This window comes from Leptospira sarikeiensis, from assembly GCF_004769615.1.
GTDB lineage: Bacteria > Spirochaetota > Leptospiria > Leptospirales > Leptospiraceae > Leptospira_B > Leptospira_B sarikeiensis.
The window spans coordinates 576,259-633,929 of record NZ_RQGF01000028.1 but is presented as its reverse complement, the minus strand read 5'-3'; the positions used below and the strand labels follow the sequence as shown (position 1 = coordinate 633,929).

The window sequence follows — 57,671 nt, the reverse complement described above, 5'->3', positions numbered from 1 at the left end:
AATCCCTTTGGTAGAATGAACTAACATCACATCTCCGATCTGAGTTACCACTGCTCCATTTAAAACTGTGCTATCGATTTTATGGACGGATTCTAAAACGCTGTAGTATTTTTTGATCTCTTCTTCCGATTCTAATTTTTTAGACCCTGCAATCGATTCTACCTTATCCAAAGCGATACTCAATTTTCCGGTATGATCTTTTTCGATCTCTTTACCGACCAATTTACGATCCAATGCAGCATCAATCATACCTTCATCCACTTTGACCAAAGTTTCGAAATCGGCGGATTCGCGAGGGTCCTCTTCGAATTTTTCTTTTTGAACAGTCTTCAAAAGATCGATCCTAAAGTTTTGAACACTATTCTCGATATTAGCATCATCCAATCTGTTCAGGATCGTTTGGGCCAATTCGTCGAATTGAGGTTTTACCTCCGCCTCTTCTTCTTCCGAGATGATAATCTCGTTCTCTTCTAATAGTTTTTGAAGTTTTTGGAAATTCGGATTTTCTGCGATTTTATCGGAAGGGATCTCCATACTAACAGGAGTTTTCAATGTCATCGCGACCATTCCCTCGTAGACTTTAATTTTAGGGAGTGTGCCTTGTACTACTTCGAAAGAGAAAGCAGTTCCTCGAACTGCCGCAATTGCGGTAGGAGTAGATACCTTGAATTGTTCCCTTTGAGAGAGCTTATTGGTTTTGATCAGAAGTAAACCTGTCTTGATCGCAAGAGAAGTTTCTTCACCTAGTTCTCCATGAAGAGCATCGATGCTCAGGTTGGTATACGATTTTAAACGGATCAGATGCCCTAAGCTTGTTTGCAAATCCAGGGATCCGTTATTTGTTTTGATACTGTCGTTCTTTTGTAGGATCATCCCGGAAGCTGCGGGAATATCTTTGCCGTCTCTTTGGATTTCGACCTTTCCGGAAACGAAAATGACTACCAGGCCTGGTTTCGATTTCGAACCGGTGAGAAAAGAGTTTTTGGAACAGGATCCTGCAAATCCGGCAAGTAATAGAATGTGAAAGAGTAGAAGTAATTTTCGAATCATGTTGGAATTCCGCCTGGAAATAAAAAATAAACAATCCGTTAAGTATTTTGAACGGACGAAATATATTTCCAGTCTTAATAACAATTTGAATCTTTGCTTTTTGCAAAATTATTAGAATTTCGGTTTTAGATTTTTGCACGATCGTTTGGTATTACAAATCGGGTACATATCCCATTTCGAATAACGATCACTACATAATCGAGGGAGATCCTTTCATATGATACAGCGTATTCCAATGCTTCTCATTTTACTTCTGGCATTTCGTCTGGACTCGGCAGATACGGGAAAAGTTAAATTCAACGGGACCGCTTATGATCTAGAAACGGGCAATTTATTGTACAAGGATTTTCATGAAGAAATTTGGGAGAATGGTAAGCATGCCCGTTCTATCATTACTTACAAGGATCCGGAGGGAAAAATTTTCGCAAAGAAGAGGATAGATTTTTCCAAAAACAGGACTCTCCCCGATTTTCAGTTAGAAGATAGTAGGGACGGATATTTGGAAGGTGGAACTCTGCAAAACGGCAACTCAGTGAAATTATTTGTACGTAAAAGATCTGAAGACTCGATCCAAGAAAAGATCATAGATGGGGGAGTTTTATCTTCCCTGGATGGAGGTTTCGATTATTTCGTGATCGATCATTGGGAAGAACTTATCTCAGGTAAAAAAATAAAACTCAACTTTTTAGTTCCTTCGGAAAGGGATAAATTTCAATTCTCTTTAGAAAAAATAAAAGAAGGAGAATATAGCGGCAAACCTGCTTTATTTCTTAAGTTAAAGATCGACAGTGCAATCCTTTCCGTGTTCGTAAAGCCGATCGACCTAGTGTATGATATTCAATCCAAAAGAATTATGGAATTTAAAGGGACGAGTAACATAAACGATGAGAATGGAAAAAGCCATAAAGTAAAGATCGTTTACGGTTTTAGATAGGATTAGAAACCTAATCTCCAAAAAGCGAGCCCTGCTAATTTTAAATTTTTTGCATATTCTATCCAAGGATCAAATTTTAGAATTAAGCTACCTTCTCCTTTTTCCGTACGCAATATATGGATCCCGTTTGTTTCTTTTCCGAATTCGGAGACTAATTTTTTATCCGAACTCAGGGTCAGGAGCTTCGGCTTCTTCTTCCCATTCTCCCAATAATAACCGTACAAAGGAAGTCCGAGCCAGATCTGCTCCGGATTATATATTTTGAGAAGGAGTTCCGTGTTTACCTTTGCCCAAGAAAAGTTTGTAACTGGGCCAGGTGTCGTTTTATGAGAATGAAGATCGTAAGCCATTAATACGATCTCATCCGCTACATTTTCCTTATAGATTGCTGAATGAAATCCTGCAAGTTTCGGATCAAACTCCAAGGCTGGAAAAACGGCTAAGGTGAGAAGTTTTCCTTTTACTTTTAGCGAAGGCTTTAGTTCGAATAAAAAGGATCTATACGCTTCCGAATATTCAGGGCTCAGACCCTCGAAGTCTAAATGGATCCCCGAAAAAGAAGGATGTTTCTCTAAATAATGTTCTAGATTCAGGATGAGCTTTTTTCTTAGCTCGGGAGAAGATAAGATCTTCTCTCCGCTAGAGGCTGAATTGAATGTAAGTAAAGGAAACCATCTTACACTATTCTTATTGCCCAACATTAGAACTGGATCAGGTAAGTTTGCTCCAGAAAGTTGAGCTTCCTTACCAATATACGTCCCTGTAAAGCAGAGGGTTGTTCCCGGCTTTAATTCCTTTTCCCAATAATCCAAGGATTTGGACCTTAAATCTTGGATTATAGTATACTTCCATACCCTTTCTTCTACGGATAAGGGACATAGAGAAAGGAATATGACGCAGGCAAAGGTGAACTTAATCTTAGAAAAGGAATTCATTTATTCGTCCTGTAATAATAAGGAAACGATCCTTTATTTTTCTTCAATCCTGAACATCTGTACTCCGATTTTAAATACAGCCAGGGTCGAAGAATTAGGTAGGATGCGAATGATGGCAATCACGAATACAGGAATGGGCGAATTGATCCGGGACGGATTGGATCGTCTTGGTATTTTATCCTCCTCCAAAAAGGCGGAGATAAGCTATCATTCTTCTAGCCTATTCGAACTTTATCAGGCAAAACTTCCGGACGGCTCTCAGTTAGCCGTGAAGATCATTCCGAAAAAGGAAATGGCAGACGCCGAAGCCGAAGGTTTAGAACAATTATGTAGACTAGGCGTTCGTGTTCCGGAATGTTTAGGGACAGTCCAAATCGGAAAAGTTTCCCTACTCGCAATGGAATTCATACAAACAGGTTCTTCTGCAGGATTTAGAGAAGATCTGATCGCGAGCTTAAAGAATTTATATAAAAACGAATTCGGTTCCTGGGGTTGGAAGAGGGATAACTTTATCGGATCATTATCTCAATCCAACGGTTGGTATTCCAACTTCAGAGAATTTTATTGGGAGAAACGTTTAAAACCTCAGATTGAACTTGCCCAGACAAGAAAACTTCTGTCAGACAAAGATCTTACTTCTATCCGGGGAATATTCGATAAATTTTCAGAAGACTGGGGACTCGACCACACAAAACCTAGAATGGTTCACGGAGATCTTTGGTCCGGAAACGTTTTGCAGGGGAAGAACGGATTTGCCTATTTGATCGATCCATCCGTAGCTTATTCTCATCCTGAACAAGACCTTGCAATGCTTCAATTATTCGGAAGTCCTTTAAACCTGGAAGAGATGCAAGACATCCTTGCCACATCCGGGTTGGAAGATCCAGGCAATCTAAAGGATAGGATCCAATTCTGGCAGCTTTATCCTGTGCTTGTTCATATAAATTTATTCGGTGCTTCTTACCTGACTAGCTTACGTCATATACTTCGCTATTATGGTGTGAAATAGTTTTCTTGATAGAATCTTAGTTTTCTGTTCTTTAGTAAGAATCGAACTAAGATGGGGAACCTTCCTTGCCCAAAATTGTAAAAAAGAAAGTTCCATCCTCTTCTAAACAAAAAGACAAAGCTTCCAAGTTAAGTCTGAGAAAATCGCCTTCTCAAAAAAGAGCGATCGAGAGGGTGCAATATATTCTGGATATAGTCGCTGATCTTTTGGATGAGGTCGGAGCGGAAGCGATCAATACGAATTTGATCGCTCAAAGGGCCGGCATCCCGATCGGATCCTTATATCAATATTTTCCGAATAAACATGCAATATTAAAAGCTGTCGGTCAAAGACATCTAGAAAGAGTGAATTTGATGATCTTAAACTTCCTAAAGGAAGAACCGGATAAATCGGATTGGGAGAATCTAATCGATACTATTATAGATGCTTTTGCTCAGTTGTATCAGTCCGAGCCTGGATTTATCCCTCTTTGGTCCAATAAGAATCTGGATCCTGAACTTGTGAGTATTGATAGAGAGAACAATAGGGCCATTGCCGATTTTTTAACTGATTTATTTTTCGGGATCATTCCTTGGATGAAGAAAAAAGAGGAAATGAATGTAATGACTCGGATCATGGTCGAAGTATCCGATTCAGTTTTGAGTCGTTGGCTAAGGGAAAGCCAGGACAAAGAACTTGCCGATGGTATTTTGCAGGAACTAAAGACAATGTTAAAGTCTTACTTGAATTATTATATCCAAAGAGGTCCTAAGTGAAGGGCTTTATATTCGAGTTTCCTCTTACTACATTTTTTGTAGGATTGATCTCTATCGCTCAGATAGTTTTGACCTTTTTCGTTCCGAATGAAGTTTTAGACGCGTTCTTCATTAGTCGTCCCGGAGAATTTTATCCATGGAAATGGATCGGCATGGCATTCCTTCATGCTGATTTTACTCATCTATTTTGGAATATGATCTTCTTATTTTTTTTAGGAAGGATTGTAGAATATAAAGTCGGACAAGCGAAATGGCTTCTGTTCTTTTTCATGGGAGCACTCGTTTCCGGAGGATTGGATTCCTTTGTTCGAGGAATGATCTTGGGAGAGCATCAGCCTGCGATCGGAGCTTCAGGAGCAGTGTCAGGACTTGCTGCAGTGGCCGCATTACTTTCTCCTTTTTCTATTCGGGTTAAAAAGAAGAATTATCCATTTCCGGTCTTCGTAGTTGCTTGGCTCATGGTTTATTCCGATATCACGAATTTATTCTCTAGAGATCAGGTCGCACATTGGGCTCACTTAGGTGGCTTTATTTCCGTGGTGTTTACTGCTTATTTCCTGAATAATAAGATCAAACGTGAATTGCATACCGGGTTTGCATTAAATTTGGTTTTCGTAGTTTTACTTTTGATCCTAGGATTTTTTGTCGGGGCAAGATAATTGTTAGAGGTCCGTTTTAACGCCTACGAATACAATTCGGACGATACTTTTACGAACACTCTCTATGAGATGAAGGGCTCAGAAGAGTCCGGTTGGAAAATTTTCCGTAACACGGATCTCTATTTAGAATTAGGCAAAGGATATCGTTTATTAAAAACGGAACTTTGCGGGATCTGTTCCACCGACCTGGACAGAAGATTTTTACCCTTTGCACTACCTCAGATCATAGGACATGAAGTAGTTGCTTCCGATTTTATTACCGGAAAAAAATACGTATTAGAAATTAATGATACAGTAGTTTCCAGAGGAGAAGAAGGGGACAATTTCTGCAATGTAGGAATTCCTACTCATAGTCCGACTCGTATGGTCTTAGGGATCGATCGTTTGCCCGGAGGGTTCGGTCCTTATATTTTAGCACCTAAGGGAACTTTAATAGATGTCCATCAATTGGAAGATCTCGAAGCGGTGTTATTGGAACCCTTTGCTGCTTCTTTACATGGTGTAGAAGTTTCCCTGTCTGGAAAGGCCGAGAATATCCAAAGGGTCGCGGTGCTCGGCCCGAGACGTTTGGGTTCTTTAGTCATCGCAGCTTTGGACTTATATAGAAAGAAAAACCAACTAGAATATGAGATAGTTTCCGTTCTGAAGCATAAGGGTCTAGTGGAGCTTTCATTTCAGATGGGAGCGGATTCCGCTCTTTACTTTTCAGATCTAGGAAAAGAAAAAATAGATTCCGGATTGGCATATCAAAAACAATCCAACAAAGCCGTTCCGATCCAATGGTCCGAATATAAAGATTATTTTGATTTGGTTTTCGATACGAGCGGTTCGATTTCCGGATTAGAAACTTCTCTCCATTTAACTAACAAAGAAATCCATAGAAAGACAACCAACGGCCAAGCCTCGTTAGATATCAAACATCTGACCGAATTAGTTGTGGATGAGATATCTATTACAAATCTAAGAAAAGACTTTTTGGATTTAATTTGGGGGATCCAGACATCTGGAACTTCTTCCATTTTTGTCTCTTCTCTTATAAATCTAGATCCAGCCCAAAAAGAAATATTAGAAACTCTGGAAAAAGAGAATCGAATTAGAATATTTACAGGCTCTATCCAAGAGGCGAGTCAGTTTTTAAATTCAGAGCAGTTCGAAGGCGCTCTCCCACGCTTTGATTTTGCGATCATAGATTCTGTATCCGAATTGGATTCTGTCATTCGTCCGGATCCAAGGGAAGAAAGATCTTTAGTACGCCCTAGAGGTTTTATTCTTATCACAGCCCCAACTGAATCGAATTCTTTTTTAGAATGGATCGTTCGAGGTGGAATCTTAAGTGCAAGTAGATGCGGAGACTTCATACGAACAAGGGAACTTTTAGCATCCCAGCCAGGTTTTTTAAAATCGGTATCTAATCATCTAATCCAAAAAGAATTCGATTCCAAAGAAATTCCGGAAGCCTATTTAAACGCTAGAAAACCGGAGAATATAAAAGTGGTTGTCAGGCATAAAGCTTCCTGAGCGAGTATCTAGTGATTGTAGAAAGAACGTTTTGATCTTATACAAACGTTCCTTCGGGAAGAGAAAATTTTGAGCAAGCACGGCTTTTTCCAAATTACACAAAAGGTTTTTTTAAGAAGGGGCAAGGACCTTTTGATCCTTAGGGACAGAAAATCCGGATTTGGAGATCTTCCCGGGGGAAGAATGAATGAGGACGAGTTTTATGGAGATTGGCTCGAAAGTCTTTCCAGAGAATTAAAGGAAGAAATGGGAGATGCTTGCGAGATCAAGATCCATCCTAGGCCAATCCTGATCCATAAACATAGAGTGAGCGATGGAAATCATCCTTGTGTGATCGTTGCGTATCATGGTGAATTTTTGTCCGGAGATATAGTAATCTCGGACGAGCATGATTATATTGAATGGGTGGATGCAGCGACTTACGATCCTAAACCTTTATTTTTCGAATACATGTTGGATGCTCTTCAACTTTATCAAAAAGAATATGTTCCTCTGATCCCTGAAGGCAAATTAGATTCAAAGGTCCGGTTTGTATGAGTCCTTTCGTTCGAAATGTCATCGCGTCTTTATTTTTAGTTCCGATTTTCGTATTTTTAGGATGGTTACTCTCAGGTGTTTCTTTAAGCGAAGAAGAGTTTCAAAAGAGGATCACTAAAAAAGAAACCAAATTGGTATCTTTAGGTTGGGATAGAAGATCGGGAAACTTACTGATCGTTCAGTTGGAATTCAAACCTGAATATTTTACAAAAGAAGATAGATTTCGCGCCTGGTTGGAAGAACCACTTTTGGTCGCAAAAGAAAAAGGTTGGCTCCAAAACAGTACGATCGTTGCATTTCCTCCCGAAATAGGGAATTATCTTTTTCTAATGGATTCAAGAAAAGAACTTTTGGATCTGGAAACTGAAGATTCTGCATGGGATTGGGCAATTTTCTTTAAACGGATCCTTCCCAAAAATTTATTCCAACATTTGTTTAATGGAGAAGCGGTTTCCTTACAAATTGCGGAAGATTCGAAAGAACGTTACGAAAGAATTTTCGGAAACCTTGCGAGAATGTACGGAGTTCAAATATTAGCCGGATCCATCTGTTTACCTTCTCCGGAGATTAAGGAAGGAAAACTTTCTATCAAAGAAGGCGAATGGCAGGAGAGAGCTTATATTTTTGATTCTTCCGGAAAATTTTTAGAAGGTTCTTTGCTTCGAACAAATTCGCATAAGAGTCTACCGGAAAAAGAAATCCTTCCTGAAGTATGGGTAGCAAATCTATCTTCAGGTAGATTGGGTGTCGTATTTACGGAAGATCTAAAATCTCCTCAACTAGAAGAGTTGGTTAAAAAAACTTACGTAAGCAAATGGATCGGTTTAGGTTCTGAAGAAGACGAAGGTAAATTCAGAGAATGGATCAAAAACTCTTCCTTCGAATCCAGTGGACAGATACAATTTTCCGGTAAGGGTTGGAACAGAGAATTTCCTGCAAAAAGTTTTGCCAAAACTCGCTACGGTTCCCCGGAACCGATCGAGGGCCAGAAAGGAAATCTAATCATCAATATCTTTTTCTAAAAGATATCTACTTATCTCTGGCTTCTTCGAATAGTTTTAAAATTCTCCAATCTTCTTCCGGAAAATCAAGACTTGTAAGATACAATTCCCCTTTTTCGTTTTCGCAAAGAAGTTTGTTCTGATCTACCATCCAGATCCTTTCACAAAGAATAGGTAATACCTGACTTTTGCGGGAAGGTCCCCAAAGATGCACTTTTCCTGAATAATTGGAAACGAATTCGTTCTTACCTGGGATTTTCCAAGGATTGATTTCTTTTCTACTGATCGTGAATAGTTTGCTAGTGCTTGGTTTGCCTTTTCCGAATTGAAGTCTTCTTAAATGAAGTCTTCCGATAGACCCGCCTAAATAATAAGCGGAATCTCCTGTGCCGTAATAGATCAAAGGACTGATGACTTCTTGATCTATTTTCTCCACGGATTTTTTTTCAGGTTGGAAATAATACAGAACGTAAGAGCCTGCGTTGCCTGAAAAAAGTAAAAAGTCCTTACCTACAGGATATAAAAAGAATCTAGCTTTCAAACCTGTAAATGGAGGAGCGATTTTTTCTTTAGAAACAACCAGTTTAGGAGTCCTTGGCTCTACTGTTTTTTCTTCATAGAGTTGGTTATCTACGAAGTAATAAATTTTAGAACCATCGTCAGAGATCCCTCCTCGATTACGACAAGAGATCTGCGCTCCTGATTCATAGAGTAGATCATTATTTTTCAAAGAGATCGCAAAGAGCCTACATCCGTTCGTCATCGGATATTCTGCTAAAGCAAAGTTTGCATTTAAGGAAACCGCAAGAGATGCAGGAACTTCGTCCAAACTTTTGGAACCGTTACTTCCATCTACTGCGTCTTTCCAAAGTAGTTTACTATCTTCTAAGTAAACCAATCTTTTGCGATCGAAGGAAAGTTCGACGATCCTAGGCGTTTCCGGTTTTTCTTTGGAAAGAATATCTGAGTCCGATTTGGGTTTTATCAGATATTCTTTTAATATGCCGGAAGCTTTTTCATAATTTTGTTCTTCCAGCAATTCTTGGATCTCTTCGATCAAACTTTCCTGCTTACTTTTACAGTTCCAGGAGAGGGATAAAAAAGATAAAACGATTAGGACTAGGACCTTACGATCCAATTGATTTTTTAGATTCAGGCAGTTTCCTCCGCCCACGGCTCGTCCGATTGTACGTTGATGATGTCTTTAGAAAATAATTTTTGAGCTCTTGCTGCGATATTTCTGGTCTCAAAAAGTGAATAACCGCCTGAAAGTAAAGAGCCTAAAATTGGAAGCCAGAACCTACGTTTTGGTTTCGGAAGATTTCTTCCTTTTAATAAACTTTTTGCGATCTGAAAAGTGGCTTCTTGCAAAAGATTCCAAGCAATAGGTCGGATCAAAACTCTCGCTCCCATATCTTTTAGAACATTCCGGAAAAAGGAAGTTTTATCTTTGAAAAGACAATAAGCCATAAGTTCGGAAGTTACCTGGTGTTCCTTTCCGTAAAGTGCCGCAATGTCTTTTACCAATTTTCCCTGGATCCTTAAAACTAGGATGATTTCGGGTGCTAGGGTTACGACTCCTAAACGCCCTTGCGGGAAAGAAAGAACCGCACTTGCCGCTCCGGTTTGTAAAGAGGCCTTTTGAGTGAGTTCTTGAATGAAGTAATCGGGGGATCCTATGGTCTTTGCATAAGGGCTCCGATAGGAATGCAGACCGGATAAAAGATTTAATATCTGATCGGAAACTGCTGAAAGAATCGAATTGTAGTTTTCCATGTAGAGGAGTAAGGTACCAAGGCAATGGGATACAGTTTCTATGTTAGACAGACTAGAAAAAATACAACAAAAATACCTCAAAATATCGGATGAACTTACCACCGCGTCCAGTCCGGACGATTTAAAACGACTTTATAAGGAACGTTCCCGACTCACTCCATTATTCGATAAAATCACCGAATACCAAAAGTTCCTACAAAACAAAAGGGACGCAGAGGAACTTTTAAAAACCGAAAAAGACGGTGATATGCGCTCAATGTACGAAGAAGAGCGTAAAGTTGCGGAAGAGAAGATCGAAACTCTGGAAAAAGAGTTGGAGATCCTACTTCTTCCTCCCGATCCGAATTCCGGAAAAAATATCCTGCTCGAGATAAGAGCCGGGACAGGCGGAGAAGAGGCTGGCCTATTCGTTTCTGATCTTTTTAGAATGTATACAAGGTATGCTGACAAACAAGGAATCCGTCACGAGATCATAGAATCTTCTCCTACCGGGATCGGCGGGTTAAAAGAGATCATTTTCGCAATGGAAAATGATAAAGCATACGATCTTTTTAAATTCGAAGCAGGAACTCATAGAGTACAAAGAATTCCTGCGACTGAATCTGGCGGAAGAATTCACACGAGTGCAGTGACAGTTGCAGTTTTACCTGAAGCAGAAGAGTCAGAGATCAATATCAATGAGAACGATCTGAGGGTCGATGTGTATCGTTCTTCCGGTTCCGGTGGTCAGCACGTAAACACTACAGACTCTGCAGTTCGTATCACACATATTCCAACAGGGATCGCAGTAGCATGTCAGGACGAAAAATCCCAACATAAAAACAAAGCCAAAGCGATGAGGATCCTTAGCGCCAGGATATTGGAAAAACAAGCCGAAGAAAAGAAAGCAGCGGCAGATGCTCTAAAAAAACAGATGGTTGGCTCCGGAGATAGATCGGAGAGAATTCGTACTTATAATTTTCCTCAGGGAAGATGTACAGACCATCGTATCGGATTCACTAGTCATAACCTTTCTGCTATAATGGAAGGTGATCTGGACGATCTAATCAACGCATTGACGGAAGAAGATCGGGTCAAGCGTCTCGCAAATTCTCAAAGCAATTAGAACCGTTTTAGACTTCGTCGAGTCCAATCGATTAAAGTTGATGTTTCCGCAATAAATTTTGCGATGGTAATCAGAGTATGATACTAGAGATAGAAGAGCCGCATCGTAGAGTTTGCGGAGAAAGAATACCATTCGAAAATATACATGCAGTTTCCATGAGTCTTCCCGAAGTCTCAGATGTGATCGGTTACGAAGAAAAAAGAACGGAAACACTTTCTAGACTGAAAGCAGGCTATCCTCGTTTTGTCGCTCATGCATATATAGAAAAAATCCTAGATTATAATCGAGAAACTAAGGGAGTTACCGGGCCTCAATTCATCGTTAATTCCAAAAAAGCCGCAGAACATATCATTTCATTCTTTCAAATAAAAGATGCGATCATTCTAGAAGATGAAGGGATTATCACTTTAACGATCTCTGCCTCCGATAAGGAAAACGAATCCAAGGTATTATCTTTTATCCAACATACAGGTTGTTTATTATCCTCCAGAAAAGCGGAAGATTATTTATTCAAAAAAGGGCTCATCGATTCGATCTATTTTGAAGAAACTCGAAAAGAAAAACCGTACGAAAAAGTAGAGGCATCTTTATCCGCTTTGTATCCTGGAAAAGATCTGCCAGTATATCTGGCGACTTCCGGGATGAATGCAGTTTACGCTTCCTTTAGAGCGTTGGACAAGATCAGGGCAGAAGAAGGAAAAGATATCTGGCTAAGACTTGGCTGGTTGTATGTGGATAATATCAGAATATTAGAAAAATATTCTAGAGGTTCGCATATATTCCATGACGTAGTCGATCTTAAAGAACTTGAGGAATTCCTAGCAAAAGATGGTAACCGTGTGGCTGCGATCCTAACGGAATCCCCTACAAATCCTTTGATACAGGTACCGGATTATCCGGAGCTTAAAAAACTTTTGGATAAATATGGAATTCCTTTAGTAGCGGATATCTCGGTCGCAGGTTCTGCAGTCGTGGATCTTTCTTCTTATGCGGATGTAATTGTAGAAAGCCTTACCAAATTCGCTTCCGGACATGCGGACGTGATGATGGGAGCTTTATTTTTAAATCCTTCTTCCACCTATTTCGAAAGATTAAAAAAAGATACTCCTGAATTTTTAGAAACTCCTTATCTACGAGATTGCGAACGTATGTCTTTCGAATTAGAAGGGTATACTCAAAGAGTAAAAGAGATCGGAAAGAATGCGGAAATACTCGCCAACTTCTTCTCGAGCCATCCAAAAATCAAAGCGGTTCATTGGAGTGGTTCCGAAGAAAATCACGGAAACTTTTCCAAAATCGCCAGAGATAAAAATTTACATTGTGGGGTGATCACGATCGAACCGGCAGGTTCTCTCGAATCATTTTATAATTCTTTAAGATTATTAAAAGGTCCTAGCTTTGGGACAGAGTTTACTCTGAACATGTTGTATATGTATCTCGCTCATTATGAGCTGGTCTCTACAGAAGCTGGTAGAGGATTTTTGAAAGAAGTCGGATTGGATCCAAGTCTGATCCGAATTTCGATTGGAAGAGAAAATCCGGATCTATTGATACAAGAATACAAAAAAGCTCTGGGGGATTGATCCCAGAGCCAAAATTGAACGGTTTTTAAAGAAGGCAAAAGTAGTTTAAAAGTATAGAATATTTTTGAAACTTATTAAGCTGCAGATCTTATGCTTTGTAATTTTCCTGTATGATCCGTTTCGGTTTGTAAAACATTTCTGTATAAGATCGGAAAAAGTCCGAACTTAGAAATTCCGAATACATAAATTACAACTCCGGATAAGATCGTTCCTAAGATCCATCCAAACTGATGTAAGATCAAACTGGAAATGATCGCGAAACCTAATGCTCCTACAAAGACTGTCGCTAAGAACGCGATTGTTGAAACAATGGAAGAAGGAGATTTTTTGACCGAAAATTCTCCGGAGCCTCCCAGTTCCCAACCTTCTTTCTCTATCTTTAAAAGAGAAACAATCAGAACCGGAACTAAGATCACACCCATTACATAGAGTGTGATGGCGACATCGGAAAGAAGCCAATTCGCGGCGGTACCCCAACTCCAGGAATGAAATTGTTCTACAGACTCTGAAAAAAATCTTTTATATCCTGTTCCATCCCAGCCATGAACTAGGATGAAAAACATTCCGAAATATCCTACCGGAACTTGTAGATACGCTAAGAAATTTCTGCCTGCCTTGATCAAAGACCATACGACCCAATATCCCAAGATACCCTGAGAAATATTGGTTAAGCCGAATAATGCAACTAACCATCCCGGCATTGTCTTATCTCCAGCATGCATCGTTTCCCAACTCGTAAATTGCCAGACTAGATATAAACCGGAAGGCGCAAATAATAAGCCTAAATAAAGAAGATTCGTAATGAAGTAAGTGTTCTTCCAAAAAGAAACTTTCTCTTCTTTTTTAACGGAAGGCAAGGACCCTGGAGTACTCTCACCTGCTTGCAATTTCTTGATTTGGCGAGCTGCGGCCATTGCATAACCGGCTCCCAGGCCGTAGGCCCAAAAAACATCCACTTGAACCATTGGATTTCTATTCTCCTCACCTTGATTGATATAAGAATGACATGTCATTCAGTTTTTGTCAATAGGGGAAATCCAAAATTTAGCCTAAAATCTTAAGAAAATAAGAACCGGGCCGGTAATTAATAAAATTCCTAAATTAGATTTACTTTCCGGCAAAAATGATGAATTTGTCATTCTGATTGGGTGGGAATTCATTAAACGGGAAATATATGAAAAGAATATCAGTAACTTTAATGTTACTTCTCATCACTCTACTAGATTGTAGATTTTTAGGGATCGGCTCCGATTCTTTGGAAGAATTAAAGTCGAAGTATGCAAACTCGGAGTCCAAATTCGCTCCGATCGGAGATTTAAATATTCATTATCGGGATGAAGGCAAAGGTCCGGTGATCGTTTTATTGCATGGGGTTTGTTCTTCTTTGCATACATGGGATGCTTGGGCGGATCTATTAAAATCTCGTTATAGAGTTATCCGAATAGATCTACCAGGTCATGGATTGACCGGTCCTCCCGAAGATATAGAAAAATTGGATCTCGCGGAAGGAGTAGAAGTCCTAAATCGTTTTCTGGAATACCTTAAGATAGATTCTTTCTACCTAGTAGGAAATTCTATGGGTGGTTATATCTCTTGGAACTACGTTTTAAAATATCCGAATAAAGTCCAAAAGATGGTTTTAATAGATGCAGCAGGTTATGTACAACCTATGCCTCCTATGATCGCTCTCGGAAGCAATCCGATTGTTAGTCCGTTTGCAAGACATATGCTGCCTAGCTTTATGGTAGAAAAGAGTGTAGATGAAGTTTATGGAGACTCTTCTAAAATTACTCCTGAGATAAAAGAAAGATACGTGGATCTTTCTAGAAGAGAAGGAAACAGAAAAGCGTATAACTATTTTTTCAGGACTGCTCGTGAGAAGTTCTCTGATCCTAAAGTTTCAGAAGGAATAAAATCTGTAAGAACTCCTACATTAGTGATGTGGGGAAAAGAGGATCATTGGTTGAAGTTGGAATATGCACAAAATTGGACGAAGGACCTTCAAAACTCAAAGTTCATCGCGTATGAAGGAGCAGGGCATATCCCGATGGAAGAAATTCCTGAAGTTACCGCAAAGGATCTGGTACAGTTCTTAAGTTTATAAATTAGTGCCTTAACGTTTGCCCATTCCTTCTAACATAAGGGTGGGCATTTCTTCCAACCAACGTTTTGCAAATTTGGAATCTACTTTGGAGGAAAGGTTGATCCGAATTCCTTCGAACATCATCGCGTTCACTGCTTGAGAAGCGATCCTAGTGTCCAATTCCTTTCTTAAAAATCCTTTTTGAACTCCGTTCTTCAGATATAACTCAGTTAGTCTTGCGCTTTTATCGATCCCTAACTGCACTTTTCTTTTTACAGTTTCATCTAGGGCCATTGCTTCAAAAAAAACGATTTTAGCCTGTCTAGGATCTTTACTAAAAAGTTGGAATAACTCCAAACCGATATTCTTGATCTGGTTCCTATATTCTTCGATACTATTGGATTTTTCAGGGCTTTCTTTGCGCACAACTTCCAGAAGTCCCAAGAGGATCCGATCTACTAATGCGTGAAGAATATCTAATTTATTTTTAAAATAACGATAACAGGTCCCATGTCCGATATTGAGTTTTCCTGCGATGTCCGCGATCCCTGCCTCGTGATATCCTTTTTCGGAAAATACATCCAACGCAGCTTCCAAGATCTGTTCTCTTCTTGCTTCTGCTCGGTTTGCGATCGGACTAGGAGGCTTTGTTCTCATAGTTTTCCTTCCTCCGATTTGGAGAAGGATACGCAAGAAATTTTCCTAATCCGGAATTTCAAAACGGATCTGGAAACTCGCTCCGTCGTCTTTGGAACTAGAGAAATCCAATTTTCCTTTTAATTGTTTGGTAAGGACTTGTACAAGAGTTAATCCGAACGAAGGAGTTTCTATCGGATTTAATTCGCTAGGTAATCCGATCCCGTTATCACAAACTTCTAGAGAGACTTGGTTTCCTGCTTTTTTAAGTTTCACTTGGATTTGAGGCCGCTTTCCTTCCACCGGAATGAAATCGTTTGGGAAAGCGTATTTGAAGGAATTTGTTAATAATTCATTGAGTGCAAGTCCAAGGGGAATTGCGATACTGATCTCTAAATGGATCGGTCCTGAAACAACATCAACACGTACTTCGGAGCCGATTTTATATGCTGTCCTGATCTTATCCACAAGCCTTCTGGAATATCCCGAAAATTCTACATTTCCTAGATCATTGGATTGATAGAGTTCATCATGGATCAGAGCCATTGTTTGGATCCTGTTTTGACTTTCTCGAAACGCCTCGTGGATTTTAGGATCGTTCTCATATTCGGATTGAAGGCTGAATAGGCTGGAGATGACCTGCAGATTGTTCTTCACCCTATGGTGGATCTCTTTTAGCATGACCTCCTTTTCTTTTAAGGAAGATTTTAACTGTCTCTCCGCCTGCTTTTTATCCGTGATCTCTGAAACTGTAATAATTACTGAGGAAAATGATTCTTCGAATTCAGGAGCAAGGGACCAACGAAGTGATGCCTCGAAAGGAGTTCCATTACAAGTATATAATGTAATCTCGGTATATAGCACTCTTGCGCCTAAACGGATTCTGGACAACATTTGGCGAAAAGATCTATCATTTCCTTTTCTGAAGAAGTTTCTTGCGAGGAAGAGGACTTCTTCTTTGGATTTTGCTTTAAATAAGCGTACTGATTCTTTATTTGCATCTACGACCCTTACGGATTCGTAACATTCGGAAATAAAATTGCGGTCTTTTTTGAGGAATTTGGCGAATTCCTTTTTGGACATATTGGGCAATTCTCCCAATTTCTTTCTTACGAAACTGTAGTCGCATTCTAAGATCGCGATCGGAACATTTTCAAAAAGTCCTTTATAGATTGCTTCCGTAGTTCCTAAATAATGATAAGATCTGTCCAATTCCTGGGTTCTTTCCGCAACCAATTGTTCTAATTTTTTATGCGATTCTAAAAGTTCGTTTTGTGCCTCTGTTCTTTCTTTCACAACGGATAATGCAAACAGAGATGCAATGGATATCGCGGATAAAAAACTTTGAGTAAGTAATAAGGAAACTTCACCGGAAGCGGAATAATGTGCGTAGCCTTGTGCAGTACCGAATATTGCAAGTATGGAAACTATGATCAATATTAGGGAAGATTCTCTTCCTCCGAACCTGAGGGAAACGAGTGCGATCACTGCGATTAGTAAATAAGAAACCGGAAAATATGCGGGCAGTTGATTGATCGTGAAAAAATAAAAAATCCCTCCTCCAAGAAGGACCAGAAATGAAACTAAGCCTACACTTTCTTTCCAAGAATGGATTTGTGATCTAGCGATCCCTGGCCCTAACCATGTTAGAAAGAAAGGAAAATATACAAATACTCCTAAAGAATCTCCCATCCACCATATGATCCATGTAGGAAGAAGTATTTTTAGATCCAGGACTCCTAATAAAAAGAGTCCAGTGCACGCGATACTTCCGGAAATGATACATGTTAAGGTTTCTATCCAAAGAAATCTAAGTACGTAGGAAGGAGTTTTTGTTAGATCCAGTTGTGGGATAAATTTTTTATAAAGGTAAGCTCCTATAATCGATTGAACTGTGCTACCGAATGCGATTAAGGTCGCGGCAAGTAAATATATGAATTCTCCTTGTTCTGGAAGATCCTCATGATGGATCTGCAAGTTATATATAAAAGATCCTGTAAATATCCCGAAAAAAGAAACCTTTCCGAATAATAACGGTGTGACTAAACTCCAACCGGAAGCAGGCCAGATAGGAGAAGCATAATCCGAAAATGTACCGAATATTTCTCCGAACTTTCCCAATAAGAAATAAACTAAAGTGATGAGAGAAAACTTAGCTGCGATTTTTAGAAATTTTTTGGATTGAGACAACATTAATCTTCGAATCTTCTTCATTTCGCTTTTAGGATTCGGAAGCAGCTGAGAATAAGGTTTTAAGCCCTTTTTCGATGATTTCCGATCTTTTTCAAAACAGCGAGAAACCTTTTATATATTTAGGTAAAGGTTTCACTTCCGAGGGACTTCCTCTTTTCGCGGAGCCGAATGAGATTCTTACTACTAATCGACGAAGCGAAGTAAGAAAAATACTAGAGGAAATTCAAAACAGGGTTTCTAAAGGGGAACGTGCCGCCGGTTGGATCTCCTACGAAGCTGGCGATTTGTTCCTAAATCCGAAAACGGAAGAAGTTCACTGCCAGGATCCTTTGCTTTGGTTTGGGATCTTTCCGAAATATAAAATTTTATCCGAGAAAGAGATATTAGAATTGGAGTCTGCATATACGGACTTGGGATATTCTTCTAAAATTCATGCTGAAATAGATCCCGAAAAGTATAAGGAAACAATTCTAAAGATCCAAAATTTTCTGTATCAAGGAGATGTTTACCAAGTCAACTTCACCTTTCCCTTGGAGATCGATTTTAATGGTTCATTGGGAAAATTGTTTTTTGAACTTAGAAAAAAACAACCGGTCCCTTATGAAGCCTGGATACATACAGGAAAACAATCAGATATAATAGAAAAGGATGTTCTGTCTTTTTCTCCTGAATTGTTTTGGGAAAGAATTTCCAACGAGATACGGACAGTTCCGATGAAAGGGACTAGACCAAGAGGAAAGAACCCAGAAGAAGATCGAAAATTCAAAGTAGAACTTTCTGGGTCGGAAAAGGATCGAGCTGAAAATTTAATGATCACCGATCTTTTGCGAAACGATTTGGGAATGATCTCAGTTCCAGGTTCCGTTCATGTTTCCAAATTATTTTCCGTAGAAGAATATCCTACTCTGTTTCAAATGACTAGCGAGATCCGCTCAAAGTTAAATTCGAATATTCAATGGATGGATACACTCAGCGCCCTTTTTCCCGGAGGATCTATCACAGGTGCTCCTAAAAAAAGATCCGTTGAGATCATCAAAAGTTTAGAAAGTCCAAGAGGAATATATACAGGCGGTATTTTTTATTTAGAGCCAAACAGAGAGATTTCTTCCATCGCAATCCGTACCTTGGAATTTTCGGGATCTTCTTTTGGAAATAAAAAAGGAAGAATGGGATTAGGTTCCGGAATAACCATAGGCTCGGTTCCGGAATTAGAATGGGAAGAATGTTGGTCCAAGGCAAAATTTTTAAATGATAGTCAAAATAGTTTTTATCTTTTTACAACCATGCTTTGCAGAAGAGGAAGAGTTTACTTTCTAGAAGATCATAAGGATCGACTCAAAACTTCTGCAATCGAATTAGGGTTTGTTTGGAATAATAAAAGTTGGGAAATTTATATCCAAGAGATTATCGACAAGGTTGATGCAAAAAGTTCTTATAGAGTAAAAATTATATTATCTCAAAACGGAGAGTTTCGGGCTGAAGTTTCGGAACTTCAACTAGGTCCCAAAACTGGAAAAATACTTCTATCTAAAACAAAAATGGATCAGGATTTTTCTCTATTATATCATAAGACAAGCGTTCGAGAAGTTTATTCGGAAGGTTATAAGCAAGCTATATCCAATGGGTATTTAGACATGATCTATACGAATGGCGAATGTTATGTTACGGAAGGATCTATTCATTCTATCTTTATATTTTTAAAAGGAGAATGGATTACTCCTTCGATCGATCAGGGATTATTACCCGGAATAGCCAGAAAATATTGGATCCGAAAATTAAAGGCGAAGGAAGCTAAGATCAGTTTAGAAAATCTAAGCCAAGCTTCTAAAATAATTTTAGTGAATTCTTTGCGTGGTATCAGAAGAATAGACGGGATCAATTTCGAATGAGAAACTTTTTGGGACTTGCGCTTCCAGATTCCACAAAAACGGATCTAGAAAGGATCTGTTTTGGACTAGAAGAAATACGTTGGGTGTCTCCTGAAAATTTTCATACTACTCTTGTATTTCTCGGAGAGCTAAAGCAGGAAGAGATTGAAAGGGTTTCAGAGATCTGCTCCGAAGTTTCCGAAAAAAGTTTTTCTCTTGAGATCAATGGAGTGGGGGTATTCGGGAATAAGGCGCCGGAGATCCTATATGTCGGGGTTGCCCTTTCTGAAGGATTAAAAAAGCTCCAAAAGGTTTTGGAATCTACGCTTAGAAGGCAAGGTTTTCAGATAGATAAACGCGATTATAGACCTCATATTACGATCGGAAGATTTAAGAGAGCTCCGGAAAAGAGATTAGATCTATACTTAAAGGAATTCGAAGGCTTTAAAACCGACATAGTTCCTGTGTCGGAATTCCAACTTTTTTCTAGTCGCAGTGGAGCGAACGGCCAGATATACTCGGTCGAAGAATCATATCCTTTGCTCTCGGAATAGGGAATGGAAAACCCAAAACAAAATCCGTATTCTTCACCAACCAGGGACTTCTCTAGTTTTTTTGCAAATCCTAGGACTACGAAGGAAGAGGTTGTGGGCATAGGAGGCGACTTAAAATCGGATCGTCTGCTCTATGCATACACGAGGGGAATTTTTCCTTGGGCGGATAAACCCTTACTTTGGTTCTCATTGGACCCAAGAGCGATCTTTGATCTAAACGTTCTTCATATAAGTTCAAGAGTCCATAGAAGGATCCGGCAAAAAAAATTCACAGTTACCTTTAATAGAGCATTTGAACAAGTAATGCGATGCTGTGCGTTTAGGACAGAAGAACAAACTTGGATCACAGAGACGTTCTTGGAAGGTTTCACTAATTTCCATAAAGAGGGATATGCGCATAGTATAGAGGTCTGGGACGAAGAAGGTAGGTTAGGTGGAGGAGTATATGGAGTGGCGATCGGGAAATTTTTTGCCGGTGAGTCGATGTTCTCCTTTCTTCCAGACTTCGGTAAGATAGGACTCTATTATTTGTTTGAAGCTTTGAAGAAGGATGGGTTCCTTTTGTTCGACACTCAGCAAATGAATCCGGTGACTTTAAACCTTGGGGCCTATGAGATCCCCAAAAATAAATTTCTAGACCGTTTAGCCTTGGCTGTTTCGGTTCCGAGCAAATGGGTCCCGCCTGTGGATGAAATCTGATTTTTATGTAAAATGGATTTGATTTGCCTCGCATAATAATAAAATTACGACACAAACCAAAGTTCCTAAGGAAGATCATAATGAACCTATTCAAAAAAATTCTTGTTACCCTTCTTGTTGCTGCGATTGCAGTTTTCGGTTTTACCGGAGTAAGCGCACAAGAGGCTTCAGGAGATGCTCCTGCTAAAACTGAAGATGCAGGTGCTTCTAAGTCTGAAAAGAAAGAGAAAAAAGCTAAGAAGAAGAAAGGTAAGAAAAAACACCATAAGAAGCATAAGAAAGATTCCAAAAAAGGAAAAGAAGAAGGAACTAAATCAGATTCTACTCCTGCACCTGCTGAAGAAGGCGCTGGCGAAGAACAACAGTAATATTTTTCTACTTTCTTACTCCGTTCAAGGTATTCTTGAACGGAGTTTTCTCTCCTCACATATCTTCATTTTAATTTTGCACTGCACCTACGCTTTGAACTCTTCTAAAATTTAGTTGACGGGTGGTCTTCTTACATTAACGTAAACGCGCTTTATGCCATAAGCGTAATATATCCCTTCTTCAAAAGGAATAACTCCAATGTACAAGAATTTAGCAGACATGTACCTCAAGGCCGCAGAGTCTTTTGGGGACAGACCGGCGTTTTGGTCCAAGGATGAAAGTAAAGAATACCGAGCGACCAGCTTTAAACAATTAGTGGATCTAGGCTTAGCCTTATCCGAAGCTTTGATCGATCTCGGTGTAAAAGCTCGCGAACATATCGCGGTGTTAGCGGATAACCGCTTGGAATGGATCATCGTTGATGCGGGAGTTTTACTTTCGGGATGTGCAAACGTTCCTCGTGGAACTGACGTAACCGATTCCGAGATGGATTATATCTTAAATCACTCGGAAGCTTCTATCGTATTCTTAGAAAACGATAAGATGTATGAGAAGTTTACTAAGAACAAAGCAAAGATCAAGGGTGTTGAAACCATCATCATCATGGACAAAGATAGTAAGATCAAAACCAAAGGAGTTTTGCATCTTTACGATCTGATTGAAACTGGAAAAGAGTTAAGATCCAAAGGTGGACATAAGACTGAAAAGAGAGTCGAGGCAATTAAACCTGATGATCTATTCACATTGATCTATACTTCCGGAACGACTGGAATGCCAAAAGGTGTAATGCTAATGCATTCTAACATGGTCCATCAGATGGAACATGTGGTTCCTTTAATCCTAAAAAAATCTTTATTAAAAGACGACGATAGTATGTTGTCCATCCTTCCTGTATGGCATATTTTCGAAAGAGTTGTGGAATACTCTGCGATCTCTTTGGGAATTTCCACTTTCTATACCAAGGTTGCTGACCTCAGGAATGACTTAGCAAAAGCGAGACCTTCCTTCATGGCTTCTGCTCCAAGGGTATGGGAGAGTATCTATACCGGGATTTACAATAGGATCAATGATCCGAAACAAACTCCTGCAGTTAGAAAGTTCCTTTTCAATACTGCGTATCTATTCTCCAAAAACTTCAATGCGGGTGTTCGCGTTTTAACCGGAAAAGAAGTGGATTACGAAAATCGCAACATTTTCAAATCCCTCGGATTAGCTCTAAAAGCGATCGGCCAGATCTTACTTTTCGGACCTTTCACTGTGTCCTTGATCAGTGCTGTAGGATATTCCTATATCAAAATGTATAAGCCTGAGTTGGCGTTCTTGTCACCGGCTTTACTTACAGTTGCGATCCTTGGACTTATCTTTAACTTTAAGACCTTGGATACGATCGTTCTTTCTAAGATCCGCCAAGCAACCGGTGGTCGTTTGAGAGGAACTCTTTCCGGTGGTGGTGCGTTACAACGCCATGTGGATAATTTCTTCAACGATATCGGGCTTCTCGTATTGGAAGGTTATGGTATGACTGAAACAGGACCTGTGATCTCTGTTCGTCATTATGATCACCCGATCATTGGTTCCGTAGGTTATATCGTGCCAAAAACAGAAGTTCAGTTGAGAGACGAGCACGGAAATGTTTTGGCTCATATCATCAATGAAAAACAACTCGTTGCCGGTAAATTAGGTGTGAAAGGGATCGTTCATATCAAAGGACCTCAAGTGATGAAAGGATATTATAAGAATCCGGAAGTTACTAAGAAGACACTTGTGGACGGATGGATGAATACCGGAGATATCGGGTTCTTCAACTTTAAACACACTCTTACTTTAACAGGAAGAGCGAAAGAAACTGTGGTTCTATTAGGTGGAGAAAACGTAGAGCCGGTCCCAATAGAAAACCGCATGGACGAATCTCCTTATATCAAACAATCAATGGTGTTTGGTCAGGATCAAAAAGTTCTAGGTGCGATTATTGTTCCGGATATCGAAGTTCTCAAACCTTGGTTAGATCAAAACGGTATCGCTGCTGCGGATATCAAAGAGTTGATCGATAATCAAAAAGTAATCGATTTCTATAAGAAAGAGATCAGAGAATACAATAGTACTAAACACGGATTCAAATCTTTCGAGTTGGTTCAGCATGTTGTATTGGCTCAAAAACCATTCGAAGTGGGTGACGAGTTAACAAACCTACTGAAAATGAAAAGACACGTGATTACTGAAAAATACCAAAAGAAGATCGATAAGGTTTATAAATAAAAACTTAGATCTCAAACGGTGCTATAGAAAATCCCTCGGTGAATACCGGGGGATTTTTTTAGTCCAGCTTATAAATCCTAGGAAAGACTTCTTCTTTGGATGAGAATATCGATGGATCGTGCATTGTGAACACTTTCGTTCCAGAACTAGATACGATTGATACATAATCTAGAAACTGCTGATTATTCAAAATGGAATAGGCGACTTCACTCGGAAGTCCAATTCCATTCTTACAAAATTCTATCCAATAACATTCGTCCCCGGTAATCAAAAATTTTTGATTGGAGTTCTTCAACCATTCAATTGCGATAGAACCTTTCGTATTTCCTCCAGTAATTAAAATCCTGAAATTCGGAAATACTTCCAGGCTGGATTGAATAAATTGTATTCTTTTAGATCTTTCTATAGATAAAAGTTTTGAGAGAAACGGTTTAGAACGATTTATTTCTTTCAAAGTAGCCCAATCATTAGGTGTTATATAAATTTTTGCATTCGGGAATAGACCGATCCCGTTCGAATGATCCGGGTGAAAATTTGTAAGAATGATCTCCTGGATCATAGAAGGTTTTATTCCTGCGGTCCCTAGGATTTTATCAGGAGAGATCCAATTATGAATGACGCGGTCTGCGGAGACCACATTGGAAGAAGTTCCAGAATCGATCAAAATATAATGTTTTTCTAATTTTATCAGAAAGGATATATGGGCGATCTCAGAATCGCCTTCCCGGGTTTCGGAATTCGTAAGACGATTTGGGTAAAAGGATTTTCCGACTAAGATCGCATAAAATCCGTTCTCTAAACTTGTTCGAGGAAGATTAGAACCGGGGATTGGCGGATTTTCTTTTTGGGACTTGGAAGAAGAAGTTCCGCATTTTAAAACGGAAATGCAAATGAGGAGCGAGAAAATTTTTGCAAAGGTTCTCAATGAAAAAATCGAATCTTTCATTTTGTTGCTCAGGCCCATCTTGCATAGGATTGGAAATTCCAAAAGAGAGTAAATCCAATTCGTAATTCTAAATTTCCTGACCTTTCCTTTCTATTTTTCCTTGATTTAGAAACCGCAAATACCGATTTTTAGTCTAATCATCAAATTAACGGGGACGAATTAGGTTTCGACTGTTGTAGTTAAGATGTGGTGGCATGTAGGGGTGAGGGACCTCTTAAAAACCTTCAAAACAACAAACGCTAACAACGAATTAGCACTAGCAGCTTAATAGCTACTACGGAAGAAAGGCTTACTCTCCCGGTGGTTTTTCTTCTGCCTTAAGCGGGAGACTTTTTAGATCGGTTGTCGGTTCACGATTTAGAGAGTATTTGGACTGAATAGGAAGGACACGCCTGCTTGTGGGCTAAGGCCTTTCGAGATTTAAAACATAAGACAAACATGTAGAGGCTCCATTAAGGCGCAATAGGACCCGGGTTCGAACCCCGGCGTCTCCAATGCAATTTTTCTAATACTAAAAAATCTGAGGGGTTCGAAGCGAGATCGTGAAAGCGGTAGCAGCGACCCTTAGGGAGCGTCGCGGACGCGCCCGAGCCACAGGAAGTGGCGAGGCACGATCGAGACGGCGTGGAGCCAAGTCGAACAGGAAGTGAGACTGCGTAACGCCGAACCACTTTGCTTCGATTATAGTCTTATGGCATCGCCGCTTCGCTTTGATGTCACCCTTCGATTGCGTCGCGGCGAACCCCGGTCCTCTGCGTAACGCCGAACGCTTTCCTATTCTACTTCACAGAATTCAAGAAGCTCGTAAGCCTTCGTTCATATTCCGCCGGATCAATATCTCTCGCAGAACCATGTTCTCCTTTTTCTAAAAACCAAATTGTCTTAGGCCCTTGATACAGATCCGCTAAATCTTTTGTTTGAGTATACGAAACAACTTGATCTTCTTTGCTATGAATGAAGAAGATCGGGATCGAGTTTATAAGCGGTAAAGAAGAAGCAGGACTGAGAGAACCATCAAATTTGCCTCTATAGTAAGCGATATGGATCATTAGATGAGAAAGCCAAGCGGGAACCTTATCCGCAGTTCCCGGAAATTCCAAGATCAATCTCTCGAAATTATACATAGGATTTTCGGCGATCACCGCGGAGAGTTTTTGCATTTGAGGAAGAGAGATTATAATAGAAGAAGCTCCTACAGAACTTCCTAACGCGAAAACTTTGTCATAGCGTTCAGAAAGATATTTATAAACGGAAAGTACATCTTTAGATTCTCGATAACCATAAGTCAAACCTGGTATAGAACATGCCGATTCTCCATGGCATCCGTAATCAAAACTAAACACGTCGATTTTTCTTTTCAGAAAAAACCGAATATGTTTAGTCATTTCTCTTCGGTCGCTTCCTCCTCCATGCACAAGAAAGATTGCAGACTTTGTTGGACCATATCCGTTTTCAGTAGAGCTGATTTTCCAAGTGGGCAGTTCGAAGCCGTTGGAAGAAGAAATTTTTATCTCTTCGAATTTGAATTCTTTAGAGAGTCTTAAGTTGCCACATCCATTTCCCCAATGTTTACTTGTTTCAGGGCTGCATGCGGAGAAATCTTCATTATCTCTCCAAACAGGAAAGAGTAGCTGGTCTGTAGAAGACCAGATCATAAAGGAAAAAGATCCAAGTATAATTAATAGAATTCCAGTCAAAGACCAGAGTAAAATACGTTTCATAAAACCTCTCTTAATATACTTTTATCAATCGAGGTTTTAGAAATTGGACAGGCTTTCGGTAAAAATAGGAGGTTTTTACTTCTTAGACAATGGGCGATAGTTCAGCCAAATTACTACGACTAAACTGATTAGAGCGCCGATACATTCTCTTCCTAATTCTATATATGGCTTTTCCTCGGTCATTTTAGCCGTAATTAAATTTTCATTTCCGAATCTGAACCAATTGATGAATCCGTCTCCGGTAATTGCGATCTCTATAATCGCCATCCCCATGATAATGTAGAGTAAGGGAGTGTTCTTTTTTCCCATAGCGGAGAATGCACAGGCTACGGCGGAACTTAAATATAATAAGGACCAGTGGATCGGGTCCGGATCATTGTATTGTACTGCCGCAGCAAAAATAAAATAAGCTGCAAGAAGAACGGATATAACAAGATTCATATTCTCTCTCGTTTGTATGATTTCGGAATATCCTGATCGAAAGATACTTCTTGGAAAGTCGTTTTTATAAGAAATAAAACAAAATACATTACATTCTTATAATTCAGAAGAATGCTTTTCCGATATCGGACTTTGTTCCTTCTCTAGACCTTTAAAAGCAAGTTTATAAGCGACGGTCTCTTCGTTGATCCAACTCTGTAGGAACTTCACACGTTTCACTTTCCAACCTTTTTCGGTCATAAGTTGGCGGATCTGTTTATCTCTAAAGGTTGTTTCGGAGAATACGATCTCTCCTCCGTCTGCGATCGCCTGCAGTTTTGCCGCAAAATTTACGGTGTTTCCAAAGTAGTCGATATTGCTGTTTAGATTCACTGCCAAACAAGGTCCGGAGTGGAGACTGATCCTAATTCGGATCGGCGTCTCAGTATTTTCATCTGAAAAAAATTCCTGCAGTTTTACGGAAGCTTCTACAGCGGCAGTGGGGGAAGGAAATGCAGCCATCACTGCGTCACCGATTGTTTTTACAACTGCACCTTGGAATTCCCGAACTACTTTATATACTTCTACGAAATGATATCGTACTTCGGAGAAAGCACCGGAGTCCCCCTTATTATAATAAAATTTTGTAGAACCTACAATATCCGTGAACAGGATCGTTTGGATCCCAATATCCAATTGTAAGTCCGTAGACAAAGCTTCTTCGGAAAATAGATCTCTAAAGTCCTGGAAATTGAATAGGTCGGAAGGTCTGAGACTGTCTTGATCTTCTCTTCTTTCCTCGATCACAAAACCTTTTGGAGAAGTGGAATCGTTTTCTAAAACGACTTTTGGTTTTGCCGAAGTTTCGATTTGTTCTGGGATTTCATTCGTGTTCCATACGAGAGTTTCTGTAGGAACATCATCTTTGATCTCTAAAAGAGAGTAGTTCTTCTCTCCGTTTACCCTTAGGCGATACACACCCGGAGATAATAATAATTTGGAACTGTAAGTTTCTCCCGGGGCCAAATACTTTTGGAATCGTATATGACTTTTAGTAGCGGGTTCCGCAGCACAAAACATTCTTTTTTGCACTTCTCTAATAGAAGGATGCACATGGAATGTGATCTCGATTGAGTTTAATTGGTTCGCTTCGAATTGGATCTCGCAAACTTCACAATTATCTCTTGTAGGAAGATCTCCTAAATGTTGCGCTTCCGTTCTGACTCCTCTACAATGAGGGCATACTACGTCCCAACTGATCGTAAATAATCCGAGTCTGCATCCGTGTAAAAAGATAAGTAACAGATCTTTTTCGGGAATTTTCCAGGCCCTAGACAATGACTTGATTCGGATCCTATATAGATCCGATTCGTCCGCATCCAGTACATAATTTAAGACCTTGTCTACTAATTCTCTTGGCTGTCCTTCTCTAATATAACCAACTCTGATCTGTTGCATTCTTGCGGGGAAGATCGGATTTCGAACTTCTTTCGGTTCCTTGATCACGCTTAATGCACTTGGTCCAAGCCAACTGTAGTTTTTTGTTTTTGCGATATCTGCTAATAGTCCCTTCAATCCTTTTTGATAGGATTTTTCGAGTTGAACCATTCCGATTTTCAGAAGATTTTTTCCGATCCAACCTTTGGGGATCCATCCGAAATAAACATACAATCTGGTTCGATCTTCCCCCAAGGGATATACTAGATATCGAGTTCTTACATAGTATGCGAATCCTTTAGAGAAGATCCTTGCGTTATTCAATTGTTTGCAGTATTCCCATTCCCAGGGAACTTCTTCCCATTCCATTGGGAATCCTGCATTTTTAGACTTACCGAAAAGTCGTCCATTGATCTCCTGAAATTTCATTTCAGGTATATCTATTCTTTTATTAAAAGAAGAAGTGTCTATGAGCCAAGGCCAGATCTCTTGCGGGGAAATATCTAGGTCGAATTTCCAAAGTCGATCGATCGGTTCCCCTAAGGAGGACCATTTTTCTTCCCAAGGAAACGCTCTTAAGTAAGTTTCCAGGTCCAAGTTATTCGGATCCAATTGATCCGTTTCATCAATCGACTCGATTGTTTGCATTGGTATCTCCGGAAAGGAACGGATAGGAAGAATAAAAAAATTCCTACCTCTCTTAGATTATCTTTTCGGCAGTTTCGCCAAAAGAAAAGTGGAATAACCTTATGGGAGAAAATTTCCTTTTTTCTGAATTCGGCCAAAAATTCCGTAACCAAACAGGAATTGGCCAATTGATGGAAGACTTGGGCAATCTAAAGCCCGGGACATCTATGTTGGGAGGCGGAAGCCCAGCCTTGATCCCCGAAGTGGAAGAAGTTTGGAGAATGATCTTATCCAAGTTTGCCGAGTCCGGATCCTGGGACTCTATCCTTGGAAAGTATGAAACTCCCACCGGTAAAGAAGAAACCTTAGAGATCTTGGCTTCTTTACTCAGCTCGGAAACCGGCACTGCAATTTCTAAAAATCAGATCGCGATCACAAACGGTTCCCAAAACGCGTTTTATCTTTTGCTCAATTTTTATAGCGGAAATTTCCTGGATGGAAGTTTTAGAAAAATATTTCTACCTGTTCTGCCCGAGTATATAGGATATTTGGACCAACCCATCCATCCTGATTCCTTTCATGGCATTTTGGGAAAAGTAAATGTAACGGGGGAAGATACATTTCGATATGAGATGGATACTTCTTCTTGGAAAGATCTAAACGAAAATATAGGTTGTGTAGTTTTATCTCGCCCTACAAATCCCACCGGAAGAGTTGCCAGAAAAGAAGAACTGGAACAAATCCTTAGTTTTGCAAAAGAGAGGAAAATACCATTCTTATTAGATAACGCATACGGATTTCCTTTTCCAGGAATCATTTATTCGGACGAAAAACTTTTTCATTCGGAAGGGATGATCCAAGGATTCAGTTTTTCTAAAATAGGTTTGCCAGGTGTTCGAACTGGATTTGTTTTAGCGGATCCCAAAATTATAGAAACATTAAATAAAGCGAATGCAGTTCTGAATTTGGCCGGAGGAAACCTCGGTCAGTATATCGCTTTAGAATTTGTAAGATCGGGAGAATGGCTCAGGCTCTCCAGAGACATAGTTAAACCCTTCTACTCTAAAAAAAGGGAACTCGCAATTTCTTTGATCAGAAGTGAATGGAAAGGTAAGCTCAAATATTCCATCCACGAAAGTGAGGGGGCCTTTTTTCTTTGGGTGAAGTTTTCCGGGCTTAGTAAAAAAATTTCCGAAATCTATCCACTTTTAAAGGAAAACGGGGTCATTATTGTACCGGGCAATTATTTTTATCCAGGTTCGACCGAAGATAAAGATCCTGGAGAAGATTCCGTAAGGATCAGCTTTGCGAGAGAAGATCAGGAAATCCAAGAGGGGATCCGAAAAATCGGTAAAATTCTAAGTAATTATACTGAGTAAAATTGGCGGTTTTATCGGATTTTTTGTCCGGAATAAAATTGTTTCATTCTCTCTTTCCGTTGTAGATCCTGGTCGGAAGGAAACGATCGAAATTTTCTTAACTTGGATTGTTGTCCAAGCATGGTGCAGATATAGAAATGGAAACCTTGGAGCAGGAAATATCCTTCGAGGAGCTAGCTTCCAGTCAAAACAAAGCTCCTGATCTGGAAGCTTTGGCGCCCGACTATATCTTCTTAAACGACGGTGCTGTAGGTCTTTCTGCTACAGCTCGCTGTATCTTAGATGAACTCAGAGACTGGCATAAAAAAACAGAAAAGCACGGTTCTAAAAGTGTCCATCCTTCTTATCTTCTTACTCTAGATAAGTTAGGAGAACTTCTTAACAAATACAGAAACTTAAGCGAGCAGGCTAAGTCCCCTCAATCTGTAGACATGGCTCTTCGACAACTTATCGATTTGGAGAAGAAGGGAAGAAATAAATCAGCACTCATCTATCCGTTTTTGGTCCGTAATGGAAATAAGGTCCTAGCAAGGATCGCTCTTGCTTCTCCTCAAAAAGAAGCAAAGACAGATGTAACTCCTTACAGAAAAGCTTGTTTCAATTTTTCAGAAGAGACCATTGATCTCATCTTAAACAATCGTGCTAAAAAGCCTCGAGCTTTGGAGGAAGATCGCCCTGGAGCAATGCTTCTTCATAAAAACAAAAGTGGTCAGATTTGGTTGTATCCGAAACTCGCATCTTTACAATCCGAGATGGCCAGCCTAATTAAAAGAAGTTTTCAACCTTTCAGTTATATTCCGATGAACGATTTTCTCTCCGACTTTGCAAACTATGCAAAGAATAAAGGAGAGGTTGTCGAAATCCTTCCGGACTATCATTTAATCTTGGATGATTTGCAGTTAAATCCGGATGGAACTTATGTAAATCAACCGGAAGTAATCGCGCATTATAGGGCGCAAAGTGACGCGTTGGAAACTTTTGCACTTACATATTTGAAACAACTCTCCGAACGTGCGGGCTATACTTTATTCAGAGCTCGTATTCATGATTTTGAAGCTCAACATGGAAATGCAGAGCCGGGCAAAAAACAAAACAGCGAGAAAGTAGAAGCACTCATTCAGCTAGTGGAAGATTTTCCTTTCGATAAGGAAAAAGACGATTTAGGAAAAAGAGTGGGAGAAACTTGCCAACAATCCACTCGTATCATTCGAAAACTCATCCAAGAAAAATCCTTATTGAGCGAAAGAAAAGTAGAAGGTGCCTACAAAAGTTTAAAGAACCGTATTCAAATCCAAGTAAAAGATAATTCTCAAAATAATCATACGCTCTATAGATTCGTTCCGGAAAAAAGATTGGATGCAGTCGGAATTTCGGATGTAGATTCCGTTTCCAAATATTCTGCCGAGATCATTTCAGATCTAAAAACTAAATTCGGCGTAAAAGAGATCAAAAAAGAAGACGGTAATACGGAGGTGTATGCTGTCGATCCTGGTTATATGGCCGCGGTTTTACATAAACTGACTGCGGATGCAAAAATAAATCCTGCTGCGGAAAAAGATCTTGCGATCGCAAAAGAGATCAATGCTTCTCTAGTCTCTTCTAAAAATCCTGCCTTGAATTCTATGTTAAAAGCGGACTTTGTTGTGAAGCTTCAACAAGACGCTGCTCTTATGGAGAGAGAAGTGGAGGATCGCCAGAAAAGCGAAGCTCTTGCTAAAAAATTCAATCTTTCAATGGGGCTGCTTGGATTCGTCGGAACTATGTTGTTCTTCCTGATTGCGAGTGTTCATTTTAATGCTGCAGGAGTGATCCTTGTAGGACTTCCGGTTGCATTAGTGATCGGTGGACTTCTTGCAGTATTCTTTAGAGACCGGGACAAATCTGATATAGGTCCTGGCGGAGTGCCTAAGTCTTCCGGAGGTGGAGGATTTAATGCAAGTTATGCAGGAATTTCCACAGTAAACGATTATTATTCTAGCGGCGATGATGATGACGCCGACGAACATTTTGGAAAATCGGAAAGCCCGAAAGAGAAAAAGGTAAGCCTTATTGCAAAAGGTGCAGAACGTTTTGTATTCCCGAATCGATTTACTAAGATCCAGGACAAGATTCACGATTCAAAATCTCTTCGTAAAAAGATCTGGGATAATATAGATAATATTCGCCAATCCGTTTCTCATCTTAGGACAGAATCTGACGACGATAAGGTCGCTTCTACTGTCGAATACGCTCTTCTACAAAACTCTGCGACGATCGCAATCCCTGACGAGATCGTTCCGGTAGGAATGCCTAGTACGATTATTTTAAGTCATACGGATCTAAAAGCTCCTTTAACTCGGGATCAGATCTCCGAGTTTTTGAGAAACGAAGCTCAGAAGAAGAAGTATGACAAAAAACTTCTGAAGTATTATACTTTCTTAATAAATACGATCGAAGTGGAATATTATAAATATCTTCCTAGTCGTAAAAAGAAATAGGGAAATTCCATGCCCGAACTTCCGGACCTTGTTATCATTCGAGAGCGTCTATTAAACGAGTTACCGGGAGAAACGATCCAAGAAATCGAAATATTGGACCCATTAGTGGTTCGCAATCTTGCAGGTGGGAAAACCGAAGGAACTTTTATAGGTTCCACCTTTGAAAGTTTGGAGAGAACCGGACCTTTTCTAAATTTCAAATTCGGTCCTAAAAATATAATCATTCATCCTATGCTTGCCGGTAGATTTTCTCTAGATCCCAAATATAAAAAGAAGGATCTTGCGGTTCGGATTAAATTTCAAAATAAGATCTTAAATTATGCGGATGATGTTCATATGGGGAAGGTGTATTTTACAGAACCTGAATACTTCTCCCAGATCCCTAAGTTTTCCGACCAAGGAGTGGACCTTCTTTCCGAAAATTTCACCCAGGAAGAATTCCTGAAAAGGATCGATAAGAATCGGCAGCAAACCCGGGTTTTTCTTATGGACCAAACCAAACTCAGTGCGCTTGGAAACGCGTATGCTGACGAAGTTTTATTCGATTCTAAGATCCATCCCAAAACTCCGTGCAATAAACTTAATAATGAAGAGAAGATCCAGCTCTATCATAGTATCAAAACCATTCTGAACGATTCGATAGACTATATTCGAAAAAAGCAGGCTCCTCTGGATTTTAAGGTCCGGGATCATGTGAAGGTCAGAAATCGAAAGAATGAACCCTGTCCTCGTTGTGGAACTACGATCCGGCGGGCGAATGTTTTGGGTCATGATTCCTTCTTCTGTCCCAATTGCCAGAGAATGGCAGGAGAACAGTTCATAGATTGGAACAAAACTCTTTGACCCTGAATAAATTTACGTTTGACAGTACAAGTCAAATTTTCAAACTGTCCATAGATTCTCGGTGATTATAGAGAGAGGGTCACACCCGTTCCCATCCCGAACACGGAAGTTAAGCCTCTCATCGCTGATGGTACTGCATGGTTCGCTGTGTGGGAGAGTAGGACGTTGCCGGGTTGCCATTATTTATTCCATTATACATATTAGTAAAAATCCGTTCAAAGAAACGGATTGACCCTTGGTTCTCCGGCAAAAATGGTAACCGGTAAGACTTACCCAGGGTCTTATAAAACGCAATCTTAGAGATACAGGGAACCTTATGAGAAGAACATACCAACCCAGCCGGATTAAACGTGCCCGTACACACGGATTCCGCGCCAGAATGGCGACCGCCGGTGGAAGAAAAGTCCTTTCCCGCAGAAGAGCTAAAGGCCGTTACAAGTTAACCGTTTCTGACGAGAGAACTGGTAAAAAATTCTAACGAACCCATATAGAAGAGACACTTACATCTAAGAAGGATATCCGGGAACTTTTTGCTTCCGGAAAACGGGTAACCAATCCTCCTCTCACGGTGATTTACAGGGGCAATGGCCTGGATAGAAACAGGTTCCTTTACTGCCCTGAACGTTCGGTCGGAAAGGCCGTTCGTAGAAACCGGATACGGAGAAGATTAAGAGCAGCCGTAACTGAAACGGCGGGCTTTTTTCCTAAGGGTTTCGATATCGCGATACTTGCGAAACCGGGACTATTCGAAAAAGATCATACCGAACTTCTGGCTTGTTTGGGTCTATTGGCTCGAAAATTAAAATGAACCAGCTGGCCGTATTTCTGATCCAATTGTACAAACGATGGATCTCACCTATTCTTCCACCCTCTTGCAGATTTCATCCAAGTTGTTCAGAATATGCAATTCAGGCGTTCCAAGAATATGATTTCGTATCAGCTACTTACCTCAGCACCAAACGCATTTTAAAATGTAATCCTTTATTCGCCGCTGGCGATGACCCTTTACCACCCAACCCTAGAAGGAAATAGGAATGGAAGATAGACAAAACAGACTTTTTCTCGCTTTAATTTTATCCATGGGAGTTTGGTTTTTAGTAACCTATTACTTCAACCCAGAAGCGGGAAAACCTAAACAACAGAAAACCGAACAAACAACCGCTACCGAAAATAAGGAAAACGTAAAACAAGAAACTAAGCCTGAGCAAAAGCAACAGGCAGTTCCGGTTACGAATTCCAAAGATGTAAGAACGATCACCCTCAAAACAGAGGCTCATATCGCAGTTCTTTCAAGCCTGGGAGGAAGGATCGAAAAATTCTATATTCGAAATTATAAGAATATAGAAGGAACCGAGATCAATATCACCAGAGCTGATTTTCAAGAGATCGAAGTAGAAGGTGAGAAGATCAAGGCAATCGAACTTTCCAGAGGAAAAGGTTTCGATTTCAACTTCTCTCATAGAAAAGAAGATGCTGCCACTTCCGAATGGAATCATATCAACTTCAAAGCGGAAGAAAATAAGGAAGAAGGAACGGTAACGTTCTCCGCTACAAAAGACGGAGTCCTTCTCAAAAAAGTGTATCGATTCTTCCCTCATGAAAATTATTTCAAAACCGAAATTTCAATTACCAATCTTGGGAAAGAAAAACTTTATTTCGGGGATAGAGACAAACCTGCATACTTAAGAACATTCGGGAGTCTTGGACCTCTTCCTTTGGAAAGAGAAGCAACCACTCAGGAACTTTCTAAATTTTTCCGCGTGTATAGAATGGACGGAAGCGAGAAAGACTTCGCTGACGGTGGAGACGCTTGGGGATTCTGGGAAGGGATCCGTAATTTCTTCTTCGGGCCTCCGAACGGAAACGAATTCTATAAAGATGTTTGGAGCACTGGAGAAGGAGTGGATTACTCCGGAACAGGAAGCCGTTATTTCTTAGCGGTATCCGACACTTTAAATCATCCGGCAGAAGGAATTCTATTAGATAATAGAAAGAAAAACGAGACAGGAACTGTTCTCGCTTATTCTTCTATCACTGTCGATGCAGGAAAAGAAGAAACTCTTGAATTCGCAAACTACGTAGGGATCAGAGAATGGGATGGAATGTTATTCCGTGATCCTAAATTGGATCCTTTCAAAAATCCTAAATCCGCGTTTGCAGGTTTAAGTGCGGACCTGAATAAATCCTTTAACCAAGGTATTTTTACTCCGATCCGAAACGGGATCGTTTGGTTCTTACAACAATCTTATAAATACACGATCCCAAGCTACGGCTTCGGTATCCTTCTATTCGCTTTAGTATTCAAATTAGTATTCTATCCGCTCAACCAAAAGCAGGCAGAAGCTATGAAGAAGATGAGCGCTCTTTCTCCCGAACTCAAAAAGATAAACGAGAAATACGCGAAGGATCCTGAAAAACGCCAAGAGAAGATGTTGGAACTTTATAAAAAGCATAATATGAATCCTCTCTCTCAATTGGGCGGATGTCTTCCTATGCTGATCCAGCTTCCTATCTTCTTTGCATTATATGTTGCGTTTGCGGATACGATAGATCTTTGGAAATCTCCTTTCCTTTGGATTTCCGATTTGAGCGAACCTGATTTTATCTGGACTTCTCCTGCGATCCCTTTTATCGCTGCTGCGGGAGTTTCCATTAACTTGTTGGTATTATTGATGGTGGGCACTCAGTTCCTTTCTATGAAGCTGACTTCCGTTCAGACGGACCCTAACCAAAAAATGATGATGTATTTGATGCCGGTAATGATGGTATTCTTCCTCTGGAGTATGCCGTCCGGACTGACATTGTATTGGACTGTGACTAACGTTCTTTCCATCGCTCAACAATGGGTGACTAATATCCGTAAAAAAGACGGAACACCCGTAAAAGTCTGAATTCATATATCGAGGATACGATATGGAAAACTATATTTTCGAAGCCGAAGGTAAAACAAAAGCCGAGGCGGAAGAAGTTGCTTTAGAAACCTTAAGACTGGAACCGGGAGACATTCGTTTCGAAACTGTCGAATCCGGTAAATCAGGCTTTTTAGGTTTAACACAAAAAAAACCGGCAGTAGTAAGAGCATTTGTTTCTAACTACGATATTCCGGCGGAAAAAATCATCCACGGTGTGGTCTTAACTCTTCTTCGTAAGATGGGAGTGGAAGCAGAAGTGGTAGGAATGGGAGACGTAGACGGTAAGATTTATATCGAACTTACCAGCCGCGAATCCGGACTGATCATCGGAAAGAGAGGAGCGACCTTAGACGCTCTACAATTTTTGGTGAACTTAATGGTGGATTCAAAGATCCGTCACGGTCGTAAGATCGTTCTGGATACCGAATCTTATAGAGATAAAAGAGAATTATCTCTGATCCGTTTAAGTAAGTCTGTCGCTTCTTCCGTCGCAAAATCCGGTAAATCCAAATTGCTCGAACCAATGAACCCTTTCGAAAGAAGGATCGTTCATATGGCTTTGCAAGAAAACGAAAAAGTTTTCACCAGATCGGAAGGAAATGGAACTTACAAAAAAGTTCGGATCATTCCGATGAAAGACAGACATAAGTACAAAGACGTCGTCGAAAAAAGCCCTAACGGGGACTTACTCGAGGAAGTAAACGACTACTGATCGGTCGTGGCTGATACAATTGCAGCTATTTCAACAGCTTCCGGAGCCGGTGCGATCGGCATCCTGCGGATTTCCGGACCGGAAGCTCTTTCCATTGCTTACAAGCATTTAGCTTTCCAAGAAGATTCTTTTCCAATCTCTGCAATCAAACCTAGATTCGCTTACACTTGTCGTTTTATAGACGGGGAGAAGAAACTAGACCAAGTCGTTTTCTTATACTTCTCTTCTCCTCATACATTTACTGGAGAAGATCTATGCGAGATCCATACTCATGGAAATCCGATCTTACTCAGGGAAGCTTTGGAATGTTTGTTTAAATCGGGAGCAAGACCTGCAAAACAAGGTGAGTTCACTAAAAGAGCATTCTTAAACGGTAAAATAGATCTGAATGAAGCGGAAGCGATCGGAAGGATCATAGGTGCTCGTTCCAGATTCGAATTGGAGCTGGCTCAAAAAAACGCATTCGGAGAAATTTCTCGCCTTGCCTCAAATCTTAGAAGCCAATTGATCTCGCTTAAAGCGGAATGCGAAGCAGAGATCGATTTCTCGACAGAAGATCTTACCTTTGAATCTTTCGAAGAAAGAAAAAAAAGGATCCGTTCTATCGCGGATATTTGTTCCAATCTTCTTCGAAAGTCCAGCGAGACGGAAACACTTTTGGAAAGAAGTAGAGTCGTCTTATATGGAGAACCGAATACAGGAAAATCCAGTTTGATGAATCTGATCTTAGGAAGAGACAGATCCATCATCTCTGAAATTCCGGGAACTACTAGAGATTATATCAGTGAGGATTTTCTTCTTTCCGGAATTCCGATCCGACTAGTCGACACTGCGGGTGTTAGAGAGACCGGAGACAAGATCGAAAAGATGGGAATCGAAAGAAGTGAGAAAGAATTTTCCCAAGCCGATGTCAGGCTTTTTGTGATCGATGTTTCTCAAAAAACGGATTGGGAAAAATTCACAGAAGAGAATCGTTCTAAATTGGAAGGAGCGATTGTCGCAGCAAATAAATCGGATATAAGAGATCCGAGTTGGAACTCCGACATCATCTCGCAAAAAAATTACCCTGGAACCGTTCTAGTCGAAGTTTCCTGCAAATCCAAACAAGGATTGGATGTTCTAATTTCAGAAGTCTCTAAAAAACTTCAGGGATTAGAAAGTTCGGAAGATTATGTCCTTTTGGAAGAAAGGAATCGATTTCATTTTTCTTCTATCACTCGTAGCCTAGAGAATTGCCTGATCCTTATGGAAGAACAGGCTCCAGCGGAAATTTATATCAAAGAGATAGATTCCGCATTGGATCAAATCGGTGAAGTGAACGGAAGAGTCGATACTGAGGAGATTTTAGGAAGAATTTTCAGTAAATTTTGCGTAGGAAAATAATTCTTAAGCTAAAATGGTTCGGTTGCCCCGGGTGTATTTGAAAATTGAAAGTAAATCCGTATAGAGTCCTAGCTGTTTCAGAATTAGGATAGAATCTAGGCCCGATCACCAAAAAATTGGTTTTATCATATGAGAGAAAAATCCCTCGAATATCATTCCCTTCATCCAAAGGGTAAAATACAAGTTGTTCCGACAAAACCGACTCGAGATTCCTTCGACCTATCCTTAGCGTACTCTCCTGGGGTCGCCTATCCTTGCCTTGAGATCAAAGAAAATCCTGACATGGTCTATGAATATACCAACAAAGGAAATTTGGTCGGGATCATCACAAACGGAACCGCTGTCTTAGGGCTGGGAGATATTGGCCCCGCAGCTGGAAAACCGGTTATGGAAGGAAAAGCAGTACTATTCAAAAAATTCGCTGGGATTGACGTCTACGATATTGAGATCGATGCTAAAGATCCGGAAGAATTCGTAAAAGCAGTTAAGATGTTAGAGCCTACTTTCGGTGGGATCAACCTGGAAGATATCAAGGCTCCTGAAAGTTTTTATATAGAAGAAGAACTCATCAAAAGGATGAATATCCCGGTATTCCATGACGACCAACATGGAACTGCGATCATCACAGTTGCGGGATTATTAAACGCATTCGAGATCAATAAAAAACGTCCAAGCGATGTTAAACTTGTGGTTTGTGGAGCAGGAGCTGCCGGGATCGCGATCGCAGAACTCGTACAACATATCGGCATCAGAAAAGAACATATCTTCTTAGTAGATACTAAAGGTGTGATCCATTCCGAAAGAACTGACTTGAATTCTACCAAACAGAAATTCGTTCAGAAAACGAACGCTCGAACTCTTGCTGATGTTATGCAAGACGCGGATATCTTCGTGGGCGTTTCCGTGGCGGATATGGTGACCGAAGAGATGGTCAAGTCCATGGCCCCAAATCCGGTCATATTCGCATTAGCAAATCCTGATCCTGAAATTCCTTATGCAGTCGCTAAAAAAGTCCGCCCTGATATCATCATGGGAACCGGAAGAAGCGATATGCCGAACCAGGTGAATAATGTTCTTGGATTTCCATTCATCTTCAGAGGTGCTCTGGATGTTCGTGCAAAACATATTACTCTAGAAATGAAGCTGGCTGCTGCAAGAGCACTTGCGGAACTCGCAAGATTGGATGTTCCGGATGCAGTTAGTCTTGCATACGGCGGAGAGAAGTTTGTGTTCGGACCGGATTATCTGATCCCGAAACCATTTGACCAACGGGTTCTGTATCATGTTGCTCCTGCGGTCGCAGAAGCTGCAGTCCAAAGTGGGACGGCAAGAAGACCTTATCCAGGTAGGGAAAATTATATCTCTTTCCTCGAAGGCCTGATGCGTTCTTAATTCGATTCGGGATTCCTTAGAATTTAGCGTCTAATCCTTAGAACCCGCTCAAGAAAGCGGGGTTTTGTTTCCGAAAATATATACAAGTAGGTCTACTCGTACAAAGACCAAATTCAGATCGGAGCAAAGGGAAGATTTATGCCCGAAACGGAAAGTAATTCCACGCCCCCGGCTTCGAATCCGCTCTCGGAAGAGGGTGTTATACCTGCAGATAGGGTCGATCTGATCCCTGAAGAAGAACTTCGAAATCTTCTATTACAAACCGCTCCAAAAGCGATGAGAGATTTGGATCTGATCGAAAAGGGTGTAGAAAACTTCTTCTTATTTAATTATTCTCCGTTCGCTTTAGCAAAGTTCGAACAACTCCAATTTCTAAAACCTGCAGATCTAAAATATTTCGAAGATAAAAACGGATTCGTTCTCTATCAGTATTTATTCGTTTCTGAAGAAACAAAAGAACTAGGGCTTGCAAATGTTGCGATCCGTCCTGCATCCAGAAGAGCAGACCAGATCCAAAAGATCAAGTCTGCATGTTTAGCTCAATCGGCTGCGTCATTTTTACAGTTTATAGTCCGAAGAGATATCAATCTCGCGGAGAGAAGGTCTGCCGGAGAATTAAGAGACTGGGTCATTCGCCAATATTTGAATACGGATGAGAAGGGAAATCTTTTGGATTTCCAAGATTCTAAAAATCTTCCGTACTCCATGAGAAATACTAAAACCCTTTCTGTGGAATCTTTTCTACTAAGGAATTTTAAGATCAGAGAAGATATATTAACTTCTTTGATCTCTCTATTAAGCAAGAAACCTGGAGAGATCGTCCAGTTCTTGGGTCAGATCAAAGCAAATCCGGACGCTTTGCTTGCGTTGGACAAAAGAGGATCAAGGCCACCTTTACTAAGACTTCATTTGGAATTCCATGTGATACAACCTTCTTTGGAAGAGCTTGTAGGAGATACTTCCATAGATTCCAAAAAGAAGAATGCAAATGAAGAAACGGAATTAGAAATTGTTTTCGAATTATTCATAGGTTTATCCAGAAAAATTCTGATGTCTCTTCTTCCTGGAGAACAGGCAGGTTGGATCCGACCTTCTGGACTCGAGCAAGGCGAAGATTTTTTAAGAGAGTTATCCAAACACCCTGCATTTACTTCCGGAAAAACTTGGGAAGGCTCGGATATCTTCCTACAATCATTCGAAGTCTTATTAGGATCCATGGATTCTCTTTCTACTTTAAGAAAAGAGTCTTTGATCAATTTAGCATTTAGCGATATCGTAATTCGTATTCGAGAGTCTAAAGAACCGATCCTTGTGGATTTGGCCGCGATCAAAATTAAGGATTCTTCCATCCAAGCTGCGGGACTTTCCAAAACCGAAGTCCTGGATCAGATACTCGAAAGATTTAAAACAAGAAACGATATTCTAACCCGTGAAAAAGTTACGGGGAATTCTCCAGGTATCGTAGCATTAGCTTTAGAAAACGTAGTCTCTTCTTTCCTTACAAATAAAGAGAGAAGAACATCGATCCACACTCTGATCCGAAAGAACGGGCAGCCGAAGGGAATTTATGCTTTCTTAAAGGATGTCGTGGAAGGAACGGATTCGGAAATCGTAATAGACGAACAGATCCGTCTTTCAAAAGCGATTGCGGATTGGGAAAAGGATAACGAAAAACAAAGGCTTAAGGCGATCCAAGATTCCAAGTCCTTCATTGTAAAATTATTAGAATGGTTGCTTGGACTTTTCGGGGTTAACTTTTCCCCTCCTACAAGCAAGAAGGATATAGAACCTTCTGACGAGTATTCATCTTCTAAACAAGGTAAAAAGACCCCATCTTCTTCCGGTGCTAAAACTTCTGCAGAGCCTGAGAAAGAGCCTCTTAAAAAGAAAAAGTCTTTGGGAGTTCTTATGGGACCTAAGGAGAAATCCACTTTGATCCCAGCCAAAGTCCAAAAATCCATAGATTATGTGGATCGTAGGAACAATGGAATTATCTGGTTGGATGAAGTAGTGAATGCTACTTCTTCTCCGGAATTCGGAAAAGACAAAGTAGCCGACCTTATGTATTATGACCAGAAGCGGAGATATATCGAGATTCGATCTATGAATTCTATCCGGCATGTGTTTATCCGGAAAGAATTAGAATCCGATTCCGCCTGGTTGGATTCTACCTTGGAATATTTGGAGAATGTCACCGCCAAAAAACCGGAATTTGCAGCATTAGCAGATACTCTCCGCAAGTTCCGAGACGAGTGATTGAATACCGAGTTTTCCCGAAACTTCTGATTCGAATTTAGTAAGATCCAACCCGATCAATTCATAATTATTGAACGGAGGATTCATGAAAACTAGGATCGAAACCGATTCCATGGGAGAAATCGCAGTAGACGATTCCAAATATTGGGGCGCTCAAACCGAAAGATCTCTTCACCACTTTCATATTGGAAACGATCGTTTCCCAAGGGAAATGATACGAGCACTCGGAGTTCTAAAAAAATCCGCAGCGATCGTAAACGCTCAACTCGGACTTTTGACAGACGAGAAAAAAAATCTGATCGTACAAGCTGCAGACGAAGTGATCTCCGGAAAACTGGATGAACATTTTCCTTTAAGTGTTTGGCAAACAGGTTCCGGAACTCAAACGAATATGAACTCTAACGAGGTCATTTCAAATCGTGCGATCGAGATTGCCGGTGGAACAAAAGGTTCTAAAAAGCCGATCCATCCGAACGACGATGTGAATAAGGCTCAATCTTCCAACGATACTTTTCCTACAGCAATGCATATCGCTGCTGCGGAACAATTGGTGAATAAACTTCTTCCTGCATTGGAACAATTAAAAGAAACTCTGAAGAAAAAATCCTCTGAGTTTACTGACATTATCAAGATCGGAAGAACTCACTTACAAGACGCGACTCCTCTGACTTTAGGCCAGGAATTCTCCGGTTATGTAAAACAATTGGAGTACAATATTGAAAGAGTGAAGTCTGTTCTTCCTTCCGTATATAGACTCGCTTTAGGCGGGACTGCTGTAGGAACAGGATTGAACACTCATCCTGAGTTTGCTTTAAAAGCTGCTGCTCAGATCGCAAAAGAAACAGGACTTCCTTTTACTTCTGCTGAGAATAAATTCGAAGCTCTTGCAGCTCATGATTCTTTGGTGGAAACTCATGGTGTATTAAAAACGATCGCAGCTTCTTTTATGAAAATCGCGAACGATGTTCGCTGGCTTTCTTCCGGACCAAGATGTGGGATCGGTGAGATCTCTATTCCGGAAAACGAGCCCGGGTCTTCTATCATGCCGGGAAAAGTGAATCCGACCCAGTCAGAACAAATGACTATGGTTGCTTCTCAAGTAATTGCAAACGATGTTGCGGTGAATATCGGTGGAGCATCCGGAAATTTCGAGCTGAATGTTTTCAAACCTCTGATCATCCATAATGTTCTGAACTCTATCAGACTATTGGCTGACTCTGCAGTTTCTTTCGAAGAACATTGTGCAAGAGGGATCGAGCCGAACAAAGATAAGATCAAAGAACATTTGAAGAACAGTTTGATGCTTGTGACTGCGCTAAACCCTTATATCGGCTATGATAATGCGGCGAAGATCGCAAAGAACGCTCACAAAAAAGGAACTAGTTTGAAAGAGTCCGGGATCGAGCTCGGCTTATTAACTTCAGAGCAGTTTGATCAGTGGGTTCTTCCTGAGAAGATGATCTCTCCGAGTGTGGATTGATTCTAAAAGATCTTTCGGATCATTCCTGAAGATATAAAAAAAGGGCGGTCAATCACCGCCCTTTTTAATTCAAATCGATACCCTAACGATTAAGGTTGGACCGACACAAATTTGAAGGTAACTCTGCGGTTTTTAGGATCTTTTGCATCCAATCCGGAAACTGGAGAAGAAGAACCTGCACTTTTCACAACGATACGTGCTGCAGGAATTCCTTGTTTTACTAAGGATTGTTTAACCGCTTTTGCACGAATTTCTCCGTAGAAAACGTTTCCTTTTTTGTCGCCTTCAGCTTCTTCAGGACCTACTTGGTCAGTGTGTCCAGTGATCTCTAAAGCCCAAGAATCAGGAAGTTTGGAAATTCCGTCTTTAAGAACAGAGATATTTACTTTTGCCCACTCGCTGAAATCGCCAGCGCTAACGTCTGCTTTTTTGTAGCTGAAACCAGGACGAGTAATTCCGTCTGGATAGCGGAAATCTTTAATTTGATTATTGATAGCGTCTGCAGGAGAGTCTACATTGACGTTACGAGAAGCTGCTGAATTTTGTTCTGATCCAGGCTCTGGAGCAGCTTGGTCTTTGCTATCTCCGGAAGAGCAGAGTGCTAATGAAAAAACCGTTGCACCAATGAGCAGGATATTGAGAATTTTTTTTACCATTTTGTATTCCTTCCTTGATTAGGGTAGGGGTGATTTCGATGAATTTATCCAAAATATACCTATTCTCACAAAATGGGAAATCTTTTTTAAACCTCCGTCCGGTAGAGGCTCGCTTTCCTAACTCTTATATTTCTCAGGAGAACCTATTATGAATCTGGAACTTCATGCCGAAGTTAACGCCGACTTGGAGGGATCCAGACTTGATCGATTTTTAAAGGATTATTTAGGAGATGAGATCTCCAGAGCATCCATCCAACATTGGATCGATTCAGGTTGGGTAAAAGACGGAGAAGGAAAAATTATCCTGAAATCATCCTACAAGGTCAGTCCTGGTGAAAACTTTCATATCTCTGTACCGCCCAAACCTCCTCTGAACTTAACTCCGATCAAGATGGATCTAGAGATCTTAAAGGAAACCAAGGATTATTTGATCATTCGTAAGCCAGCAGGGATTGCCTCTCATAGTGGTCCAGGAGATAGATCTGCTACACTGGTTAACGGTTTATTGTACAAGTTTAAAGAACTTTCCAGTGTCGGAGGAGAAGCAAGGCCGGGAATCGTGCATCGATTGGATAAACCTACGGAAGGGATTATGCTAGTTGCAAAGAATGATATCGCTCATGCAAAACTTTCAGAGTTGTTCAGAAGAAGAAATATTACTAAAAAATATTTAGCCTGGGTCCAAGGAACTTTGCCTGAGGGAGAAGGAACGATCGATCAGCCGATTGGAAGACATCCAGTAGAAAGGCTCAAGATGACTGTAACTCCTAAAGGAAGAGCTTCGGTGACACATTACCAAATCCTTAAAACAGCCGTTTCTAAGAACGGAAGAAAGTTCTCATTGGTTGAGGCGGATCTGGAAACCGGAAGAACTCATCAGATCAGAGTTCATTTTCAAAGTTTGAGAAGTCCGGTTGTAGGAGATTTACTCTATTCCAGAAATGCCGCTCTCTTTCAAAACTACGGACTTTTATTACTTTCTTATTGGTTGGAATTTATTGACCCTTTTACCAAAGAAGAAGTGAAGGTAGTTCTAGATCTTCCGGAAAGGTTCATAAATTTTGAGAATAATTTGGAGAATTTCTGAAATTCTTTTCCTTGAAAAATTGAATTTTCGGAAAGAATTCTCGGTCGAATCATCCAAGGAGTTTTCAGTTTTATCTATATGGAAGAAGATAAGATAGAGAAGATTAAAGAAGGTTTTTGGCCTAAAGTTAAGAAGGTTGCTGGTAAGGTTCCTTTCCTTGCGGATGCGATCTCTCTTTATTATGCGATGTTGGATCCTTCTACACCTCTTAAGGCAAAACTTACGATTGCAGGTGCACTTGCATATTTTCTGACTCCTTTTGATGCGATCCCGGACGTGTTCTTTGGTTTAGGATATATAGACGATGCAAGTGTGGTTGCCGCAGTACTAAGTGCAGCTTCTATCTACGTTAAAGAAGAGCATAAGAAGAAGGCTTCCGATTTTCTAAATTCGAATTATGGCGATACCAATTCGGGGGAGAAGTCGGAAAAATAGGCCCTTCCATCGAGGTTACTTCTTTACCTTCTTACCTCTATTATAAAACTTGAGCTCAAGAGAATTATTGAACTTCTCCAATCATGAGCTACGAAAACGAAATCAAACTTAGATACCAACATTTTTTAAACTTCATTCCGAACGTCTCTGAGTTTCTAACAAAAACTCATGAAAGAGAAGACTTACAAATTACCTTCAAGGGAACGATCGAATCGGATCTTGTAACCATAGCTGACAAAGGATCGGAAGAACTAATCGTTTCCGAAATTCGAAAAGCATTTCCTAACGATCATATCTTAGGGGAAGAAGGAACTAACTACGAGGGAAATACACAGTTCAAATGGATCATCGATCCTTTGGATGGGACCGTAAATTATTCGCATCGAATTCCGTTGTATTGCTGTTGTATCGGATTGGAAGATATAGAAAAAAAATCCGTTGTGATGGGGATCGTTCCGATGCCTGCACTCGGGACAGTATATCATGCAATGCTTGGTGGTGGGGCATTTAAGGATAAAACTCCGATTAAGGTTACACAAACTAAAGAGATGAAAAAAGCGCTTCTCTGTACAGGGTTTCCTTATGATAGAGAAGAGAAGATCGATCGCTTGATGTTCAATCTTAGAAATTTTATTTTAAGATCTAGAGGTGTTCGAAGAACTGGATCCGCTGGTTTGGATATTTGCTGGGTTGCGGAAGGTAAGTTTGACGCATTTTGGGAAGAAGATCTGAAACCTTGGGACATGACCGCGGCTGCAGCCATTTTGCAAGAAGCTGGCGGTAAATTAAGCACTTACGCCAATAACACATTTCATCCTTATGTGAATAATCTAATCGCTTCCAATGGTGTTCTTCACGAAAGAATGGTCGAGATCTTGGAAGAATTTTTAGATCTTCCTTAAAGATCATTTCACAGATAAAACGAAACTTTCGTTTCCCCCAAAATACCTCGTCCCAAATTGGATCTATGAACTGGATCCAATTGGTGCTCGCAGGATTTTTCGAAGTCGGATTTACAACATGTATGAAACTTTCCGACGGTTTTAAGGACTGGAAATATAGTTTAGGTTTTTTGTTTTTTTCTATCCTAAGTTTCTATTTTTTAAATAAGGCAACTCAGGGAATTTCTCTCGGAACCGCTTATGCTGTATGGACCGGGATTGGGGCCGCGGGAACTGCAATTATCGGTATTCTTTTTTTTGGAGATTCGATCAATCTTTGGAGGGTGTTCTTTCTTTCTACATTGATCCTTTCGGTGATCGGATTAAAATTTTTGGGGGGAGAATAGTTTACTCCGAATATCTTCTCCGAATACATCTTTCCACAATATGAGCGATCTTCTTTTCTACAATATCTGGATTGAAGTTCGCTTGCACGTAACGTTTTCCATTCGAACCCATTTCTTCTCTTTCTTTAGAATGATTGACTAGATACTCTGCCACTGCACAAAAGCTGTCCAGGTCTGAATAAAAAAGCCCGCCATTACTTCGGATACAATGTCCTTTTAATACGTCCGATCTTCCGTTTACTAGGATCGCTTTTCCTCGGGTCCATGCTTCCATAATTATGATGGAAAAACTTTCCATAGGGGAAGGATTGATCAATATGTCGGAAGATTTGAGAAGTTCGTTCTTTTCTTCTTCGCTTACAAAGCCTAAGGAAGAAACATGCGGGAATTTTAATAATTTCTGCATGAGCTTAATATCTCCTCTTCCCGCGAGGATCAGTTTGTCGTTTCGACTGCTTTTTCTTTGCCAATCGGAAAAAAACTGTGCCATCTCCAACACGCCTTTCCCTTCATCGATCCTTCCTACATAAAGAAATTGAAAAGGATCGGAGCCGACTTTTTGGATCTGTTTTTTGATCTCGGGTTCTTCCGGGATTTCCAAATGCATTCCGATCACATTTCCAAGACTCGGTTCATATCCGTATAATTTGTGAAAGAGTTCTTTTTCTTCCGGAGTATTAAAACAGTAAGCTGAATCATCTTTGAATAAGTTGGAATAAACCGAAAGTTTAGCAGGAGGTTCGTCATGCAATGTAGGAATAACTACGGATTTTTTTGCGACTAAAGGAAGACCGTAAACCATCGGATAATAAAGATAAGATACGAATACGAATACGTCGTAATCTCTTTCGTTTGTTTCGATATATTGGATCAAATCAGGACAATAAGGACCTTGCATATCCACCCAGATCCTTTCTTTCTCTTCTTGGGATTTGAATTTGTTTTTTCCGAATTCAGAGTTTCTAAAAAGTTTCTCCGAGAATTTATTAAACTTAGAAATATCTCTTTCCTTATCTACGGAAAATCTAAGTATTCGGATCCGATTTCCTTCTTCCGGTTCGAGCCATTCTCTGCTTACTTTTTTTTCCAGATCCTTACCAAGCAAAACCGGTTCAAGATCTTTAACAGCAATCTGGTTTTTCCAAGTGATATAATCCAGAGAGCGGCTGGCAAGGACGGTAACCTCATAAAACTTAGAGAGTATTAAGGTATATTGATAGATTAATTTTTCGGAACCTCCCGAAATATGGTCCGAAAAAATAGGGGTAACCACCGCGAGTCTTCTACGAGAGTTGAGCAAGGACCGGCCTCAATACGGTTTCAGGATTGATCTGGGAGAATGTGGACAAACGTTTTCTTTGGGTTTCTAAAATTTTATCTTTTAGATCTTTATCGGTCACTATTCTATGAGCTAATTCCACGATCATATCCATTCGTTTTTCATTAAATAGGATCCCTGCACCTGAAAGTGTTTCACCGACGGCGCCTCCATCGAACGCAAGGATCGGGATATTATGGACCATGGCTTCCAATAAAGGCACGCAAAATCCTTCATGTTCACTCATAGATACGAATAGGTCGCAAGTCTGGTACATGGATTTCAATTCTTCATCAGATAAAAAATCCGTGATGATAACATTTCTTCTCAATTTATAAAAATCAAGCATACGTTCCAGCTCTTCTCTATACAAGTACAGCTCTTTGGAACTAAAACCCACCATAAATAATTGGAATTCGGGGCCGTAGGTTTTTAGATAATGGAATGCAAATCGGATCAGGTCGTCTTGCTTTTTGTTCGGAGTGATCCTACCTACGAATAGAAAACGAGGGATATTCGATTTGTTTTTCAGAGGGATCTCTTTAATTTGTTTTCCTTGAGGAAGTTGATAGGTGATCGGAAGCAAACCTACATTTTCGAAGCCGATCTCTAAAAGTTCCGATCTATTAAATTCTGAAACAGCAAATACTTTATCGAACTTATCTCGTAAAGATTCGAGTTCCTCTCTTCCTTTTCGGAGTAGATACGTGAGTTTTAGATCGTATTTTTCGAAAAAATGACCGGGAGTCACATTATGATATATTAAGATTTTAGAATTTTTATTCTTAAGTAGCGTTTCGAGAACTTCCGAATGGATGGAATGATGATATACAAGTATGTCGCTATTTTTGGAAGAATAGGCCTTGTACTTTTTTACAAAAGTATCCGTGCCTGGCCCTGTATTTTCCGCAAAAATTTCGGAAGAATATCCGATCCGTTTGAAAACAGATCGTAAGGAATTCATTTCGTTCGAAATTGCATCTCCTATATTAAAGCCTGCGGCAAACTGATGCACACCCTTTCTACTGAAAATCATGAGGCAATCGCCTCTTTGAATGTAAATATTTGTTTTAAGACCCTTCCGTACGGCATGGAGTCGTAATCCATACATACTTCTCTTCTTTTCGCAGAAGCGAAATGTCCGTCTATTGGCCTTGCAGAAGATTGAGATTCCAAAATATAATGGATCCACTCGGATAGTTTTTCCAAATTATTCAGATCTTTCTTTCGGAACAAATATCCTGCTCCTTTTAAAGTTTCAGGAACTGCAGTGCAAGCGTAGGCGAATACGGGAAGATCATAACTTAATGCTTCTACTAAAGGTATCCCGAAACCTTCATGTTCGCTCATACTAATGTAAGCGTCCATTTCTTCCCAAAATCTAGGAAGTTCCGAGTCTTGAACTCCCATTCGGAATTGTATATTTCCACCGATCCCTAATTCCCGGACCATTTGTTTTAAGTTATTAAAATACGTTTCAAAAATTCCGGGCACATTTCCGATCAAAAGAATTCTATATTTAGGATCTATCCTTTTTAAAAAGTAAGCGAGAAGGATCAGATCTTCTATTTTTTTGCTCGGGACTAATCTTCCCACATACCCTAAAGTATGACCGTTTTTGGAACTCCTTCGTTCTCCCTTCCATCCGTATTTTCGTACTATGGGAAGGACTTTAGAATTGGTGATATTCAGATCTTCTAAATTGGAGGCACTGTATTTGGAGCTGGAAAGAAAACATTCCGAAAATCTTTTTAGTTTATGTAATTCTAATATGGATTTTTTGTAATCCAACTCGAAACCTCTAAAAATTTCGGAACTCACAAATGGTTTAAAAAATTTAGGGGGAGTGATGTTCTGGTAACGGATGAATTTTTTTCCGGGAAAAGAAATAAAGGGGTCTATCGGATATCCTGAACCGCCGTATTCCAAAATATGCACTGAATCAGAAGATAATTTCTCTTCTTGAGATAGATCGTCTATTCTTAAGGTTGGAATGGAACCGTCGCTTAAGTCATTCTCACAAACGATCTTAGTTTCTATCCCGGAAGAATTTAGAACTTCTTTCAGGCCTTTGATGTCATTGCCGATACCGTCTTTATCTCTAAATTCGGAAATATGAATGTAGGCGTTCATTTTCTGAAACTGAATACGGAGAAGCCGTCTCCGACTTTGGTATCTACTATATTCTTAAAACCTAATTTATGTAGAAATTCCCTAAAGGAAGATTCGCTGATCTGGGTCAGAAGCACTGGCTGGAATGGAGAAGCCATTCTATTGGAATAATTAGAATATCTAAATAAGAACTCTGTCCCAGGGTTAGTTTTAGCAGCTAGACTTCTAAATAGTTTTTCTAAGACCCAGTTAGGTAAAAGACAAAGATTTGAACTGGAAATTATCTTAGAAGGAAGAGGGGATTCTGGAAGTATCTCTTCGAAAGAAAGGAACTGGATCGAATTTGTAATATGTTCTTTGATATAAGAATATTGAGGTTCATTCCATGTGATCGCTTTAAAATCAATCTGGGATTTTAGTAATTGTTTTAGGAATTTTCCCCATTCGGGATTGATTGCGAGGACGGAATCTCCAGGATTCAATCTGGAAAGGATCACTGTTTCGCTTTCTTCTAGCGATTCTTCTTCGTATAAAAATTCATTGGACCATACGAATTCGGGATGTATCTTTCTTTTTAAAGAATAGTTCAGTTCTACAAATTCATTATAAAATTTTTCGAACTTACGTTTTAACTTCTCGTGATCTCCTCTGAGAAGAATGAGTTCATTTAAGACGCTATAAAATGCCCTGGTCCTATTTTCGGAAAGTTTTTTGTCTAAGAATGCATACAGTTCAATCAGTTTGATGAAGAACCATCTAATTGGACCACGAATGTATTTGAATTTTGGATTAGTGAATTTAGGAGGAGAGATCCCTTTTTCGAATAAATGTGCAGTTTCCGCAGCATCAAATTCACGATATCCTTCCGGAGATTGAGGAGAAAATTTCCAACGGGAAAGTCTTTCTAATTCTTCCTTGGATACTGGGCGTCTAGCAAGCCTGGATTCTATTTCTTCCATGAGCTCGCGGACATTGACCGAGCTGTCCTTGATTTCTATAATGTCTGAAGATCTTTCTTCCATGAGGGCCCGGACTTTTATTCGATTGTTTTTTTCTTATTCGACAAAACAATCGTATTTTTACTTCGATTTCCGTTAGGAAGGGCATTCTATTTAATAATACGCCCGATCCGATCCATTCCTGAAATCGAGACCTTTGTTATACGACTTGTAAACGACCGATTTTAGGACAGATTCGAACTATATTCATGAAATACTTGGTTACCGGGGCAGAAGGTTTTGTAGGATCTTATTTGGTCCAAGAGCTTATTAAAGAAGAGGGGGCTGAATTACTTGGAATAGGGATGAACCCTAAAAATGCGATTTTTTCCTATCCATATCAAGTCGCAGATATCCGAGATATAGGATCTCTTTTAAAAGTTTTTGATTCTTATAGCCCGGACGTAATCTTTCATTTAGCCGGTCAGACATTCGTTCCTAGGGCTATTGAAAATCCTGAAGAAACTTTACTGATCAATGTTGCCGGGACCTTGAATATTCTGGAATGTTTCAGAAGATCCGAAAAAAAAATTAAGATTATATATGTGTCCTCTTCCGAAGTTTATGGGAACATAAAAGAAGAACAACTTCCTGTTTCGGAAACGTTACTTCCAAGCCCGGTAAATCCGTATGCTTCTTCCAAATTAGCTGCCGAAACCTATTGTCTTCAATATTCTCATTCATATAAGAATATAGAAACGATAGTAACAAGACCGTTCAATCATATCGGGGTTGGTCAGAATCCGAATTTTGTAGTTCCGAATTTCTGCAAACAGGTCTTAGAGAGTATTTCTAAAAATACTTCCTCTGAAATTTTAGTGGGAGATCTGACTCCGACTAGGGACTTTTTGCATGTGACAGACGTGGTCAAAGCATATCTTCTTCTTAGCAAAAAAGGAACTCCAGGAGAAATTTATAATATTTCTTCCGGAAGGGAGACTTCTATTTCTCAGGTTTTAGAATGGATCCTTGAATTTGCGGATTCAAAATTGGTTTCCAAACAAGATCAGTCCAGATTAAGACCGTCAGAAATGAAAAGGTCCTTGGGAGATAATTCCAAATTGAAAAGTTTAGGATGGATCCCAGGGATCACAGTCAAAGAAGCCGTTCGGGAAATTTTCGAACATATTCGAAAAACAGAATATTCTATTTAAATTACTGAACCTTTCCAGGTTTTTACTCCGCTTCCTTCTATCGGAAAAGGATTCCCTAAAAATTTTGGAGCTGTGTTCGTCAGATTCATATCGATCCAAGCGAGTGTTCTTGCAAAAAATTCCCTGAATCTACTTGCGGGGCCGCTGATATAAAGTCTTCTGTCGGACTCATATGATTGAAGATCCAATCCGATCTTCTTAGAAATAAAGGCCGCCCTTGGTTGATGAAATTTTTGGCTTACAAAAATTGCGTCTTTAACTTGGAAAATTTCCTTCGCTCTTACCAAAGTATCCAAAGTCCTGAAGCCCGCATGATCTACAAAAACATCTTTTTCATTCACTTCTCTTTCTAGAACGTAAAGTAACATCGGTTTTACTTCGTTATAATAACTTGTGCCATTATCACCCGAGAGAAGTATTTTACGCACCTTCCCTTGTTTATAAAGTTCGATCGCACAATCCAATCGGTCTTGCAAAACCGGAGAAGGAATTCCTTTATAAACCGAAGCTCCAGGAACGATCGCGACAGTGGCCGGTTTTAAGGATCTATAATTTCCCGCGTGGACACTTCTATTTTCGTAATCCCATTCGATGGAAAGATCGATGGATGCAGGGATCCCGATACAAATTGCCAAAAAAAGTAAAACCGCAAGTCTCCATTTTCTTTTGGGATTTGTTTCCTTTTCCATATTTTTTAGCCCGAAGTTCCTATCCCCTTGGGGAGAATACGTCTATGCAATCTGGTCGGAAAGGACTTTTCCTAGAGATTTCGGTATAAGAAGCAAATTATGTTCTCTTACCGAGAGAATTCCGTTTTTTTCCCAATTATAAAATTTAGGTCGATATTTGGAAACATGGGCCGTACTCTGGGGTCTTAGGATACGCTAGGTTATGAACCGAGTAAGACTCATGAATCTCCTGAATTCATTCGTCAGAGTTGCTCTGGCCGGTGTATTCTTTACGCCGGCGTATCTTTTCTCAGAAGAGCCACGTACAAATTTTTATACCGCAAGAGCCATCCACACCGTTTCTATTTATCGAAACGAAAGGGCTGCAGGCGTCGTTTTCGGTGACCTAGAATCCTTAAAAAATCGCTATATTCTTACAGATACCCAACTCGAACGTATCGCTGAGCTGAACCGGAGATTTAAAAACGAGCATGAAAGATGGCTTCGTAGATTATCTCCGAAACAAGTCGAACTTGAACTAGTCTTGATGGAAGAAAATCCGGACTTAGTGAAGGTCCGACTTCTAGTTAACGCGATTGCAAAGTATACATCCGAAATCCGGATGAACCAAATCGCGCATCGGCTCGCGATCGAAAGGGTCTTAACCTCAGAGCAAAAAAGTAAGGGGAAGGAAAAGGAAATCGTAACCCTACCCGAGGAGCATAGGGAAGCTCCAGGGTTCCCCTTGAATCTGTTTGTTCCCGAGAGAATAATTTTGCCTATACCGGGCATCCTGAGATAAGGAAACTAAAATGGACCAGAAAGAGTTTGCCGGACTAATTGATACCACGAAACATATCGTGCTTTCCGCGATTAAAAAGAATTTATACGAAGAGTTTTACGACTCTATCGACGATGTTGTGCAGGAAACATATATCCGTGCATACAAAAGTTTAGCTGCAAATAAATTCAGAGGAGATTCTTCTCATAGCACTTGGTTATATACGATCGCAAGAAACGAATCTCTTCGTATGAACCAAAAACGTATGCGCCAAGCAAATTTGGCGATGAAGCTAAAAGAGAAGGCTACCCAAGATTCTATCCTGAACCCAAGAGAAGAGTATTCAGATTCTGGAATGGACATAGAGATCAAAGATCTGATCTCCAATCTTCCTTGGAAGTATAAATCCGTATTGGCTTTAGTATCCGAAGGATACAAAGAGCAACAGATTGCGGAGAAGTTGGGAATCCCGGAAGGAACGGTTAAATCACGTTCTTTCCGAGGAAAACAAATGCTGAAGAAACTATTTTTTCAAGAGACCTAGAGAATATCGTAAATGAAAGATAGAGATAGAGAAAAGTTAGACCAAGAAATTTTTCGCCGATTGGAAAGTGCGGAATGGAGTGATAGTATTTCTGCTAAGATCATCCAAAGACGTAGGCTTTCCAGTTTTAGGAGATTTTTTATCTTTTCCTTTAGCGGTCTAGTTATCGTAGGTCTTAGTATATCTTCTTTATATCTGCAGCCGGAGGGAGAATCCGAATCCGGCGACTGGCAGGTTTTGATAGAAGAACAGATCGAAGGAACTTTCGAGGATGCAGAGACTAGTATGCAAACTCCTGATCTAAATCAGGAGGAAACTTCTCCTGCTTCGATACCTTCTTCTTTGATGGATACGGATGCGTTGATAGAAGCTTCCTTTGAACGCAGATAGGATTTTTACAATAAACAGAAACTCGACTTGCTAATATAGCGGTTGTTACATAGAATTGCGGCAAGGATTGGTTGGGTGAACTAATCCAATAATGTCCTAATTTTGGACTAGGAGTACAATTTTGTTTTCCTTGCACGAACCGGCCTCGAGTGGCTCAAAAAAAAATAAACTCAATCTACCTCCGGGAGTATTCGGCTTAAAAGCTCTTCCGTATGTTTCTAAATTAGCGAAGGACCCAATCGGATTCTTCCAACTAATGCATTCCAAATTCGGAAAGTCCGTTCGTTTCGGTTTGAAGACGGTGACTTTTCATCTGATCTCACAACCGGAAGATATAAGAAGAGTTCTGCAGGAGAACAATCAAAACTACCATAAGGGAGTTTTTTATAAAGAACTAGGTAGGATCTTGGGGAAGGGGCTTCTAAATAGTGAAGGAGAGTTTTGGAAGAAACAGAGAAAACTCATCCAACCTTCTTTTCATAAACAAAGAATTTCAGAGTTCGTGGAGATCATGGCCCACGAAACTACAAAGATGTCCAATAATTGGAAGAATACTTCTAAGCTAGATATTTCCAAAGAGATGATGCGACTAACGTTTGAGATCGTTGGTAAAACACTTTTTCGTACTGATGTAGAAAGTTATGCTGCTAGAATTGAATCTTCCTTAACGGTTGCTCTCGAGCTTGTCACTAAACGTATCACTAAAATTTTCCCATTTCCATTCAGTTGGCCTACCCCTGATAATCTTAGATTAAAACGCGCCTTAAAAGATATGCATTCTGTTGTGGACGAACTGATCGCAGAACGGAAAAAAAATCCTTCTAACGATTTGATCTCAATGCTTTTGGAAGTTCGTGACGAAGAAACTGGCGAAACAATGAGTGAGATCCAAGTCAGGGACGAGGCAATCACTCTTCTTCTTGCCGGACATGAAACGACTGCAAATGCACTTTCTTGGGGACTTTATCTTTTATCTAAACATCCTGATATCTGCCAAAAAGTTAGAGAAGAAGCAAATCGTGTCTTAACGGATAAAACTCCAACTCTCGAAGATGTTCAAAAGCTTGCTTACACTCGCAAAGTGTTGGATGAAATTTTGCGCATGTATCCTCCTGCTTGGGTGATCGAAAGAACTGCAATGGGCCCGGATAATGTAGGTGGATTCGATGTAGAGAAGGGAACTAATATCTCTATCTGCATTTTTAATATGCATAGAAATCCTGAATTCTGGGAAAATCCTGACAAGTTTGATCCGGATCGTTTTGACGAAGAAAGATCTGCGGATAGACCTAAATATGCATACCTACCTTTCGGTGGTGGGCCAAGAATTTGTATTGGTAATATTTTCGCATTAACGGAAGCGACTTTGATCCTTGCAATGCTTGTGAAAAACTATAAATTTGAGGTGGATCCGAACCATCCTGTAGTTATGGAACCTTTAGTCACATTAAGACCGAAGTATGGAATTCTTCTAAACATAGTTTCCACTTGACCCGAAGTTTCCCGGCCGGAATCCTCCTACCAGGGGGATTTTGACCGTGGAAAAGATGATTAAAAAACGCATCGACCAGGTAAAAGAAAAGGGCCATCAAAGGCTAACGGTTCTTTTAATCCCTCACGGTTTCGATAAGTCCTTCCATTTCCAAATTTCTATCTTTACTATCTTCTTCTTAGTAGGATTACTCTTTGCGATCGTTGGGATCGCGGTGCTCGGGATCGTTCGATACAATAATACCAGGATCCAAATCAACGCACTCGCATCCGTTTACGGAAAATACTTCGACGAATACATTGAATACAGCGAAAAGTTAGGAGATATCCGAGACGATTTCGCTAGTTTGAACGAAAATTTACAAGAAGTCCATTCTCTCATCGATGGAGAATCGGATGAATTACTTAAACTTCCGGATGAATCCGATTCGGAAGACTTAGCTGCAACCGAATTAAAGGTAGAAGAAGCAGTAGATAAGGATCTAATGCTTGGTAGATCCTATCTTTCGGAAATTTACGGTTATCGTGCTGTAAAAGTTTCCATGGAAAAGAATAAGGCCCTTGTGGATTCAGTGTTTAACTTTTTGGACACAAGATACGGGATCATGAATTCTCTTCCATTTGGAGAACCATTATTATCTTATAATTTGACTTCTTATTATGGAATGAGAAGGTCTCCTACTTTCGGATATATGGAATTTCACGACGGTGTGGATTTAGCGAATGTTCCAGGTACGGATATAGCCGCAACCGGGGATGGAAGAGTTTATCGTGCAATTTACTCTAACAGAGGATATGGAAATCATATCGTTCTCGCACACGCAAACGGATATTATAGTTTATACGGTCACTGTACTTCTTTAAAAGTTAGAGAAGGAGAATATGTCCACAAAGGGCAAAGGATAGCGACCGTAGGCGCGACCGGAAACGTTACCGGGCCTCACTTACATTATGAAGTATGGATTGGAGAGTCTAATCGAACCGATCCTATGGATTATATGAAAGTGGGTTTCGGTCAATATTAACTTTATTTAATTCACTATGCCTAAAAAAGCACCAGCTAAAAAAACCTCCTCTAAAAAGGCGGAGAAGACAGAAACGTCTAAATCCACTCAGATAGATTTGCCAAAGGATCCTAAAAAGGCCGAAAAGGAAATGAGGTCTTTGGAAGAGCAACTTCGGCATCATCAATATTTATATTACGTTAAAAATACTCCTAAAATAACCGATTACGATTTCGATCA

55 protein-coding genes, 1 rRNA gene and 1 other RNA gene (2 of these 57 only partly in view) are annotated in these 57,671 nt (G+C 40.1%); 40 read left to right on the top strand and 17 right to left on the bottom strand.

The window, feature by feature from the left end:
• Positions 1-1,050, bottom strand: partial view of a FecR family protein gene (locus EHQ64_RS14210; RefSeq protein ID WP_135650278.1) — the 5' portion only. Its footprint begins 75 nt before the window's first position; only the first 1,050 of its 1,125 coding nucleotides appear in the window; its start codon is at positions 1,048-1,050; its stop codon lies off the left edge, out of view.
• A 217-nt stretch (positions 1,051-1,267) separates the two neighbouring features.
• Between EHQ64_RS14210 and EHQ64_RS14205 the strand changes: the two genes are divergently transcribed.
• Entirely contained in the window at positions 1,268-1,984 is a 717-nt protein-coding gene (locus EHQ64_RS14205) for a hypothetical protein (RefSeq protein ID WP_135650276.1), read from the top strand.
• Positions 1,985-1,986: 2 nt separating this feature from the next.
• On the opposite strand, the gene EHQ64_RS14200 is transcribed toward EHQ64_RS14205, so the two are convergent.
• Positions 1,987-2,919, bottom strand: coding sequence for a glycosyl hydrolase family 18 protein (locus tag EHQ64_RS14200; protein ID WP_135650274.1), 933 nt, complete (start codon positions 2,917-2,919; stop codon positions 1,987-1,989).
• A gap of 112 nt (positions 2,920-3,031) precedes the next feature.
• Here EHQ64_RS14200 and EHQ64_RS14195 point away from each other — a divergent pair, with 112 nt between their 5' ends.
• From EHQ64_RS14195 to EHQ64_RS14170, 6 genes are all read left to right on the top strand, one after another.
• Entirely contained in the window at positions 3,032-3,928 is an 897-nt protein-coding gene (locus EHQ64_RS14195; protein WP_135650609.1) for a fructosamine kinase family protein, read from the top strand.
• Between the two features lie 65 nt (positions 3,929-3,993).
• Positions 3,994-4,683, top strand: coding sequence for a TetR/AcrR family transcriptional regulator (locus tag EHQ64_RS14190; protein ID WP_135650272.1), 690 nt, complete (start codon positions 3,994-3,996; stop codon positions 4,681-4,683).
• Positions 4,680-5,342: a rhomboid family intramembrane serine protease gene (locus EHQ64_RS14185; protein ID WP_135650270.1), complete on the top strand. Its 663-nt coding sequence runs from the start codon at positions 4,680-4,682 to the stop codon at positions 5,340-5,342. The genes EHQ64_RS14190 and EHQ64_RS14185 overlap by 4 nt, the downstream gene beginning before the upstream one ends.
• Positions 5,343-6,860 (top strand): MDR/zinc-dependent alcohol dehydrogenase-like family protein, encoded by a 1,518-nt coding sequence (locus EHQ64_RS14180; protein WP_135650268.1) that lies wholly within the window; start codon positions 5,343-5,345, stop codon positions 6,858-6,860.
• A 69-nt stretch (positions 6,861-6,929) separates the two neighbouring features.
• Positions 6,930-7,397: an NUDIX hydrolase gene (locus tag EHQ64_RS14175; protein ID WP_135650267.1), complete on the top strand. Its 468-nt coding sequence runs from the start codon at positions 6,930-6,932 to the stop codon at positions 7,395-7,397.
• Positions 7,394-8,419 (top strand): hypothetical protein, encoded by a 1,026-nt coding sequence (locus EHQ64_RS14170; RefSeq protein WP_135650265.1) that lies wholly within the window; start codon positions 7,394-7,396, stop codon positions 8,417-8,419. Before EHQ64_RS14175 ends, EHQ64_RS14170 begins: the two co-directional genes overlap by 4 nt.
• 7 nt (positions 8,420-8,426) lie before the next feature.
• On the opposite strand, the gene EHQ64_RS14165 is transcribed toward EHQ64_RS14170, so the two are convergent.
• A complete protein-coding gene (locus EHQ64_RS14165) occupies positions 8,427-9,512 on the bottom strand; it encodes a hypothetical protein (RefSeq protein WP_135650607.1) in 1,086 nt (361 codons plus the stop codon).
• Positions 9,513-9,550: 38 nt separating this feature from the next.
• Entirely contained in the window at positions 9,551-10,174 is a 624-nt protein-coding gene (locus tag EHQ64_RS14160; RefSeq protein ID WP_135650263.1) for a hypothetical protein, read from the bottom strand.
• A gap of 40 nt (positions 10,175-10,214) precedes the next feature.
• Between EHQ64_RS14160 and prfA the strand changes: the two genes are divergently transcribed.
• Positions 10,215-11,279 carry a peptide chain release factor 1 gene (gene prfA / locus EHQ64_RS14155; RefSeq protein ID WP_135650261.1) on the top strand — a complete coding sequence of 355 codons (1,065 nt, stop codon included), beginning with the start codon at positions 10,215-10,217 and terminating at the stop codon, positions 11,277-11,279.
• Between the two features lie 77 nt (positions 11,280-11,356).
• Positions 11,357-12,862: a PLP-dependent transferase gene (locus EHQ64_RS14150; protein ID WP_135650259.1), complete on the top strand. Its 1,506-nt coding sequence runs from the start codon at positions 11,357-11,359 to the stop codon at positions 12,860-12,862.
• Positions 12,863-12,936: 74 nt separating this feature from the next.
• Here EHQ64_RS14150 and EHQ64_RS14145 read toward each other — a convergent pair whose 3' ends face one another.
• Positions 12,937-13,827, bottom strand: a complete 891-nt coding sequence (locus tag EHQ64_RS14145; protein WP_135650605.1) for a hypothetical protein — start codon at positions 13,825-13,827, stop codon at positions 12,937-12,939.
• Positions 13,828-14,036: 209 nt separating this feature from the next.
• On the opposite strand from EHQ64_RS14145, the gene EHQ64_RS14140 reads away from it, so the two are divergent.
• Complete coding sequence (locus tag EHQ64_RS14140) at positions 14,037-14,966, top strand: alpha/beta fold hydrolase (RefSeq protein WP_246048771.1); 930 nt, start codon at positions 14,037-14,039, stop codon at positions 14,964-14,966.
• Between the two features lie 9 nt (positions 14,967-14,975).
• Here EHQ64_RS14140 and EHQ64_RS14135 read toward each other — a convergent pair whose 3' ends face one another.
• Positions 14,976-15,602: a TetR/AcrR family transcriptional regulator gene (locus tag EHQ64_RS14135; protein ID WP_135650256.1), complete on the bottom strand. Its 627-nt coding sequence runs from the start codon at positions 15,600-15,602 to the stop codon at positions 14,976-14,978.
• 45 nt (positions 15,603-15,647) lie between these two features.
• On the bottom strand, positions 15,648-17,795 hold the full coding sequence (locus EHQ64_RS14130; protein WP_135650255.1) for a histidine kinase dimerization/phosphoacceptor domain -containing protein: 2,148 nt from the start codon (positions 17,793-17,795) through the stop codon (positions 15,648-15,650).
• Positions 17,796-17,848: 53 nt separating this feature from the next.
• Here EHQ64_RS14130 and EHQ64_RS14125 point away from each other — a divergent pair, with 53 nt between their 5' ends.
• The 5 genes from EHQ64_RS14125 to EHQ64_RS14105 all read left to right on the top strand — a co-directional run bounded on the left by EHQ64_RS14125 (position 17,849) and on the right by EHQ64_RS14105 (position 23,520).
• Positions 17,849-19,663, top strand: a complete 1,815-nt coding sequence (locus tag EHQ64_RS14125) for a bifunctional chorismate-binding protein/class IV aminotransferase (protein ID WP_135650254.1) — start codon at positions 17,849-17,851, stop codon at positions 19,661-19,663.
• Positions 19,660-20,196: an RNA 2',3'-cyclic phosphodiesterase gene (gene thpR / locus EHQ64_RS14120; RefSeq protein ID WP_135650252.1), complete on the top strand. Its 537-nt coding sequence runs from the start codon at positions 19,660-19,662 to the stop codon at positions 20,194-20,196. The genes EHQ64_RS14125 and thpR overlap by 4 nt, the downstream gene beginning before the upstream one ends.
• A gap of 3 nt (positions 20,197-20,199) precedes the next feature.
• Positions 20,200-20,895, top strand: coding sequence for a leucyl/phenylalanyl-tRNA--protein transferase (aat, locus tag EHQ64_RS14115; protein WP_135650250.1), 696 nt, complete (start codon positions 20,200-20,202; stop codon positions 20,893-20,895).
• 80 nt (positions 20,896-20,975) lie between these two features.
• Positions 20,976-21,263, top strand: a complete 288-nt coding sequence (locus EHQ64_RS14110; RefSeq protein WP_135650248.1) for a hypothetical protein — start codon at positions 20,976-20,978, stop codon at positions 21,261-21,263.
• Positions 21,264-21,462: 199 nt separating this feature from the next.
• Positions 21,463-23,520 carry an AMP-dependent synthetase/ligase gene (locus tag EHQ64_RS14105; protein ID WP_135650246.1) on the top strand — a complete coding sequence of 686 codons (2,058 nt, stop codon included), beginning with the start codon at positions 21,463-21,465 and terminating at the stop codon, positions 23,518-23,520.
• Positions 23,521-23,578: 58 nt separating this feature from the next.
• Here EHQ64_RS14105 and EHQ64_RS14100 read toward each other — a convergent pair whose 3' ends face one another.
• On the bottom strand, positions 23,579-24,466 hold the full coding sequence (locus tag EHQ64_RS14100; protein ID WP_135650244.1) for an MBL fold metallo-hydrolase: 888 nt from the start codon (positions 24,464-24,466) through the stop codon (positions 23,579-23,581).
• 150 nt (positions 24,467-24,616) lie between these two features.
• Here EHQ64_RS14100 and ssrA point away from each other — a divergent pair.
• Positions 24,617-24,963, top strand: a transfer-messenger RNA (tmRNA) gene (gene ssrA, locus EHQ64_RS14095).
• A gap of 282 nt (positions 24,964-25,245) precedes the next feature.
• On the opposite strand, the gene EHQ64_RS14090 is transcribed toward ssrA, so the two are convergent.
• The 3 genes from EHQ64_RS14090 to EHQ64_RS14080 all read right to left on the bottom strand — a co-directional run bounded on the left by EHQ64_RS14090 (position 25,246) and on the right by EHQ64_RS14080 (position 28,692).
• The gene (locus EHQ64_RS14090) at positions 25,246-26,187 is read right to left on the bottom strand and encodes an alpha/beta hydrolase (protein ID WP_135650242.1); all 942 of its coding nucleotides are present in this window, start codon (positions 26,185-26,187) and stop codon (positions 25,246-25,248) included.
• Between the two features lie 75 nt (positions 26,188-26,262).
• Positions 26,263-26,628 (bottom strand): transmembrane 220 family protein, encoded by a 366-nt coding sequence (locus tag EHQ64_RS14085; RefSeq protein WP_135650240.1) that lies wholly within the window; start codon positions 26,626-26,628, stop codon positions 26,263-26,265.
• A gap of 96 nt (positions 26,629-26,724) precedes the next feature.
• Entirely contained in the window at positions 26,725-28,692 is a 1,968-nt protein-coding gene (locus EHQ64_RS14080; protein WP_135650238.1) for an adenylate/guanylate cyclase domain-containing protein, read from the bottom strand.
• Between the two features lie 101 nt (positions 28,693-28,793).
• Between EHQ64_RS14080 and EHQ64_RS14075 the strand changes: the two genes are divergently transcribed.
• From EHQ64_RS14075 to fumC, 13 genes are all read left to right on the top strand, one after another.
• Positions 28,794-30,050 (top strand): valine--pyruvate transaminase, encoded by a 1,257-nt coding sequence (locus tag EHQ64_RS14075; protein WP_135650236.1) that lies wholly within the window; start codon positions 28,794-28,796, stop codon positions 30,048-30,050.
• Positions 30,051-30,187: 137 nt separating this feature from the next.
• Positions 30,188-32,527: a hypothetical protein gene (locus tag EHQ64_RS14070; RefSeq protein WP_135650601.1), complete on the top strand. Its 2,340-nt coding sequence runs from the start codon at positions 30,188-30,190 to the stop codon at positions 32,525-32,527.
• A 9-nt stretch (positions 32,528-32,536) separates the two neighbouring features.
• Positions 32,537-33,370 (top strand): DNA-formamidopyrimidine glycosylase family protein, encoded by an 834-nt coding sequence (locus EHQ64_RS14065; RefSeq protein WP_135650235.1) that lies wholly within the window; start codon positions 32,537-32,539, stop codon positions 33,368-33,370.
• A gap of 57 nt (positions 33,371-33,427) precedes the next feature.
• Positions 33,428-33,544, top strand: a 5S ribosomal RNA gene (rrf, locus tag EHQ64_RS14060).
• Between the two features lie 142 nt (positions 33,545-33,686).
• Positions 33,687-33,848, top strand: a complete 162-nt coding sequence (gene rpmH, locus EHQ64_RS14055) for a 50S ribosomal protein L34 (RefSeq protein WP_020769764.1) — start codon at positions 33,687-33,689, stop codon at positions 33,846-33,848.
• 9 nt (positions 33,849-33,857) lie between these two features.
• The gene (gene rnpA, locus EHQ64_RS14050; RefSeq protein ID WP_135650599.1) at positions 33,858-34,178 is read left to right on the top strand and encodes a ribonuclease P protein component; all 321 of its coding nucleotides are present in this window, start codon (positions 33,858-33,860) and stop codon (positions 34,176-34,178) included.
• On the top strand, positions 34,175-34,402 hold the full coding sequence (gene yidD, locus EHQ64_RS14045) for a membrane protein insertion efficiency factor YidD (protein WP_135650233.1): 228 nt from the start codon (positions 34,175-34,177) through the stop codon (positions 34,400-34,402). The genes rnpA and yidD overlap by 4 nt, the downstream gene beginning before the upstream one ends.
• 2 nt (positions 34,403-34,404) lie before the next feature.
• Positions 34,405-36,261: a membrane protein insertase YidC gene (yidC, locus tag EHQ64_RS14040; protein ID WP_135650231.1), complete on the top strand. Its 1,857-nt coding sequence runs from the start codon at positions 34,405-34,407 to the stop codon at positions 36,259-36,261.
• A gap of 22 nt (positions 36,262-36,283) precedes the next feature.
• On the top strand, positions 36,284-36,994 hold the full coding sequence (jag, locus tag EHQ64_RS14035; protein WP_135650229.1) for an RNA-binding cell elongation regulator Jag/EloR: 711 nt from the start codon (positions 36,284-36,286) through the stop codon (positions 36,992-36,994).
• Positions 36,995-37,000: 6 nt separating this feature from the next.
• Positions 37,001-38,377: a tRNA uridine-5-carboxymethylaminomethyl(34) synthesis GTPase MnmE gene (gene mnmE / locus EHQ64_RS14030; RefSeq protein ID WP_135650227.1), complete on the top strand. Its 1,377-nt coding sequence runs from the start codon at positions 37,001-37,003 to the stop codon at positions 38,375-38,377.
• 129 nt (positions 38,378-38,506) lie between these two features.
• Positions 38,507-39,769 (top strand): malic enzyme-like NAD(P)-binding protein, encoded by a 1,263-nt coding sequence (locus tag EHQ64_RS14025; RefSeq protein ID WP_135650225.1) that lies wholly within the window; start codon positions 38,507-38,509, stop codon positions 39,767-39,769.
• Between the two features lie 138 nt (positions 39,770-39,907).
• Positions 39,908-42,025: a hypothetical protein gene (locus tag EHQ64_RS14020; RefSeq protein WP_135650223.1), complete on the top strand. Its 2,118-nt coding sequence runs from the start codon at positions 39,908-39,910 to the stop codon at positions 42,023-42,025.
• Between the two features lie 85 nt (positions 42,026-42,110).
• Positions 42,111-43,505, top strand: a complete 1,395-nt coding sequence (gene fumC / locus EHQ64_RS14015) for a class II fumarate hydratase (protein ID WP_135650222.1) — start codon at positions 42,111-42,113, stop codon at positions 43,503-43,505.
• A gap of 89 nt (positions 43,506-43,594) precedes the next feature.
• Here the strand turns inward: fumC and loa22 are convergent, their stop codons facing one another.
• The gene (gene loa22, locus EHQ64_RS14010; protein WP_135650220.1) at positions 43,595-44,161 is read right to left on the bottom strand and encodes an OmpA family outer membrane lipoprotein Loa22; all 567 of its coding nucleotides are present in this window, start codon (positions 44,159-44,161) and stop codon (positions 43,595-43,597) included.
• 148 nt (positions 44,162-44,309) lie between these two features.
• Between loa22 and EHQ64_RS14005 the strand changes: the two genes are divergently transcribed.
• From EHQ64_RS14005 to EHQ64_RS13990, 4 genes are all read left to right on the top strand, one after another.
• On the top strand, positions 44,310-45,248 hold the full coding sequence (locus EHQ64_RS14005; RefSeq protein WP_135650218.1) for an RluA family pseudouridine synthase: 939 nt from the start codon (positions 44,310-44,312) through the stop codon (positions 45,246-45,248).
• A gap of 78 nt (positions 45,249-45,326) precedes the next feature.
• Positions 45,327-45,683: a YkvA family protein gene (locus EHQ64_RS14000; RefSeq protein ID WP_135650216.1), complete on the top strand. Its 357-nt coding sequence runs from the start codon at positions 45,327-45,329 to the stop codon at positions 45,681-45,683.
• 83 nt (positions 45,684-45,766) lie between these two features.
• Positions 45,767-46,585: an inositol monophosphatase family protein gene (locus EHQ64_RS13995; RefSeq protein WP_135650214.1), complete on the top strand. Its 819-nt coding sequence runs from the start codon at positions 45,767-45,769 to the stop codon at positions 46,583-46,585.
• 65 nt (positions 46,586-46,650) lie between these two features.
• Positions 46,651-46,971 carry a DMT family transporter gene (locus tag EHQ64_RS13990; RefSeq protein WP_135650212.1) on the top strand — a complete coding sequence of 107 codons (321 nt, stop codon included), beginning with the start codon at positions 46,651-46,653 and terminating at the stop codon, positions 46,969-46,971.
• Between the two features lies 1 nt (position 46,972).
• Here EHQ64_RS13990 and EHQ64_RS13985 read toward each other — a convergent pair whose 3' ends face one another.
• From EHQ64_RS13985 to EHQ64_RS13970, 4 genes are read right to left on the bottom strand one after another with little or no spacing between them, the layout of a single operon-like run.
• Complete coding sequence (locus EHQ64_RS13985) at positions 46,973-48,244, bottom strand: glycosyltransferase family 4 protein (RefSeq protein ID WP_246048770.1); 1,272 nt, start codon at positions 48,242-48,244, stop codon at positions 46,973-46,975.
• Positions 48,245-48,254: 10 nt separating this feature from the next.
• Positions 48,255-49,325, bottom strand: coding sequence for a glycosyltransferase family 4 protein (locus EHQ64_RS13980; protein WP_135650208.1), 1,071 nt, complete (start codon positions 49,323-49,325; stop codon positions 48,255-48,257).
• On the bottom strand, positions 49,322-50,422 hold the full coding sequence (locus EHQ64_RS13975) for a glycosyltransferase (protein WP_135650206.1): 1,101 nt from the start codon (positions 50,420-50,422) through the stop codon (positions 49,322-49,324). Before EHQ64_RS13975 ends, EHQ64_RS13980 begins: the two co-directional genes overlap by 4 nt.
• Complete coding sequence (locus EHQ64_RS13970) at positions 50,419-51,423, bottom strand: LIC_10202 family protein (RefSeq protein WP_135650204.1); 1,005 nt, start codon at positions 51,421-51,423, stop codon at positions 50,419-50,421. The genes EHQ64_RS13975 and EHQ64_RS13970 overlap by 4 nt, the downstream gene beginning before the upstream one ends.
• A 185-nt stretch (positions 51,424-51,608) precedes the next feature.
• Between EHQ64_RS13970 and EHQ64_RS13965 the strand changes: the two genes are divergently transcribed.
• Entirely contained in the window at positions 51,609-52,553 is a 945-nt protein-coding gene (locus EHQ64_RS13965; RefSeq protein WP_135650202.1) for a GDP-mannose 4,6-dehydratase, read from the top strand.
• Here EHQ64_RS13965 and EHQ64_RS13960 read toward each other — a convergent pair.
• Entirely contained in the window at positions 52,550-53,242 is a 693-nt protein-coding gene (locus EHQ64_RS13960) for a SanA/YdcF family protein (protein WP_135650200.1), read from the bottom strand. The two genes, EHQ64_RS13965 and EHQ64_RS13960, sit on opposite strands and share 4 nt — an antisense overlap.
• Before the next feature lie 220 nt (positions 53,243-53,462).
• On the opposite strand from EHQ64_RS13960, the gene EHQ64_RS13955 reads away from it, so the two are divergent.
• The 6 genes from EHQ64_RS13955 to ligA all read left to right on the top strand — a co-directional run.
• Positions 53,463-54,023: a Spy/CpxP family protein refolding chaperone gene (locus tag EHQ64_RS13955; RefSeq protein ID WP_210410869.1), complete on the top strand. Its 561-nt coding sequence runs from the start codon at positions 53,463-53,465 to the stop codon at positions 54,021-54,023.
• 10 nt (positions 54,024-54,033) lie between these two features.
• Positions 54,034-54,546, top strand: a complete 513-nt coding sequence (locus tag EHQ64_RS13950) for an RNA polymerase sigma factor (protein WP_135650196.1) — start codon at positions 54,034-54,036, stop codon at positions 54,544-54,546.
• Between the two features lie 12 nt (positions 54,547-54,558).
• A complete protein-coding gene (locus EHQ64_RS13945; RefSeq protein WP_135650194.1) occupies positions 54,559-54,936 on the top strand; it encodes a hypothetical protein in 378 nt (125 codons plus the stop codon).
• 121 nt (positions 54,937-55,057) lie between these two features.
• A complete protein-coding gene (locus tag EHQ64_RS13940) occupies positions 55,058-56,428 on the top strand; it encodes a cytochrome P450 (RefSeq protein ID WP_135650192.1) in 1,371 nt (456 codons plus the stop codon).
• 46 nt (positions 56,429-56,474) lie between these two features.
• On the top strand, positions 56,475-57,452 hold the full coding sequence (locus EHQ64_RS13935; protein ID WP_135650190.1) for a M23 family metallopeptidase: 978 nt from the start codon (positions 56,475-56,477) through the stop codon (positions 57,450-57,452).
• A 130-nt stretch (positions 57,453-57,582) separates the two neighbouring features.
• On the top strand, positions 57,583-57,671 hold the 5' portion of the coding sequence (gene ligA / locus EHQ64_RS13930) for an NAD-dependent DNA ligase LigA (protein WP_135650597.1). Its footprint extends 1,885 nt past the window's final position; only the first 89 of its 1,974 coding nucleotides appear in the window; it begins with the start codon at positions 57,583-57,585; its stop codon lies beyond the right edge, outside the window.

Coding starts and splice junctions, on each gene's coding strand:
- aat (WP_135650250.1), top strand. CDS start 20,200: ATGGAAAACCCAAAACAAAATCCGTATTCTTCACCAACCAGGGACTTC.
- EHQ64_RS13970 (WP_135650204.1), bottom strand. CDS start 51,423: ATGGAAGAAAGATCTTCAGACATTATAGAAATCAAGGACAGCTCGGTC.
- EHQ64_RS14000 (WP_135650216.1), top strand. CDS start 45,327: ATGGAAGAAGATAAGATAGAGAAGATTAAAGAAGGTTTTTGGCCTAAA.
- EHQ64_RS14145 (WP_135650605.1), bottom strand. CDS start 13,827: ATGGTTCAAGTGGATGTTTTTTGGGCCTACGGCCTGGGAGCCGGTTAT.
- fumC (WP_135650222.1), top strand. CDS start 42,111: ATGAAAACTAGGATCGAAACCGATTCCATGGGAGAAATCGCAGTAGAC.
- EHQ64_RS14100 (WP_135650244.1), bottom strand. CDS start 24,466: ATGAAAGATTCGATTTTTTCATTGAGAACCTTTGCAAAAATTTTCTCG.
- EHQ64_RS14110 (WP_135650248.1), top strand. CDS start 20,976: ATGAACCTATTCAAAAAAATTCTTGTTACCCTTCTTGTTGCTGCGATT.
- EHQ64_RS14150 (WP_135650259.1), top strand. CDS start 11,357: ATGATACTAGAGATAGAAGAGCCGCATCGTAGAGTTTGCGGAGAAAGA.
- EHQ64_RS14005 (WP_135650218.1), top strand. CDS start 44,310: ATGAATCTGGAACTTCATGCCGAAGTTAACGCCGACTTGGAGGGATCC.
- EHQ64_RS14170 (WP_135650265.1), top strand. CDS start 7,394: ATGAGTCCTTTCGTTCGAAATGTCATCGCGTCTTTATTTTTAGTTCCG.
- yidC (WP_135650231.1), top strand. CDS start 34,405: ATGGAAGATAGACAAAACAGACTTTTTCTCGCTTTAATTTTATCCATG.
- EHQ64_RS14135 (WP_135650256.1), bottom strand. CDS start 15,602: ATGAGAACAAAGCCTCCTAGTCCGATCGCAAACCGAGCAGAAGCAAGA.
- EHQ64_RS13995 (WP_135650214.1), top strand. CDS start 45,767: ATGAGCTACGAAAACGAAATCAAACTTAGATACCAACATTTTTTAAAC.
- EHQ64_RS13965 (WP_135650202.1), top strand. CDS start 51,609: ATGAAATACTTGGTTACCGGGGCAGAAGGTTTTGTAGGATCTTATTTG.
- EHQ64_RS14025 (WP_135650225.1), top strand. CDS start 38,507: ATGAGAGAAAAATCCCTCGAATATCATTCCCTTCATCCAAAGGGTAAA.
- EHQ64_RS13975 (WP_135650206.1), bottom strand. CDS start 50,422: ATGAACGCCTACATTCATATTTCCGAATTTAGAGATAAAGACGGTATC.
- jag (WP_135650229.1), top strand. CDS start 36,284: ATGGAAAACTATATTTTCGAAGCCGAAGGTAAAACAAAAGCCGAGGCG.
- EHQ64_RS14080 (WP_135650238.1), bottom strand. CDS start 28,692: ATGCAAACAATCGAGTCGATTGATGAAACGGATCAATTGGATCCGAAT.
- EHQ64_RS14130 (WP_135650255.1), bottom strand. CDS start 17,795: ATGAAGAAGATTCGAAGATTAATGTTGTCTCAATCCAAAAAATTTCTA.
- EHQ64_RS13990 (WP_135650212.1), top strand. CDS start 46,651: ATGAACTGGATCCAATTGGTGCTCGCAGGATTTTTCGAAGTCGGATTT.
- EHQ64_RS13960 (WP_135650200.1), bottom strand. CDS start 53,242: ATGGAAAAGGAAACAAATCCCAAAAGAAAATGGAGACTTGCGGTTTTA.
- EHQ64_RS14200 (WP_135650274.1), bottom strand. CDS start 2,919: ATGAATTCCTTTTCTAAGATTAAGTTCACCTTTGCCTGCGTCATATTC.
- prfA (WP_135650261.1), top strand. CDS start 10,215: ATGTTAGACAGACTAGAAAAAATACAACAAAAATACCTCAAAATATCG.
- EHQ64_RS14075 (WP_135650236.1), top strand. CDS start 28,794: ATGGGAGAAAATTTCCTTTTTTCTGAATTCGGCCAAAAATTCCGTAAC.
- EHQ64_RS13955 (WP_210410869.1), top strand. CDS start 53,463: ATGAATCTCCTGAATTCATTCGTCAGAGTTGCTCTGGCCGGTGTATTC.
- yidD (WP_135650233.1), top strand. CDS start 34,175: ATGAACCAGCTGGCCGTATTTCTGATCCAATTGTACAAACGATGGATC.
- EHQ64_RS14160 (WP_135650263.1), bottom strand. CDS start 10,174: ATGGAAAACTACAATTCGATTCTTTCAGCAGTTTCCGATCAGATATTA.
- EHQ64_RS13945 (WP_135650194.1), top strand. CDS start 54,559: ATGAAAGATAGAGATAGAGAAAAGTTAGACCAAGAAATTTTTCGCCGA.
- EHQ64_RS14065 (WP_135650235.1), top strand. CDS start 32,537: ATGCCCGAACTTCCGGACCTTGTTATCATTCGAGAGCGTCTATTAAAC.
- EHQ64_RS13950 (WP_135650196.1), top strand. CDS start 54,034: ATGGACCAGAAAGAGTTTGCCGGACTAATTGATACCACGAAACATATC.
- EHQ64_RS14085 (WP_135650240.1), bottom strand. CDS start 26,628: ATGAATCTTGTTATATCCGTTCTTCTTGCAGCTTATTTTATTTTTGCT.
- EHQ64_RS14125 (WP_135650254.1), top strand. CDS start 17,849: ATGATTTCCGATCTTTTTCAAAACAGCGAGAAACCTTTTATATATTTA.
- EHQ64_RS14020 (WP_135650223.1), top strand. CDS start 39,908: ATGCCCGAAACGGAAAGTAATTCCACGCCCCCGGCTTCGAATCCGCTC.
- EHQ64_RS14195 (WP_135650609.1), top strand. CDS start 3,032: ATGGCAATCACGAATACAGGAATGGGCGAATTGATCCGGGACGGATTG.
- EHQ64_RS14070 (WP_135650601.1), top strand. CDS start 30,188: ATGGAAACCTTGGAGCAGGAAATATCCTTCGAGGAGCTAGCTTCCAGT.
- rpmH (WP_020769764.1), top strand. CDS start 33,687: ATGAGAAGAACATACCAACCCAGCCGGATTAAACGTGCCCGTACACAC.
- thpR (WP_135650252.1), top strand. CDS start 19,660: ATGAGAAACTTTTTGGGACTTGCGCTTCCAGATTCCACAAAAACGGAT.
- EHQ64_RS14090 (WP_135650242.1), bottom strand. CDS start 26,187: ATGAAACGTATTTTACTCTGGTCTTTGACTGGAATTCTATTAATTATA.
- EHQ64_RS13980 (WP_135650208.1), bottom strand. CDS start 49,325: ATGATTTTCAGTAGAAAGGGTGTGCATCAGTTTGCCGCAGGCTTTAAT.
- EHQ64_RS14105 (WP_135650246.1), top strand. CDS start 21,463: ATGTACAAGAATTTAGCAGACATGTACCTCAAGGCCGCAGAGTCTTTT.
- loa22 (WP_135650220.1), bottom strand. CDS start 44,161: ATGGTAAAAAAAATTCTCAATATCCTGCTCATTGGTGCAACGGTTTTT.
- EHQ64_RS14205 (WP_135650276.1), top strand. CDS start 1,268: ATGATACAGCGTATTCCAATGCTTCTCATTTTACTTCTGGCATTTCGT.
- EHQ64_RS14140 (WP_246048771.1), top strand. CDS start 14,037: ATGAAAAGAATATCAGTAACTTTAATGTTACTTCTCATCACTCTACTA.